Annotated in this window: 44 protein-coding genes and 2 pseudogenes; 21 read left to right on the forward strand and 25 right to left on the reverse strand. The window is 66.2% G+C overall.

Annotation, left to right across the window (positions count from 1 at the left end):
* Together ACY65G_RS29715 and ACY65G_RS29720 are read right to left on the reverse strand one after the other, a co-directional pair.
* The coding region (locus ACY65G_RS29715; RefSeq protein ID WP_465000882.1) for an enolase-like domain-containing protein at window positions 1–521 on the reverse strand (521 nt) is incomplete at its 3' end.
* A 106-nt stretch (window positions 522–627) separates the two neighbouring features.
* Entirely contained in the window at window positions 628–1701 is a 1074-nt protein-coding gene (locus ACY65G_RS29720; RefSeq protein WP_465000883.1) for a porin, read from the reverse strand.
* A gap of 167 nt (window positions 1702–1868) precedes the next feature.
* On the opposite strand from ACY65G_RS29720, the gene ACY65G_RS29725 reads away from it, so the two are divergent.
* Window positions 1869–3251, forward strand: a complete 1383-nt coding sequence (locus tag ACY65G_RS29725) for an MBL fold metallo-hydrolase (RefSeq protein WP_465000884.1) — start codon at window positions 1869–1871, stop codon at window positions 3249–3251.
* Here ACY65G_RS29725 and ACY65G_RS29730 read toward each other — a convergent pair.
* Window positions 3233–3943 (reverse strand): hypothetical protein, encoded by a 711-nt coding sequence (locus ACY65G_RS29730; protein ID WP_465000885.1) that lies wholly within the window; start codon window positions 3941–3943, stop codon window positions 3233–3235. The genes ACY65G_RS29725 and ACY65G_RS29730 overlap by 19 nt on opposite strands.
* 118 nt (window positions 3944–4061) lie before the next feature.
* Here ACY65G_RS29730 and ACY65G_RS29735 point away from each other — a divergent pair, with 118 nt between their 5' ends.
* Entirely contained in the window at window positions 4062–4838 is a 777-nt protein-coding gene (locus ACY65G_RS29735) for a hypothetical protein (RefSeq protein ID WP_465000886.1), read from the forward strand.
* A 193-nt stretch (window positions 4839–5031) separates the two neighbouring features.
* On the opposite strand, the gene ACY65G_RS29740 is transcribed toward ACY65G_RS29735, so the two are convergent.
* From ACY65G_RS29740 to ACY65G_RS29755, 4 genes are all read right to left on the reverse strand, one after another.
* A complete protein-coding gene (locus tag ACY65G_RS29740; protein ID WP_465000887.1) occupies window positions 5032–5739 on the reverse strand; it encodes a potassium channel family protein in 708 nt (235 codons plus the stop codon).
* A complete protein-coding gene (locus ACY65G_RS29745; RefSeq protein WP_465000888.1) occupies window positions 5729–7060 on the reverse strand; it encodes a TrkH family potassium uptake protein in 1332 nt (443 codons plus the stop codon). The genes ACY65G_RS29740 and ACY65G_RS29745 overlap by 11 nt, the downstream gene beginning before the upstream one ends.
* Window positions 7061–7251: 191 nt before the next feature.
* Window positions 7252–7656, reverse strand: a complete 405-nt coding sequence (locus ACY65G_RS29750) for a tellurite resistance TerB family protein (RefSeq protein ID WP_465000889.1) — start codon at window positions 7654–7656, stop codon at window positions 7252–7254.
* 53 nt (window positions 7657–7709) lie between these two features.
* Window positions 7710–8675 (reverse strand): TerC family protein, encoded by a 966-nt coding sequence (locus ACY65G_RS29755; protein ID WP_465000890.1) that lies wholly within the window; start codon window positions 8673–8675, stop codon window positions 7710–7712.
* 148 nt (window positions 8676–8823) lie between these two features.
* On the opposite strand from ACY65G_RS29755, the gene nhaR reads away from it, so the two are divergent.
* The 9 genes and pseudogenes from nhaR (at window position 8824) to ACY65G_RS29800 (ending at window position 14036) form a co-directional block, all read left to right on the forward strand.
* Window positions 8824–9720: a transcriptional activator NhaR gene (nhaR, locus tag ACY65G_RS29760; protein ID WP_465000891.1), complete on the forward strand. Its 897-nt coding sequence runs from the start codon at window positions 8824–8826 to the stop codon at window positions 9718–9720.
* A gap of 209 nt (window positions 9721–9929) precedes the next feature.
* Window positions 9930–10109: pseudogene (locus ACY65G_RS29765) on the forward strand (DUF1905 domain-containing protein); the annotation flags it as partial.
* Window positions 10110–10400, forward strand: coding sequence for a YdeI/OmpD-associated family protein (locus ACY65G_RS29770; protein WP_465000924.1), 291 nt, complete (start codon window positions 10110–10112; stop codon window positions 10398–10400).
* A gap of 170 nt (window positions 10401–10570) precedes the next feature.
* The gene (locus ACY65G_RS29775) at window positions 10571–10987 is read left to right on the forward strand and encodes a hypothetical protein (protein WP_465000892.1); all 417 of its coding nucleotides are present in this window, start codon (window positions 10571–10573) and stop codon (window positions 10985–10987) included.
* A 104-nt stretch (window positions 10988–11091) separates the two neighbouring features.
* Window positions 11092–11454 (forward strand): hypothetical protein, encoded by a 363-nt coding sequence (locus ACY65G_RS29780; RefSeq protein ID WP_465000893.1) that lies wholly within the window; start codon window positions 11092–11094, stop codon window positions 11452–11454.
* Window positions 11455–11648: 194 nt separating this feature from the next.
* Window positions 11649–12161 carry a hypothetical protein gene (locus ACY65G_RS29785; RefSeq protein WP_465000894.1) on the forward strand — a complete coding sequence of 171 codons (513 nt, stop codon included), beginning with the start codon at window positions 11649–11651 and terminating at the stop codon, window positions 12159–12161.
* Window positions 12162–12743: 582 nt separating this feature from the next.
* Entirely contained in the window at window positions 12744–12953 is a 210-nt protein-coding gene (locus ACY65G_RS29790; RefSeq protein ID WP_465000895.1) for a hypothetical protein, read from the forward strand.
* A gap of 130 nt (window positions 12954–13083) precedes the next feature.
* A complete protein-coding gene (locus ACY65G_RS29795; RefSeq protein ID WP_465000896.1) occupies window positions 13084–13530 on the forward strand; it encodes a GNAT family N-acetyltransferase in 447 nt (148 codons plus the stop codon).
* Window positions 13531–13730: 200 nt separating this feature from the next.
* Complete coding sequence (locus ACY65G_RS29800; protein WP_465000897.1) at window positions 13731–14036, forward strand: hypothetical protein; 306 nt, start codon at window positions 13731–13733, stop codon at window positions 14034–14036.
* 145 nt (window positions 14037–14181) lie between these two features.
* On the opposite strand, the gene ACY65G_RS29805 is transcribed toward ACY65G_RS29800, so the two are convergent.
* The 9 genes from ACY65G_RS29805 to ACY65G_RS29845 all read right to left on the reverse strand — a co-directional run bounded on the left by ACY65G_RS29805 (window position 14182) and on the right by ACY65G_RS29845 (window position 26336).
* On the reverse strand, window positions 14182–14505 hold the full coding sequence (locus ACY65G_RS29805) for a DUF6968 family protein (RefSeq protein ID WP_465000898.1): 324 nt from the start codon (window positions 14503–14505) through the stop codon (window positions 14182–14184).
* Window positions 14506–14681: 176 nt separating this feature from the next.
* Window positions 14682–15308, reverse strand: coding sequence for a DUF6624 domain-containing protein (locus tag ACY65G_RS29810; RefSeq protein ID WP_465000899.1), 627 nt, complete (start codon window positions 15306–15308; stop codon window positions 14682–14684).
* 266 nt (window positions 15309–15574) lie between these two features.
* Window positions 15575–16696, reverse strand: a complete 1122-nt coding sequence (locus tag ACY65G_RS29815; RefSeq protein ID WP_465000900.1) for a PQQ-dependent sugar dehydrogenase — start codon at window positions 16694–16696, stop codon at window positions 15575–15577.
* Between the two features lie 288 nt (window positions 16697–16984).
* A complete protein-coding gene (locus ACY65G_RS29820) occupies window positions 16985–18175 on the reverse strand; it encodes a sensor histidine kinase (RefSeq protein ID WP_465000901.1) in 1191 nt (396 codons plus the stop codon).
* A gap of 78 nt (window positions 18176–18253) precedes the next feature.
* Complete coding sequence (locus ACY65G_RS29825; RefSeq protein ID WP_465000902.1) at window positions 18254–19276, reverse strand: lipoprotein N-acyltransferase Lnb domain-containing protein; 1023 nt, start codon at window positions 19274–19276, stop codon at window positions 18254–18256.
* Between the two features lie 2 nt (window positions 19277–19278).
* Complete coding sequence (locus ACY65G_RS29830) at window positions 19279–20046, reverse strand: hypothetical protein (RefSeq protein ID WP_465000903.1); 768 nt, start codon at window positions 20044–20046, stop codon at window positions 19279–19281.
* A 72-nt stretch (window positions 20047–20118) separates the two neighbouring features.
* The gene (locus ACY65G_RS29835) at window positions 20119–22437 is read right to left on the reverse strand and encodes a hybrid sensor histidine kinase/response regulator (protein ID WP_465000904.1); all 2319 of its coding nucleotides are present in this window, start codon (window positions 22435–22437) and stop codon (window positions 20119–20121) included.
* Between the two features lie 120 nt (window positions 22438–22557).
* Window positions 22558–24255 carry a diguanylate cyclase gene (locus ACY65G_RS29840; RefSeq protein ID WP_465000905.1) on the reverse strand — a complete coding sequence of 566 codons (1698 nt, stop codon included), beginning with the start codon at window positions 24253–24255 and terminating at the stop codon, window positions 22558–22560.
* A 131-nt stretch (window positions 24256–24386) separates the two neighbouring features.
* Complete coding sequence (locus tag ACY65G_RS29845; protein ID WP_465000906.1) at window positions 24387–26336, reverse strand: methyl-accepting chemotaxis protein; 1950 nt, start codon at window positions 26334–26336, stop codon at window positions 24387–24389.
* Window positions 26337–26669: 333 nt separating this feature from the next.
* Between ACY65G_RS29845 and ACY65G_RS29850 the strand changes: the two genes are divergently transcribed.
* The 3 genes from ACY65G_RS29850 (at window position 26670) to ACY65G_RS29860 (ending at window position 30578) form a co-directional block, all read left to right on the forward strand.
* The gene (locus ACY65G_RS29850; RefSeq protein ID WP_465000907.1) at window positions 26670–28187 is read left to right on the forward strand and encodes an ATPase domain-containing protein; all 1518 of its coding nucleotides are present in this window, start codon (window positions 26670–26672) and stop codon (window positions 28185–28187) included.
* Entirely contained in the window at window positions 28174–29895 is a 1722-nt protein-coding gene (locus tag ACY65G_RS29855; protein ID WP_465000908.1) for an ATP-binding protein, read from the forward strand. Before ACY65G_RS29850 ends, ACY65G_RS29855 begins: the two co-directional genes overlap by 14 nt.
* A gap of 92 nt (window positions 29896–29987) precedes the next feature.
* Window positions 29988–30578, forward strand: coding sequence for a LysE family translocator (locus ACY65G_RS29860; RefSeq protein WP_465000909.1), 591 nt, complete (start codon window positions 29988–29990; stop codon window positions 30576–30578).
* Here ACY65G_RS29860 and ACY65G_RS29865 read toward each other — a convergent pair.
* The 3 genes from ACY65G_RS29865 to ACY65G_RS29875 form a co-directional block, all read right to left on the reverse strand.
* Complete coding sequence (locus ACY65G_RS29865) at window positions 30575–31369, reverse strand: AraC family transcriptional regulator (protein ID WP_465000910.1); 795 nt, start codon at window positions 31367–31369, stop codon at window positions 30575–30577. The two genes, ACY65G_RS29860 and ACY65G_RS29865, sit on opposite strands and share 4 nt — an antisense overlap.
* The gene (locus ACY65G_RS29870; RefSeq protein ID WP_465000911.1) at window positions 31366–32922 is read right to left on the reverse strand and encodes a methyltransferase regulatory domain-containing protein; all 1557 of its coding nucleotides are present in this window, start codon (window positions 32920–32922) and stop codon (window positions 31366–31368) included. Before ACY65G_RS29870 ends, ACY65G_RS29865 begins: the two co-directional genes overlap by 4 nt.
* A gap of 103 nt (window positions 32923–33025) precedes the next feature.
* Window positions 33026–33244 carry a DMT family transporter gene (locus ACY65G_RS29875; RefSeq protein ID WP_465000912.1) on the reverse strand — a complete coding sequence of 73 codons (219 nt, stop codon included), beginning with the start codon at window positions 33242–33244 and terminating at the stop codon, window positions 33026–33028.
* Window positions 33245–33363: 119 nt separating this feature from the next.
* Between ACY65G_RS29875 and ACY65G_RS29880 the strand changes: the two genes are divergently transcribed.
* Window positions 33364–34272 carry a LysR family transcriptional regulator gene (locus ACY65G_RS29880; RefSeq protein WP_465000913.1) on the forward strand — a complete coding sequence of 303 codons (909 nt, stop codon included), beginning with the start codon at window positions 33364–33366 and terminating at the stop codon, window positions 34270–34272.
* Between the two features lie 24 nt (window positions 34273–34296).
* Here ACY65G_RS29880 and ACY65G_RS29885 read toward each other — a convergent pair whose 3' ends face one another.
* Complete coding sequence (locus ACY65G_RS29885; RefSeq protein ID WP_465000914.1) at window positions 34297–38688, reverse strand: Lhr family helicase; 4392 nt, start codon at window positions 38686–38688, stop codon at window positions 34297–34299.
* Between the two features lie 12 nt (window positions 38689–38700).
* Entirely contained in the window at window positions 38701–39759 is a 1059-nt protein-coding gene (locus tag ACY65G_RS29890) for an AI-2E family transporter (protein ID WP_465000915.1), read from the reverse strand.
* A gap of 255 nt (window positions 39760–40014) precedes the next feature.
* Between ACY65G_RS29890 and ACY65G_RS29895 the strand changes: the two genes are divergently transcribed.
* The 6 genes from ACY65G_RS29895 (at window position 40015) to ACY65G_RS29920 (ending at window position 47636) form a co-directional block, all read left to right on the forward strand.
* Window positions 40015–41304, forward strand: coding sequence for a paraquat-inducible protein A (locus ACY65G_RS29895; RefSeq protein ID WP_465000916.1), 1290 nt, complete (start codon window positions 40015–40017; stop codon window positions 41302–41304).
* Entirely contained in the window at window positions 41297–42913 is a 1617-nt protein-coding gene (locus ACY65G_RS29900) for a PqiB family protein (protein ID WP_465000917.1), read from the forward strand. The genes ACY65G_RS29895 and ACY65G_RS29900 overlap by 8 nt, the downstream gene beginning before the upstream one ends.
* Window positions 42910–43530 (forward strand): PqiC family protein, encoded by a 621-nt coding sequence (locus tag ACY65G_RS29905; protein ID WP_465000918.1) that lies wholly within the window; start codon window positions 42910–42912, stop codon window positions 43528–43530. Before ACY65G_RS29900 ends, ACY65G_RS29905 begins: the two co-directional genes overlap by 4 nt.
* Before the next feature lie 240 nt (window positions 43531–43770).
* Complete coding sequence (locus tag ACY65G_RS29910) at window positions 43771–44316, forward strand: 2Fe-2S iron-sulfur cluster-binding protein (protein ID WP_465000919.1); 546 nt, start codon at window positions 43771–43773, stop codon at window positions 44314–44316.
* Window positions 44313–45299, forward strand: coding sequence for an FAD binding domain-containing protein (locus tag ACY65G_RS29915; protein ID WP_465000920.1), 987 nt, complete (start codon window positions 44313–44315; stop codon window positions 45297–45299). Before ACY65G_RS29910 ends, ACY65G_RS29915 begins: the two co-directional genes overlap by 4 nt.
* Before the next feature lie 9 nt (window positions 45300–45308).
* Complete coding sequence (locus ACY65G_RS29920) at window positions 45309–47636, forward strand: xanthine dehydrogenase family protein molybdopterin-binding subunit (protein ID WP_465000921.1); 2328 nt, start codon at window positions 45309–45311, stop codon at window positions 47634–47636.
* 17 nt (window positions 47637–47653) lie between these two features.
* Here the strand turns inward: ACY65G_RS29920 and ACY65G_RS29925 are convergent, their stop codons facing one another.
* From ACY65G_RS29925 to ACY65G_RS29940, 4 genes and pseudogenes are all read right to left on the reverse strand, one after another.
* Window positions 47654–48421: a histidine kinase dimerization/phospho-acceptor domain-containing protein gene (locus tag ACY65G_RS29925; RefSeq protein WP_465000922.1), complete on the reverse strand. Its 768-nt coding sequence runs from the start codon at window positions 48419–48421 to the stop codon at window positions 47654–47656.
* 4 nt (window positions 48422–48425) lie between these two features.
* Window positions 48426–49229 (reverse strand): alpha/beta fold hydrolase, encoded by an 804-nt coding sequence (locus tag ACY65G_RS29930; RefSeq protein ID WP_465000925.1) that lies wholly within the window; start codon window positions 49227–49229, stop codon window positions 48426–48428.
* Window positions 49230–49878: 649 nt separating this feature from the next.
* On the reverse strand, window positions 49879–50538 hold the full coding sequence (locus ACY65G_RS29935) for a hypothetical protein (RefSeq protein WP_465000923.1): 660 nt from the start codon (window positions 50536–50538) through the stop codon (window positions 49879–49881).
* A 339-nt stretch (window positions 50539–50877) separates the two neighbouring features.
* Window positions 50878–52055 (reverse strand): annotated as a pseudogene (locus ACY65G_RS29940) (IS3 family transposase).
* Window positions 52056–52118: the final 63 nt, after the last annotated feature.

Raw genomic sequence — 52118 nt, forward strand, 5'->3', positions numbered from 1 at the left:
GCGTCGCCGGCATCCGGTTCGGCGCGGTAGTCCAGATTGGTTTTCCTGCGGTCGCCGACATAAAACAGGTAGCCGAGCATCTCCACCTTGTCGCGCTGCCGGCCCTCGCCCAGCAGATCAGCCACGGGCACGTTCATGAACTGGCCCAGCAAATCGAGCAGCGCCGATTCCATCGCCGTCACGGCGTGGATCGTGATGCGCAGGTCGAAGGTCTGCTGGCCGCGGCCACCGGCGTCGCGTTCGGCGAACGTGCTGCGCATCGCGTTGAGGATGTTGTTGTATTCGCCCAGGCTCTTGCCGATCACGAGGGAGCGCGCGTCTTCCAGCGTCTGCCGGATCTTCTCGCCGCCCGGCACTTCGCCCAGGCCCGTGTTGCCGGCGCTGTCGGTCAGGATCACAATGTTGCGGGTGAACCAGGCGCCGTGCGCACCGGAGAGGTTGAGCAGCATGCTGTCCTGGCCCGCGACGGGCACGACACGCATGTCGGTAACGGTGGGGGCGCCGGAAACGTAGTTGGTCATGTTGTTATCCCTGTGGTGAATGTTCGGTAAAGGAATCGGAACGGACCGGAACGCCGGGCCGCCGTCTTCGAGGAAATTTCCTGAAAACCAGGGTCTGTCCCCGGTTTCAAAAGGTGTGGCGGATGCCCAGGTTCCAGCCGGTGTTGCCGGAGCCTGGCTCGGTGTTGTTGGCCACCGTGTAGCCGGCGCCATTGCGGTTGTCGATATGCGCGTACGCGGCATACAGCCCGGTGCGTTTCGTCAGGGCGTGCAGGTAGCCGATGCCCCAGGAGCGGGCATCCTGGTTGAAGGCCGTACGGTCGTCCTTGTGCATGGCGGAGAACATCAGCGTGCCGGCGCCGACCGGGGCGGTGAAGCCGAGCAGGGCGGAGCGGCCGTCGATCGAGGCCGTGGCCGTCACGCCACCGTATGGGTTGGTGGCGTTGCCGAGCGGTGCGCTGTTGTCGCCCTTGTCCACGCCATAGCCGGCATGAACTTTCACGGGGCCGAAGTTGTAGCTGGCGCCCAGCAGGATGTTGCGCCCCAGGCTGCGGTCGATGGCCGCCGCCGTGGCAGTGGCGGGCACGTCGGAATTCTTGTTGTTGTAGGCCAGCCGCACGACGAGCGGCCCTTGCGCATAGCCGATGGCGCCGCCGAACTGGCGCCCCGCCGACGAATCGCTTTGTTCGCCGGCACTATAAGCCAGTTCCAGGTCAAAGCCGTTGGTGCGCGGCGCTGCATAGGTGATCGTATTGCTGGTGCGGATATTGGCGCCGGAATCCGGGAACAGGTTTTTCGACGAGCCCGCGTAGCCGGTGCCGAACGGGTCCACCACCTGCGCCAGCGTCGTGTGCCATGGCGTGTACTGGCGACCCACGGCCACCGCGCCGAACTGGCCCTTCAGGCCCACGAGCGCCTGCCGGTTGAACAGCGAGCCGGCGGCATCGATGGCACCGGTATCGATCTTCGAGCCGGCTTCGAGGACGAAGTACGCGGAGAGGCCGTTGCCCAGGTCTTCCGTGCCACGAAAGCCGATGCGGGACGCGGATGCCGCACCGCTCGTCACCTTGGTCACGTTGCCGGCACTGCCGCCGCGTTCGCCGACGACGGCCGCGTCGACGATACCGTAGATCGAGACCGTGCTCTGGGCTTGGGCGGTTGCGCCGCCGAGGGCAAGCATCAGTACTGCCGTGTTCTTCAAGATTGTCTCCGTTGGGCTGTTTTCTATGTGGAGACGATCATAGGTCGTGATAAATTCACGAACAAATCAAATAGTATCTTGATCTATACACGGTTTGAATCGATGCAATGCAGTTGCGGTTGGCTCCCACCCCGGTTGCACCGGCGCACGGCGTAGAATGGCGGACCATGAACCACCCGACCCTGACCATTTCCCGCATCCTCCACGCCGGCTACGTGTTCGAATGCGGCGGCGCGCGCATTGCCTTCGATCCCATCTTTGAAAACCCCTTTAGTCGCAACTGCCATGCCTTTCCCGAGGTGCGGTTCGATGTCGAAGGCATTCGCCGCCAGCGGTTCGACGCCGTGTTCATCTCGCATTTTCACGACGACCACTGCTCGCTCGACAGCCTCGACCTGCTGGACCGCGCCACGCCGCTGTACATCTACTGCCTGTTCGACGAGCTGTTCGTCATGGTGCGCCAGCTGGGGTTTACCAGCGTGACACCGTTGTGCCTGGATGTACCGGTCGACGTCGGCACGTTCCAGGTGGTACCCCGCGAAGCGATGGACGCGGACGTGGATTCCATGTTCCAGGTGAAGGCGGCGGGGCTGAACGTGCTCAATGTCGTCGATTCGTGGATCGACGACACCACGCTGGCGCCGCTGGTGGCGCAAGGGCCGTGGGACATGGTGCTGTGGCCGTTCCAGACGATGCGCGAGCTCGAGGTGCTGGCGCCATCGCGCTTCGCCGCCGCGCCGCCGTCACTGCCGGAAGAATGGATACCCCAGCTGCGCGCGCTGGCGCCGCGCTATGTCGTGCCCAGCTCCTGCCAGTTCGTGCAGGAGGCATGGTCGTGGTACAACCGCGCCTTCTTCCCGATCTCGTATGCACAGTTTGCGCGGGAAGTCACGGCGGCGCTGCCCGCCACCACGGTGGTGCGGCTCGATCCCTCGGTATCGGTGGCGCTGGATGCCGTATCGCTGCAGCCGGCACCGCCGCTCGACTGGGTACTGCCGGCCGGCGAACGAAACGTGGATTACGCGTATGAAGGCAATGCCGCGCCGCCGCATACCAGCGAGATCGCGCGGCAGTTCGCGCCGCTGACGGCGGCGCAGCATGCGCGCGTGGTCGACTTCTGCCGCGCAGGGCTGCCGGGCAAGTACGGTGAGGTGGAACCCGCATCGGCGTATTTCGACGAGCCGCGCATCTGGCAGCTGTCGATCTACGATCACGCGGGCGTCGCCACGCACTTCCGCTACCGGCTGGAACCCGGCGGCCCGGCCACGCCCGACGACGGTGCGACCGCGCCTGGCTGGACCACCGGGATTCCCGCCGCCCGGCTGTGGGCCGCGCTGGAGGAGGGCGAAGCGCTGACGTCGATGTACCTGCGCATCAACGACGCCGTCTTCGATGCCGATACCGACAGCGCGCTCGCGCTGGCCGAAGTGACCGACGATCCGCTGATCCGCTGCCTGTTCAGCGATACCTTCGGCGCCTACCAGGCCGCGCAGCTGCGCCGGCTGCTGGCGCGCGCCGCGTCACCCGGCGCTCATTTGCCCAGCAAATAGAGGGACTGGTTCCAGTCGTCCTGCCAGGCGTGCAGGAAATCATGCGATGCGAAGGCACGCTTCAGGGGGCCGAGCGGCACGCCATACACGTCGTGCAGCCCCAGGGCCAGCGTGACCGGATTCCATACGGCGTTGCGCTTCGATTTTCGTGCGCTGGCCTTCACGCGCGCGCCGTCGTCGCCGAAGATGCCGATCGCGTCGTCGAGCGATTTATCCATGTCCAGCCGCACCAGGCGCCCGAACGCTGCCAGCACGTCGGCCTTGCCGATACCTTGTTGCGACTCGCTGGCCGCCGGCGCCGGCCGGGCCGCTTCCGCCGCCGCGTGTTTCAGCTTGCCGGCAAGGCGCTCCACGTCCTTCTTCTGGAAGCGCAACTGGTCGAGCGGCCGGCGAAAGCCCGGCTCCGGCAACCGTGCCACGATTTTATAGGCGTCCTTCGTCATCGTGATCAGCACATCCTCGCTGCCCGCCGCGAGCCGGGCGATGTCGCCCTGGAAGAAGATCGGCGCCGCATAGCCGCCGTTGGCGTCGCCGAACAGTTCCGGGTACCCGGGGTCGTAGTCCAGCCAGACATAGGGCGTGAGTTCGTGCTCGAGCAGGCGCGCCAGTGTCCATGGCGCGCCGGTTTGCTTTTCGAGCCAGGCGCAGGCTTCGGCTGTGGTGGCGCGGAAGGGCAGGTCGGGGGTACTCATCGAATTTCTCAGCGAGGCTTGGCGGGCCGCCATTGTAGTGCACTGCCGGGCCAGCCGGCATTCGGCGATAATACCGCCTCGTCACCACAATGAACGCCGCGGGCGCACTGGAATCACCATGCAAGAGTTGATATCGCAATTGCTTCGCCTTTACCTGCCAGCCGGAGAGCCCCCGCCGCAAGGCATCGCGGAGCATCTGGAAGGCAGCGCGACGCACGCCTTCGATCTCGTCCGCGAGGGCGCGGTGCGCGCTGTCGTCATTCCGTTCGAACGGCAGCGTGACGCCGACGGTGCGGTGCAATGGGAGCGCCTGTGCGCCGTGGCCAACGCGCTGCAGGGCGAACTGGGGCTGCCGGCGCCCGCGGTGAGCGTTTCCGGCGCGGCCGGGTTCCGCCTGTGGCTGTCGTTCGAGCGGCCGGTGCCCGTCGCCCGGGCGCAGGCATTGCTCGACCTCGTTCGCGCGACGTATTGCCCCGACATGGCGCCGCTTGCCGGCATTGGCGCGCCGGTCGAGCTGCCGCCGTGCCGCAACGCGGTGTCGGACAAGTGGGCGGCATTCATCCACCCCGGCATGGGGGCCTCGTTCGCGGACGAGCCGGCGCTGGAGATGGCGCCGCCGCTCGCCGCGCAGGCCGCCTTCCTGCAGGGACTGGAGTCGATCAACGACGACGAGCTGCGGCATGCGCTGGACGTGCTGCAGGCGATGCAACCCGAGCCCATGCCCGCATCCGCGCCTGCCCCGCATGTTGCCGCGATGGCGCAGCACCGGGCGGCGGCGGAAGGCGGCGTGCCGGACGGCCTGCTGCTGAAAGACGCCACGCTGGAAGATATCGTGCGCCATCTGCACGCCATCAACATCGAGCCGACGTTCCGGCATCTGCTGCCGCCGCGCTGACCTTTGCGACGGTGCCGGCATCGGCACCGTCCATACCGGCCCCACGCTGTCCCCATTTCGATACCGCTCACTTAAATCTGCAACTAACCGAACGAAGTGGGTGGTGGCCGGGTGGTGGCCGGGCGCTGGACCGGCCGGCGAATGTCCATGCGCCGGGCCGGCAGGGAACCGGGCGGCACGGGCGCGGCTTCGCTTATTTCCTGTTCTTTGCCTTTTCACCGCCGGCAAACTGCTCGATCCTTGCCGTGGGCCCGGACACGATCAGCAGGTCCGCCGGCAGGATGCGGGTTTCCGGCCGCGCATGCTGGAAATCTTCGTTGGCGCGCTTGACGCCGACGACGGTCACGCCGTGGCGCGTGCGCACGTGCGACTCGGCCAGGGTCACGTGATGGGTGTCCGCCGGCGCATGGATCTTGGCGATCGCGAAACCATCCTCGAACTCGATGAAATCCATCATGCGGCCGGTGATCAGGTGCGCCACGCGCTCGCCCATGTCCGCTTCCGGATACACCACGTGGTGCGCGCCGATGCGCTGCGCGATCTGGCCGTGTTCGGGTGTCATCGCCTTGACCCAGATATCCTTGATGCCCAGTTCCGTGAGCACCATCAGCGTCATCAGGCTGGCGGCGAGGTCCGAGCCGATCGCCACGATCGCGTGGGAAAAATCGGCCACGCCGAGCTGCAGCATCACGTTTTCGTTGGTCGAATCGGCCTGCACGGCATGCGTGAGGCGGTCGCCCCACACCTGCACAAGCTCTTCCTTCCTGTCGACGCCCATCACATCGTGGCCCAGGTGCATCAGCGATTGCGCGACCGCGCCGCCGAACCTTCCCAGGCCGATGACGACGACGCTGTCGCTGGCCGAAAACGCGAACTGTTCCGTAAAAATCCTACCCCACAATTGGATGCTCCTCAGGAAAACGATAAGGCATGCGCCGTTCGCCGATCACCAGCGACGTGGCAAGCGTGATGGTGCCGACACGGCCGAAGAACATCAGCAGCGCCAGCACGAACTGGCCGGACGGCGGCAGGTCGGCCGTGATGCCGGTCGACAGGCCGGCGCTGCCGAACGCGGCGATCACTTCGAAGATCACCTGGTCGGTCGGGAAATGCGAGATGCGCAGCAGCGCGACGGTGCCCACGGCAACGATCACGCTGCCGACGACCAGCACCGTGATGGCCTGCCGCTGGGCCGACGCGCCGACGCGGCGGCCGAACGCCTCGGTATCCGTGTGGCCCTTCGCTTCGGCCACGACGAGCAGCACGAGGATCATCACCGTGCCCACTTTCACGCCGCCCGCGGTGCCGGCGCTGCCGCCGCCGACGAACATCAGGAAGTAGTGCAGCGCCCAGGTTTCCCGCGTCAGCGCGGCGATGTCCACCGTGTTGAAGCCCACGGTACGCGCGGAAGCCGACATGAACAGGCCGTTCAGCAGCTTTTCCGCAATGGACATGGGGCCGAAGGTCTGCGCATTGTTCCACTCGAACAGCAGGATGGCGAGAAAGCCGCCGGCGACCAGTACCAGCGTGCCGGCCAGCGTCAGCTTGGTGTGCAGCGACCAGTGGCGCGGATCGCGGCAGCGTTCCCGCAAATCGTTCAGGATGGGGAAGCCGATGCCGCCGACCACCGCGGCGATCATCACCGGCAGCAGGATCAGCGCATCGCCGGCATAGCGCATGAAGCCGTCCGTATGGATCGAGAACCCGGCATTGTTGAAGGCCGACACGGCATGGAAGAAGCCGCTCCACGTGGCGTCGCCCCAGGGCATGTCGTGGCCGAAGCGCAGCCGCAGCGTGAGGACCGTGCCGATGACGAGCTGCGACAGGATCGTCACGCCGAGCACCAGCTTCGCCACGCTGGAAATATCGCCGACCCACAGCGAGCGTGTTTCGGTCTGCGTCACCAGCCGCGTGCGCAGCCGCGGCGAACGGTTCACCATCAGGCCGAGCAGCGTGGCGGCCGTCATCATGCCGAAGCCGCCCAGCTGGAACATGACCATGATCGTCGACTGGCCGAACACCGACCAGTAGGTGCCGGTATCGACCAGTACGAGACCCGTGACGCAGATCGCGGACACGGACGTGAAGAACGCCACCATCGGCGGCGCCGGCACGCCGGCCGCGCGCGCGGCGGGCAGCATCAGCAGCAGCGTGCCGATCGCGATCGCCAGCGCAAAGCCCAGGATCACGGTGCGCGCGGGGTGGAGGACGGTCTGTTTCAAGGTTCAGGCGCCGGCATGATGGCAAAGACCGACATGGTAATCGAAGCCGCCGGTCCCGCCTAATCCCATGCGCCCGGCAGGAACAACCGGTGCAGGCAAAACCGGTGACAGGCACCGGTTGTCTCGAAACATTCCCCGTTAAGTGGTACCTGAGCGGTGCCTGTCACCGGTACGTTTTGCCGGCGCCGTCGTCACGCCGGCAGCGGTTCTTCCTGGGCATCCGGTATCCAGCGCTCGCCGGCGCGGGCCACCAGCAGGCGCTCGGCGTGGGCCAGCCGCGCGTCCGCCTCGACGATGTTGAGCATCGCCACCAGCAGCTGGCGCTGCAGGCCCGCATCGGTGATTTCGGCCAGCACGCTGTCCAGCAGTGCCGGGCCGATTTCCACCGCACCGTGGCGCACCGTGCCGCCCAGCATGTCGCTGCACAGTTCATCGAGCACTTCGCTGAACAGGGTCCAGTCGATGCCCAGGTTGCTCAGTACGGGAGCGTCTTCCAGTACCTGCAGTTCGGCCGGGTCGAGGTGGCCGTCGACCACCATCGACAGGGCGAGGAGGCGGGCGCGGGCTTGCGGGCTGTTCGTTTCATACGGTCGCATTTCAGTTCCTTTGTCGGTCACGCGGCCCCGATCGGGGCCGCGTCGTCACTACATCATTTATCGGTCTTCTTCGGCGGCAGCAGCAGGCTGGCCACCACGCTGGCACCGATCAGGAAGGCCACCACCACCAGCGAAGCTTCCACCGGCATGTGATACCACGGCATGATCAGCATCTTGGTACCGATGAACGCCAGCACCAGCGCCAGGCCATACTTGAGCAGGTGGAAGCGGTCGGCGATGTCGGCCAGCAGGAAGTACAGCGCCCGCAAGCCCAGGATCGCGAACAGGTTCGACGTGAACACGATGAACGGATCGGTCGTGATCGCGAAGATCGCCGGGATCGAATCCACCGCGAAGATCAGGTCGGTCACCTCGATCAGGATCAGCACGAGGAACAGCGGCGTCACATACAGCAGGCCGTTACGGCGCACCATGAACTTCTCGCCATGCTCGTCTTCCGCCACGCGCAGGTGCTTCTTGGCGAACTTCAGCACCGGGTTCTGCGTCACGTCCGGCTCCTGCTCGGAAGCCATCAGCATCTTGATACCGGTGAACAGCAGGAACGCGCCGAACAGGTACAGCACCCACGAGAACTCCTTGACTACCCAGGCACCGGCCAGGATCATCACGGCCCGCATCACAATCGCGCCCAGCACGCCGTAGATCAGCACGCGGCGCTGGTATTGCTGCGGCACCTGGAAAGCGCCGAAGATCAGCAGGAACACGAACACGTTGTCGACCGACAGCGCCTTCTCGATCAGGTAGCCGGACAGGAACTCCAGCGCCTTCTGGTCGGCCACCACTTCGCCCATGGTGCCTTTCAGGTGCCACCACAGGCCGGCGTTGAACAGCAGCGCCATCGTCACCCACACGCCCGACCATGCGGCCGCTTCCTTCACGCTCACCTTGTGCGCCTTGTTGCCGCCAAAGACGAACAGGTCGAGTGCCAGCATCACCAGCACGAATGCCACGAAGCCGGCCCACATGCCCGGTGTGGCTATATTTTCAAGTCCAGTCATATCGACCAACTCCTTAAGGAATATCAATACACGAAGGATACTGGCACACGATTCATTGGACAAATCGAATATACTTGCACGACACATCGAAAAAAACGATGATTAGCGAATCGATCACGCAATGGACGATGCGCGTCATCCAGCACCCATGAGCCTCAACTACAAGCATCTCCGATATTTCTGGATGGTGGCGCGCACTGGCACGATCGCCCGCGCCGCCGAGCAGCTGCACCTCACGCCACAGTCCATTTCCGGCCAGCTGACGGAATTCGCCGAATCGCTCGGCGTGGAGCTGTTCCGCCGCGCCGGTCGCACGCTGGAGCTGACCGAGGCGGGCACGCGCGTGCTGGGCTATGCCGACACGATCTTTCGCACGGGCGACGAACTGGTCGAGGCCCTGCACGACGAATCGGCGCATGCCACGCGCTTCCTCGTGGGCTGCGCCGATTCGGTGTCGAAAATGGTCGCCAGCCAGGTGCTGACGCCCGCACTGTCGCTGGCCGAGCCGGTGCGCCTCGTGTGCCGGGAAGGGCGCCTGGCCACGCTGCTGGGCGACCTGGCCGTGCACCGGCTCGACCTGATCATCGCCGACCGTCCGATGCCGCCGCACCTCGCCGTGCGCGGCTATTCCCACCTGCTGGGCGAAAGCGCGCTGAAAATCTTCGGTGCGCCGGCATTGCGCTCACGGCTGAAGGGGCCATTCCCGCAGTGTCTCGACAAGATGCCGATGCTGCTGCCGGGCGAGGACTTCGCCACGCGCCCGCGCGTACTGCGCTGGCTGGAAGAACACGGGCTGCGGCCGCGCATCGTCGGCGAATTCGACGACAGCGCGATGATGAAGGCGTTCGGCAGGGCCGGCGCGGGGCTGTTCTTTGCCCCCGGCGTGCTGGCCGACTATATCTGCAAGCAATACGAGGTCGAACAGTTCGGTGAGGCGCAGGACGTGATGGACCAGGTCTATGCGATCACCACCGAGCGCCGCCTGAGCCACCCGGCCACCGTGGCGATCAGCCAGGAGGCGCGCAAGCACCTGTTCGGCGGCTAGGCTCGTGCCGGACCGTGTGTCGGGTGTCGGGCGCCGGGCGATGCCAACGACGGACCTTCCTGCGATAATCCCTCCACGCCCCGGCGCTGCGCGCTACCCCAGGAACGAGACCTTTGCCGAAAGGAGCCCTGATGAAACCGATCGCCCACGCCAGCTTCCACGCCAGGCTGTGCCGCCCCGCCGATTTGTAGGGGGAGGATGCCTGGGCCTTTGTCATCCTGCCGAAGCCGGAAAGCGACAAGTTTCCACGGCGGGGCAGGACGAGCATGGCAGGCACGATCAACGGGCACCCCTTCCAGGCAGTCCTCGAGCCGGACGGGCAACTGGGCCATTGGCTCAAGATTCCCGGTGCCCTGTTGGAAAGTGCGGATGTCGAGGCGGGAAATCTGGTGACGCTGGAGGTTCAACCGCTGGCGGATGAACTGGAACCGCCACTGCCGCCGGCATTTCGCGCGGCGCTTGCGGCTTCGCCGGAAGCCAGGGCGGCCTGGGACAGCACCACGACCATTGCCCGCATCGACTGGATACACTGGATCGTTTCGGCCAAGCAGGAGAAAACCCGCATGAGCCGCGTGGCCGGTGCCTGCGAGATGCTTGCCGCCGGCAAGAAGCGGGTCTGTTGCTTCGATCCTTCCGGCTATTACAGCAAAGCGTTTGCTGCGCCCCGGGAGGCGGACTGATTGTTCGATTCCGCCTCGCCCGCATATCGCCGGGGGCATCGACTGCGATGAGTTTTCCGGGAGCCGAAGCTCGCCGAGGCCTTCGAGGCGAGCAGGAAACCTGTCATGGCGGGCCGCTTTCGGCCAAAAGCGGTCCCTCAACGGCAAAGGTCAAAGATTGCAAACAAAGAATGAAGAATAGTTTGAAGGTGAAGCAAGCTTGCCTATTGGTAGCGATTGCAAGCACGGCTGCAACTGGCTATGCGCGTTCCTTGCCACACGTGGAACTCGTCAAAAAGTTACTGCAGGGGGCGCAATATAAGGAAGTTCTGAAAGAATGCAAATCTATTCCTCTCGCTGCGCCAATTGTGGGAGCAGATAAAGAACTTGAATGCTGGGCTGCAGCAACCGCCAAGGCTCTTGACAAACAATCACCCGCCTTGTCGTCTTTAATACTGAATGATTCTGCTCGTGAAAATTTGATATCGAGTTGCAGCAAGTTAGCCAAGGATGAACAGTCCGAAAACCCAGCGTGCGCAACCGCCCGACTTGCTAATACTTTCATTGCGTTGAAGTCCGCTACAGCAATGTCAACTCCCACTCCGTAGAGGTCCGCAATTGGGCGACAGCCGTCGTGCACTGGACGGCGGCAACCGGCCAGGAGCGGTCCTTTAATCTATTGGACAAAGCATAACGTAAGGCGTCCATCGCTATGACAATTCCTCAACGCAACAACGTCTACAGCCTCTTGGAATGTGACGGCCGAATTGCTGAGCTCGCCGAAATCGTACGTAACCACATGGCCTTAGCCGATGACGAAATTTGGTTGAAAAAATCGCAGTTCGACGACGAAGAGACTTTAATCATTTGCTCGAATAAAGCGGACTTTGCCGCATGCCGAGGAACAGCCAACGGGGAATTTCTTTTCAATGGAGCTGTTACTGGGAGCAGTCAGGAGGTACGACGCTTTGTTCAAGATCTGCACCAGGCGGCCACGGCTGCTGGATTCCGTTCACGATTCGAGATTTACGATGAAGACATGAACTGTCTTTCCCAGCTCGACGTCGAACCCTAAGGTACAGCAGGACCGGCCTGTAGCCATGCCGTGTACGCAAGTTAAGCCAGCCTTTTCCCTCTAGCCAATGTCTGCTTCGGGGCGGGAGCTGCCTGTCGTGACAGTCTGTGACTTTTCCGGTTCGACGAACTGCTATGCTGGAGCGAACGGCCGAGTTCGGCCAAAAGCGGCCGTACAGTTTGAAGGACTGAGGCATGGCATATCCGGCTGCGTTTCCAAGGACAATGAAAATGATTTATGGCGAGCGTTGGGGATACTGGGCGCTTGAGTGGTCGGTGGCTTGGGATCCGTCTCTCACCGATCTACTTCAGTTGGCACCGGAACTGGTGGTTGGAAAGCAGGTAGCTATTACATCATGTGACAGCGGTCCCTACGTGCCATCGGAGGAGGAGCTGAAATCGGGCTGGAGTCGCCGCGAGACTACAGCGATCAGCAGAGAGATTGAGCAGCTGACAGAGTTGCCGGCATCAGGCTTCGATGAATGGTACGTCTATGATTCCACTCCTCTCAATTGCCCGAAGCGAAACCATGTTAATCGATACGGTTTTTCGGTTTTCGATGAGGGCATCGAAACCGAATCATTTTGGGAACAAATCAGAAAGTCAGACCCGCTCCATATATTGGGAGCTGGAACGCCGAACATGTTCTTTGTCACGCGTGACCGCGACAGCTTTGAGCGTGCGAAAAGGCGATACGTAACAATATGACGACAGCGCCGAGGCATTTGCTACCACTTGTACGACAGCTTCGGGTCGGCAGTTGCCGTACACTGAACGGCCGAAACCGGCCAACAGCGGACAACGGAGACGTCGCCAAAGACATGCTCAGGGAACATAAAGAAGTTATGAGAGTCGAACTTTTGAGGGTGGAGGACGTATTCGATCTTACGAACCAAGGACTCGTGTGCACGCCCTTTTTTCAGCCGTCACCGCAAGGTCCGTTCAACAATTTCTCTGCGGTTGTAACTGTCCAGCCTCCTGATCGTCCGGCATTTGACGTTGACGCATCCTTTAACCTTTCGCATTTCAAAATTCTGGATGTGGACGTGCCCGTTGAAAGGCGATGGAAGGTTGTGACTTGCCTAGGCAAGATACCGAAGGATTCCGTGCCGGTAGGAAGTATTATTCTCTGCGATAGGGAAACGAAAGCACGGCTATCGAAGTCAATCTGACCGTCCGGTTTGGGGCGGAAGCTGCCGGCGACGGTAGGCTAGCCTGCTGGAATTGAACCGTATGTACGGCGCTGCCGGAAATAAGGGAATCATGATTGAACTTGCGTGGAGTTTTCTTATGGAAGTCATCCTGTATGGCATCGGCAGAGGTACGGTCGCCATCCTCTCGCTTGGACGCCTCCGCGCTGAACGCCTGAAGGATTTGTGTCCAGGCAAACAGGTCCACGGTTTCCCGGATACCCACATCGTTTCGATCGTGCTTTGCCAACTGATCGGGGCCGTCGTACTGGTGGCGTTCATCATGCTTTGCGCTATCGTCAGCAAATAACGCCACCCAAAAGTCAGCTTTGCGGTGGAGCCTGCCGTGAGCTGAACGGCAATACTCGGCCCGGACCGGACATTCCATCATCAAAGATGGCCTGTCGTTTCGATGATGGGCGGCCAACCAGAGGAAGTGCATGAACGTCACACTGGAATCGGTAACGATCAATAATTTCGAAGTTCTGATGGACATGGAACTGCCGCCAGAGCAGGCGCGGTTCGTTGCCAGCAATGCCTATTCGATCGCACAGGCGCATTACTATGCAGACTGGCGGCCGCGCGCGATTTACTGTAATGGCAGCCCGGCAGGCTTTGCCTTGTACGACGTGACCGGCAATGACGAGGCGGGACACTACGCAATTTACAGGCTCATGGTGGACTATCCTGTTCAAAACCAGGGGATAGGCCGCCGCGCAATGGAGTTGCTGCTGGCAGAGATCCAAGGCTTCGCGGATGCGCGCCGGATTACTATTTGCTACAAGCCGGACAATCTCACCGCTCGCGGATTCTATGCGTCGCTGGGTTTCGTGGAAACTGATATCGATGAGCTTGGAGAAATGGTGGCCGAGATCGTGCTGCAATAGCTGGCTCGGAAATCGATTCAGCAACGCCTACGGGCTGGTATTGACGTCTGCAATGGGCCGGTTGACACTGCCTTCGACTTGTTTCAAGCATATTTGTATTTGGTGGGGTATCCAAGTTTGCAAAGTGGACGAATTCCTGCATTCGATTTGCTTGCAGCAACCCTGCTCATGATTTCGCTTATCAGCCATTATGGAGCCCTATGGAGCACAGCTATCTCGCAATCTTGCTTGGCGCGTTGGTATTAGCCGGCGTGGCAAAACTGGTCCTGTCCGCCGGGAAATCCCAGATATTGACGATCGACTATGCCAGGATCACCGATCCTGGGCAATTGCACCGCTGGGCCGCGAGGTGGCTCTCCAGGGCCGCTGTTGCCACAACGTTGCTTGCTCTGGCCGCGTTTTTCGTACCGTCCTATGCTGAGCTGTTTCTGGCACTGTTCTGTATCCTGATGCTGGCCACGGGGGTGGCAATCATTCTGGGCGCACGAAAGTTCCGGAATGCCTGAGCAACTGGATGCAATACGGAGTTTCTGCTGCGCCCGGCATTGTCGAAGTCGAAGTGCCCGGGCCATCACGGTGGCGGCTGTCTGTTGTCCGGCAGCTGCGGCCTTATAGCTGACCTTGGTCGCGGTCGCAGTCCATGGTGGGAACCTATTGTGGGTGCAACTCGCGCCCCCATTGAGGTAGAAACTGGTTGATATCAGAACTCTCGCCATTCCACCAGGAGAAGTGCCATCCAGTCTTCGCCTTATGGTCGAGCTCGATCCACAGCAACTGCATTCCCATCTGCAGCGCGTCCCATTCGTCGACACCAAATGCAGTGCGTTCGTCCTCGAGAATACCGGGCAAGCTGAGCCGACATTCCCACCACTTGCCGTCTCGCTGCACAGGACGCATTACCCCGACTCTCGTGTGAAATGAAATGCCACCCGGTGGCCGTACTTCACATTCTCTGCTGACGATAGGAATGTTCATGATTTGCTCACTTTACTGTCGCAACTTGCCAGCCCTGCGGTCAACGTCGTGATATCCCTCTGTGAACAGCTGGACGGCCCATCCACCGCCGCTCCGGCCGTTTGCCAGCATGGCAGGTCGGCAAGGCGCGAAGATTCGAAATGTCACAGCCGGCAGCTTCCACCCCATTGCGGGCATCAGCTCTTCTTTTCACTCATCTTGCCTGGACAATCAGGCGGAATAACCCGTCTGCGTCCCTCGGCCTCGTATTCCTCGAGGCTTTGCAGGCCGATAGCCAACCGGCGACGGTTGACCAGTTCGCGGTTATCGACTGGTTCAAGTTCTAAATGACAACGATCCGGCTGTGAAAACTGCGTCCCATACTCTTGTGGACGGCCTTCGTTGGCGGCGATACGGTCGGCAAGGTAGGCAAGATCGCGCGGTGCTGCAATGCCGGCCTTGACCGAAGCTTCCAGCAACCCTTTCGCGAGGCGTTGGAAAGCAATGTCGCTGTCCGCATGCTGGGCCAGCAACCAGGCACTATGACTATCGTTCCTTGTTTTCGGCCAGCCGCATTCTGCAACGATTGCCTTGAACTGCTTTAAATTTTCGCTATCGATAGTGCGCCAGCGCTGTTGCAGGGTGTCTTTTTCGGCGGCGGTCGCTTTTGGATTCTGCTCAAGCAAGTTCGACTCTTGCCTGATTTGTTGATCCGCGCTGGCCAGCTCGTTCAAATGCGCACCGATCTTTTGACAGTCGATTCCGTTTGCTGCTGCCTGCAGGGCAAAAACAAATAAACCACAAGCAAGCGACCGTTTTTTCACTGCAATCCTTTCAAGATTCCTGGCCTGGTGTCCGCCCAGGTCCTGGATTCAACCGGTCGACACAACAGGTTGCCTGAATCGTTCCTTTGGGTAGCGATCCGGCGATTGCGGTCTGCAGACCGGTCTCCTTCCCAATGGCCCGGCACATCGGTATCTCCGGGATTTGTCCCCATCCTTGGCGGAATGCGGCAACGCCGCGCCGGCTGTACTTGGGCTCTCCGAACTGCCAGATCGTGGTGTGGCGGCGCCACACAGTACCTGCTGGTCTATTTCTTCGGTGTCAGCATCAGCAGTCTGCCGCGCGAACCGTCTTCCAGCAGCCATAGCGCGCCATCCGGCCCGGTGCGCACGGCGCGGATGCGTTCGCCCATGTCCCAGTGGTCCGCCTTGGCCGCGTTCTCGCCGTCGAGGGCGATGCGGTCCAGCGACTGGCCCGAGAGACCGGTGATGAAGAGGGAATTTTTCCACTTCGGGAACAAGTCCGCATCGTAGTAGGCAAGGCCGCCTGGTGAAATGGCCGGATTCCAGGACACTTTCGGGGCCTCGAAGCCGTCGCCAGGCGCGTGATCGGGGATGTCCCGGCCGTCATAGTGGCTGCCATTCGATGCCTTCGGCCAGCCATAGTTGAGGCTTGGCTTGATCAGGTTGATCTCGTCGCCATGGCGCGGCCCCATCTCCATTTCCCACAGGCGCCCCTGCCGGTCGAAGGCGATGCCCAGCAGGTTGCGGTGGCCATACGACCAGACGGCTGCATGGAAGCCCTTGGCCGCGAGCGGGTTGCCGGCGGCCGGCGTGCCGTCGAGGTTCAAGCGCAGCACTTTGCCGAGCGTCGACCTGGGGTCCTGCGCCGGATCGAACAGCTGGCGGTCGCCGCTGGTGAAGAAGAGATACTTGCCATCCGGCGAGAAGCCGATACGGCCCGAATAGTGCCCGCCAGTCGAAGCTTCCTGGCCGCGGAAAATGGCCTTTGTATCCTTGAGGGCGGCGCTCGCCTGATCCAGCGTCGCGGTGGCCAGCACGACCCGGCTGCCGGCACCCGTACCCGCCTCGGAGTAGCTGAAGTAGAGCAGCTTGCTGGCCGCAAAATCGGGAGCCGGCACGACGTCCATGAGCGCGCCCTGGCCCTTGCTGCTGACGGCGGGTGTGCCGGACACTGTCCGCCTGGTGCCGGTTGCGGGATCGAACAGGATCATCGTCCCCTCCTTTTGTGTCACCAGCACATTGCCGTCGGGCAGGAATGCCATGGCCCATGGGTTCTTGAATGTGCCGACCGGCTTGACCTGGAAAGGCAGCGCGCTGGTTGCGGCGTTCGCGGCCGCCGGGGCGGCGGCGAACGCGAGCAGGGTGAGCGAGAAGGTGGTGGCAATGCCGAGCTTGCTCAAATTCATGTTGTCCAGATCTCCATTCGCGATTGATGTCAGTTGTTGGGCCGAAAGGCATGCCGATGCGCGCCGGTTCGGCATGCCGGCGCCTCCGGCACGGTGGCGTCGACGGCACCGAACATTCGGATTGGCGGCGCGCCGATTATGTACTATGCGACCGGTACTTCACGACCGTGCGCGCACCCCGTCGCCCACGCACCGCGAAATATGCGCCGGCGCCGGGGGGCCACAGGGTGGTGGGAAGTGTAGAGCAAATCTTCCATTGCGGACGCTGCGCTGGTCGCGGCCGGCTCATCATCCCGGCGAACGGTCGGCCGCAAGCCGGGCAAGGCTTTTCGGCAGCGCCACATCCTCATCCGGCACGGCAGTCTCCAGCGTCACGACGAACTCGCTGCCCATGCCCGGCCCATCGCTGTGCGCCGTGACCTGGCCGCCATGCAACGTGACGATATTGCGCACCAGCGCGAGACCGATGCCCAGGCCGCCCTGGGCGCGGTCCGGCGAACGCTCGGCCTGCGTGAAGAGGTCGAACACGTGCGGCAGCAGCCGGCTGTCCAGGCCGATGCCGTTGTCGCGCACGCTGAGGGTAAGCGCCGTCGCGCCGCGGTCGACCGCCAGCGTGATGCGCCCGCCGCGCGGCGTGTATTTCGCCGCATTGTTGAGCAGGTTGACCACCACCTGCACGAGGCGGTTCGGGTCGCCGGCGATGCACGCGCCCGCGGCATCGCCTTCGATGGCGAATGCATGGTCGCGCGCCACGATGAGCGGGCGCGCCTGCTCCACGGCATTGGCGACGACCTTCGCCACGTCCACCGGCACCCGTTCGAGCCGGATCAGGCCGCGGGTCACGCGCGACACGTCGAGCAGGTCGTCGACGAGCGATGTCATGTGCCGCACCTGCCGGCCGATCACGTCGCTGGCCCGGCGCACGGCTTCCGCGCCCGCAAAGCCGCTCCTGAGCAGGTCCGCGGCCGCCGAAATCGGTGCCAGGGGATTGCGCAGCTCATGGGCCAGCATGGCCAGGAATTCGTCCTTGCGTCCTTCGGCCTCCACGCGCTCGGTAATATCCTCGTGCATCAGCATCACTTCGAGGATATTGCCGTCGCCGTCCTTGATCGGATGCGCGCGGGCGGTCACCCAGCGCGCCGGGCCAGCGCCGCCCAGCGCCGCCACGTCGTATTGGATGGCCGGGATGGTGACCGATTCGCCGGCGAACGCGCGCTGCAGCACGGCGGCGATGCCGCCCGCCACGAGCTGCGGGTCTTCCAGCACGTTGTAGGCGGCGCTCAATACGTGGGCCTTGAGCGCCGAGCCTTCATGGATCTGCCACAGGGTTTCCCACGCCTGGTTGACGTGCAGCGTGCGCCCGCCCGGCGCCAGGATCTGGATGCTGACCGGTGCCTGCTCGAACAGCGCGCGGAATCGCATCTCGGGGCTCGCGCTGGAGATCGCGCCGGAAGACGGGAACGTGGGGTCGGGTGACATGGCTCGGGCCTTGCAGAACAGTAGCCGGGCATGATGTCACAACTTTATGATTCTTTCTAGAAAATAAATGTTCCTGACTCACTGCTGCGGCACGCCGGGAAGGCCGGCACGAATGGCCTGCGAGAAGTCGCTGCCATTCAGGTCCGCCTGCCGCGCACGCGCGTTGATATGGCCCCGCGCCTGCAGCACCGCGTAGGGGTATCCAGGCGCCAGCGCATCCTGGTCATACGCATATTCGGCGAAATGGCCGGACGCCAGCAGCCGGTAGTCCAGCGGCAGCCCGGGCGCGATCTGCCGCGCCAGGTCGAACACCACGGTGGTGCAGTTGCTGGTCAGCGTGTTGTAGAACGCCGGTGTCCGGCGCAGCCTGGCCGCGTGCTCCAGGTAGCCGAGGAAGACGGCGCGCAATTGCGCAGGCGTCGCTTGCAGCCGGTAGAGATAGACCTGTTCGCCGCGGACATTGCTGCGGGTGCGGATGATGTCGCGCTCGTCCGCCGCGACCAGCACTTCCTCGAACTGGCGGAAAAAGCCCCCCAGCGCGGAGAACGCCTCCTGCCGCTCCTTGCGGATCTCGACCGAGAACACGAGCTTGCGGCCATCGGCAAAGCCGAACGACACCAGCGTGTGGGCAATGTGCGGCCCCATCCAGTATGACAGTACCAGGTCGGCCGACTGCAGCGCGGCGAGGTCGTAGTGCCGGGTTTCCCAGCGCGCCGTGTAGCGCGTTTCGGTGCGCCAGTCGAAATTGCGCACGTTGCGCAGCGTGACCCGGTCGCCGTCGACATCCGCCTCCAGCAGGCGGGCGACGTCGTCGGCCCACTGCCGGTCGTGCGACGGCCGGATCGACTGCCACCAGGCGGCCATCGCAACGGCCAGCAGGGTGCAGGCGGCGATGCTTCGCCAGTCGCGCGCGCGCCACAACGCCAGCAATACGGCGGTGCAGAGCAGCAGCCATGCGGCCGCGGCGGCATACGCCGCCATGCCCGGCAACTGGAACCACAGCGCCAGGGAACCCCAGGCAACGGCCGGCACGAGCACAAGGCCAAGGACAAATGCGAGCGCAAGCCTGCCCGGGCCTTTGCCGGACGATACGGCGCCCATGCTCACGGCCGCCGGGTCCGCGCGGCCACGGTGTAGCGATCGAGGAAATCGCGGAACCGGCGGCCGGCGAACGCGTCCGCCGCCGCGCGGTCGAAGCGGGCAATGTCCGCCTTGTCCGCCTTTGCCGAATACAGCATGTAGAAAGGGCGGGGCGGCATCGGCAGGCGCACGATGCGGATCGGGATGCCTGCCGCGCGGGCAAGATAGCGCGGCGAGTACTCGTTCTCGAAATAGGCCGCGTCGATCTCGCCGGCCTGGAGCCGGTGCAGGTTCTCGACCTGCCAGTCGGGCGTAATCGTGCGCCGCCACCGGGCGCCGGACTTGAGCAGGCCGGGCGACATCGCCGGCCCGGCGATCCAGCCGATGTCCATTCCGGCCAGCTGGTCCAGCGATTCAACGCTGCGCAGGGGCGAATCGCCGCGCACCGCCAGCTGCGGGCGGGTCAGCAGGTAAGTCCATGTCGCCGCCGTGGCCCCCGCCTGGCGCGCGCCCTCGCCGCTGGACAGCAGCACCACGTCGAGCGTTCCGTCGCGCAGGGCTTGTACGGTTTGCGGCAACGACATCGGCGGCATCCAGCGAATGGCCACGCCGGCCGGCACGACTTCCTGTTCCAGGAAATCGCGCAAGGCCCCCCGCAGCGGCTTGTCCGCTTCGCCGACGATCAGGGGCGCCACGATGAAGCCGCCGGCGCGCAGCGGCGCTCCGATCGCGCAGGCACAGGCGCTGGCCAGGAACAGGGTCGACAGGAGGGCGGCAGGCGCACGGAACATTACTGCATTGTAGCCTTGGAGCGGCGCCGCTGGCCGCACAGCCAAGCCATCGTGGACAGGCACGCTAGCCGGCTAACCCGGGGCGCTCGCCGCACGGTCGCCCGCCGCGATCGCCGTCGACGCGGCGGCCAGCGCGCCGAGCAGCTCTTCCGGCGCCACTGGCTTGACGAAATGGCGGTCGAAGCCGGCCGCAGCCGCTTGGGCCTTGTCCTCGGCGCGGCCATATCCGCTCAGCGCGAACAGCACGACGCGCCGCGGCCCGGCGACGGCGCGGATCTCGCGGGCCAGCGTGTAGCCATCCATTGCCGGCAGGCCGATGTCGAGGATGCAGGCATCCGGCAGGCGCTCCCGCACTGCCGCCAGCGCCGACTCCGCGTCGTACAGGGCTTCGCAATGGTGTCCGGCCCCGCGCAGCAGGATCGCCAGCGTGTCGGCGGCGTCGCGGTTGTCGTCCACCAGCAGCAACGCCAGCGCTTTGCGCGGCGTTGCCGCCGGCGCGACGGTGGCGGGGATGTCATGCAGGGCAACGGTGGGCAGCGTGACCGTGAAGCGGGCACCCCGCCCGGGGCCGTCGCTGGCGGCCTGCACCGATCCGCCGTGCAGTGCGACCAGGCCGGACACGATGGCCAGCCCGATGCCCAGGCCGCCCTGGGAACGGTCGGCACCGCGCTCGCCCTGTGTGAACAGACCGAATACGTGCGGCAGCAATTCGGCGGCGATGCCGCACCCGTCGTCGCTGACGTCCAGCACGGCATGGCCACCGGTGTCGTGCAGCGTCACGCCGATCCGGCCGCCGGGCGCGGTGAACCGGATCGCATTGCTGAGCAGGTTGGCCACCACCTGGGTCAGGCGCGCGCGGTCGCCATCGACCCCCAGCGGCGTGGCCGGCAGGGCCGCTTCCAGGTGGTGACGCTTTGCATCGACCAGGGGCTGCACCTGTTCGAGCGCGTCGCGCACGGCATCGCGCAGGTCGAAAGGGTGGGACACCAGTTCGATCTTGCCGCGGCTGATCCGCGCCGCGTCGAGCAGGTCGTCCACCAGGTGCGACAGGTGCGAAGCTTGCCGCGCCACGATGGCGGCGGCCATCGCCACCTGCGCCGGCTGCGCGATGCCGCGCTGCAGCAGCGTGGCCGCAGCGACGATCGGCGCGAGCGGGTTGCGCAACTCGTGTGCCAGCATCGCCAGGAATTCATCCTTGCGCCGCTCGGCCGCGCGCAGGCCCTGTTCGGCCACCTCCCGGGCAGTTACGTCGATCGTCACGCCGCGCAGCTGGCGCACGCCGCCATCCTGCCCCACGATGCAGCGGCCGCGCAGGTCGAGCCACATCGGCGTGCCGTCGTCCGCGCGCCGGGCACGCACGATCATCTGGTATTCGCCGCGCAGGGCGATGGCCGCCGCGCGCGCTTCGAGCATGCGGGGAAGGTCGTCGGGATGGACAAGGTGCCATGGCCGGCGCAGTGTTTCCAGCGACGCGCCGAACAGGACGATGGCGCTGTCCGAGAACAGCACCTCGTCGCGCACCAGGTCGAATTCCCACACCGCCATGCGGGCGGCCATCAGGCCGTCCTTCAGCCGTTCCTCGTTCAGCAGCAGGGCTTCGCGGGCGCGCCGCGCTTCGCTGACGTCCACGCCGGACAGGAACACGCCCGTTGGCGAACCGTCGCCGGCGATCGGCTGGAGCGCGAAGTCGATGTAGCGCAGCCGGTCTGCCAGGCTGTCGCCATTGCCCACGTGGACGGGTGTTTCGCGCGCGGCATACGGCGTGCCGTCGCGAAGCGCCGCATCGAGCTGGGCCACCAGGTGGGCGGACGCCAGTTCCGGCACGGCGCTGGCGAAGGGTGTGCCGACCAGGCCGGTTCGGCCGACGAGTTCGTCGAAATCGGTATTGGTCAGTTCGACCAGGTGGCCCGGCCCGCGCAGGATCACGACGAACCCCGGCGCCTGCAGCAACAGCCGGTACAGGTGGTCGCGCTGCGCTTCGCTCTGCGCCACGCGCTCGTCGGCGAGCGCCTGTTCGGCGCGCAGCGCGCGCCCCGCGTAGATGCGGCCCAGCCCGCCCAGGTAGATCGACAACAGTCCCAGCAGCGCATAGGCGCCGATGGCGGCCGGTTCGCTGCCTTCCCAGCGGGGTAGCGCGCCATGGGGATCAAGCATCCACAGGCCGGTGACAAGCCCGGTCAGGAACACGAGCAGCGCGGGTCCGTGGCCGAACGCGGCCGCCGCGAACACAAGGAAGGGACTGAAGACGAGAAACGGCGCGCGCCCGCCATCGAACTGCCACTGGAGCACCTGCAACGCCGCCGCCAGCACGGCCAGCGTGGCGGCGCCACCCCAGCGGGCACGGGTGCCGAGCGAGGCCATCCTGCGAACAACGCGCGCATCTCTGAACATGAATGTCCCTGGTCGGTGCCGGCCCGGATTTCCCGGCCTTGTCGAGGCAGAGTTTAACAATGCATGCGACGGGCTCGCGCACGCCACGGGGCGGCCATCATTGCGCTATCTATCCGGACTTCATCCCGGCTGCATGGAAACGCCCGCCGACGTGGCAACGCAGACCCGGTCGCGCCCGCCGTGCTTGGCGGCATACATTGCCGCGTCGGCGGCCTGCATCAACGCTTCGGGGCTGTCGCCGTGGGCCGGATACCCGGCCACGCCGAACGATGCGGACGCGGTCAAGACCTCCTTGCCGACATTCAGGTTCAGGGACCGGATCTCCTGCCGGATCCGTTCGGCGCGGGATTGGGCGATCTCCAGCGAGCAATCCGGCAGCAGCAGGACGAGCTCCTCGCCGCCGTAACGGCAGGCCACGTCGCTGCCGCGGATCGATTGCAGCAGCACGCGTCCCACGTGGCGCAGCAGCAGGTCGCCGGCCTCGTGGCCGAACGTGTCGTTGACGCGCTTGAAGTGGTCGAGGTCCAGCATGATCACGGCCAGCGGCGCGTTACGGCGCGTGGCGCGCGCCAGTTCCCGCTTCAGGGTCTCGTCCAGGTAGCGGCGGTTGTAGAGCTGGGTCAGCGGATCGATCACGGACTGGTGGCGCAGCGAGGCGCGCAGCTGCACATTGGACAGCGCCAGCGCCACCTGTTCGCCCAGTTGCAGGATCCACGTGCGTTCGGCGGCGCTGTCGTCCTGGCCGAGCGCCATCCCCTCGGCGGTGATGAAGCCGATGACGTTCCCCTGCGTGACCAGCGGCAGGCAGATGCGCGGCAGCCGCGAATCGGCCTGCGACACGTGGCGGCAGGAGAGCGTGCCTTCGCCGCCGAGCGTGAAATGCTGGGCACCCTTGCGCAGCGCCCAGCAGTCGAGCGGCTCGACGACGTCCGGATCGCTGGCGCCGCCCCAGGTCGCCTTGCGTTCCAGCACGTCGCGGGAATGGCGGTACAGGTACATCGAGCCGGACAGCGCCGGCAGCAGCTGGCCGAAGTACAGCGCCACGATCTGCGCGCCTTCGTCGAGCGTTTCGGCCAGTTCCAGCGCATGCAGCATTTCGCCGCCGCTCTGCAGCTGCACGTTGCGGCGTTCGGCCATGTCGGCGGTAAGCCGCAGCTGGCGCGACACTTCATTCGCAAGCTGCTCGGCCTTGCGGCGCTGCGACAGCGCGTTGCTGCCGACCAGGCCCATGACGACCAGCAGCAGGATATCGACGACCGTGGCCACGCTCGACACGTTGGCGCCCAGCCGGGAGCGGGCGGCAAGCTGTTCGCGCAGTGTCGCGCGGTAACGGGTGTAGGCGGCTTCCTGGGCGCCGATGAGCGTTCGCAACCGGTCCATGTACTGCTTGCCGTGGCCCGTATCGACGAGCGCCCCGGCCGCGTCGGCACCCTGCGCCGAGCGCACGCGCACCACATCGCGCATATAGGCGACCTTGGCTTCGGAAAGGCGGGCGATTTCTGCCAGCGCCTTCTGCTCGGCGGCCGGGATCGTGTCCGAGGCCAGTGCCTGCTTCGAGGCAGGCAAGGCCCGCAAGGCTTCGTAGTACGGTTCGAGGAATTCCTGGCGGCCCGTGATGACGTAGCCCCGCTCCGCCGCCTCGGCGTCGCTCAGGTAGTTGAGCAACACGCCGTATTCGCGCTCGCGCGTGGTGGTGGTATCCAGTTCTTCCATCACCCTGGTCACGCTGACGGCGAGGAAGTGCGGCACCAGTGCGATCGCGGACATGACGACGATGATGCAGGCAGTCGCTATCTTGAGTTTGGTTTCGACGCGCATGTGGGGTAGGTGGCTCTTTCCGTGGCGAAAGGGCTCACTGTAGCAAAAAGGCCGGCACAGGGGCGACACAGTGGCAGTACAGGGGCGGCACTCCCCCGGCGCCGGCCGGCGACCGCCTGGCGTTCCAGTCCTCAGGCGCCGATCCTGAATTCCCCCACCAGCGCGACCAGTGTGGCCGCCTGCTGTTCCAGGCTTTCGGCCGCGGCGGCCGCTTCTTCGACGAGCGCGGCGTTCTGCTGCGTTACGCCATCCATCTGCACGATGGCCTGGTTGATCTGGCCGATGCCGCCGCTCTGCTCGGCGCCCGCCGCGGCGATCTCGGCGATGATGCTGGCCACCTGGCGCACGCTGGCAACCACGCTGTCCATGGTGGCACCGGCATCCTTCACCAGCGCGCTGCCGCGTTCCACCTGGGCGGCGGAATCGCCGATCAGGGCCTTGATTTCCTTTGCCGCACTGGCGCTGCGCTGCGCCAGCGTGCGCACTTCGCTGGCCACGACCGCGAAGCCGCGGCCCTGTTCGCCGGCCCGCGCCGCTTCCACGGCCGCGTTCAGGGCCAGGATATTGGTCTGGAAGGCAATGCTGTCGATCACGGTGATGATGTCCACCACCTTGCTGGACGACGCATCGATCGCCGCCATCGTATCGACCACCTGGGTCACCACGGCACCGCCGCGCAGCGCCACTTCCGACGCGTTGGCGGCCAGCTGGCGTGCCTGCGCCGCGTTGTCCGAATTCTGGCGCACGCTGCCGGTCAGTTCCTCCATCGAGGCGGCCGTTTCCTCGAGCGCGCTGGCCTGCTGCTCGGTGCGGGCCGACAGGTCCGCATTGCCCTGCCGGATCTCGGCGCTGGCGGTGGCCACGCTCGTGGAACTGTCGCGCACCCGCGCCAGCACGTGCTCGATCTTGGCGACAAAGCCGTTGAAGCCCGTGGCGATCACGGCCAGTTCGTCGCTGCCCCGCACGGCGAGCCGCGCGGACAGGTCGGCATTGCCGCTTGCCAGCTGCGTCATGGTGCGGGCCAGCGCGCGCAACGGTCGCGTCATGCGGCGCAGTACCGTCACCATGGCGATCGCGGCGACCAGCGCGCACAGGGCCGAGGCCGCCAGCGTGTACATCAGCTGCTCGCGCGCCGGGGCCGTAGCCACCCGCTCCGGGAACGATAACCGCACGGCCCACGGTGCGATATCGTCGTGCAGGCGCACGGGTTGCAGCAGGTGCACGATGCCATCGGCATCGTATTCGAAAGGCTTGCCGGCGCGGATGGCTTCCAGCGCCGCGGCCGGCATGTCGGTGGCCTGCTTGCCATTACGCTCGAGCACCGGATGGCTGGCGTACAGGCCGCCATTCGAGACCAGGGCCAGTTCCGCGCCCTCGATCGTCTTCATCTCCGCCAGGATACCCGTCAATTTCGTCAGCATGAAATCGCCGGTGACCACGCCGCGCACGCCGTCCTTGGTGACGATCGGCGCCACCAGCGAGGCGATCAGCACGTCCTTGCCGTTCACGGGATAGGCATACGGTTCCGAGAAATAGCGCTTGCCGGTTTTCTTCGGCACGTCGTACCAGTCATTGCCGCCCGGGGTGGTGGTGAACTCGATCGGCACCACGTTCACGCCGCCACCTTCCGCACGGGTGAAATAGGGCATGTGGCGTCCGGTGGCATCGAAGCGGGGCTTCTGGCCGGCGAACTCGGCGTCCCTGCCGTCCAGCGCATCCGGTTCCATCGTGGCGGACGTGCCCACCAGGTCTTCCGTCCCCAGCAGCACGGCTTTCGTGAAGCTGTCCACCTGGTCACGGTTCGGCGCGTGGCCGTTGGCCAGTGTATTGCCCAGGCCAGTGGCCAGCGTCGCCACGGCGGTCAGGTTGCTGCCCAGGCGCCCCTGCATCGCCGCGGCGGCTTCGGCCGCGGTGGTGTGCGCCAGGCGCATCGCCGCTTCGTGCGCCGTGTCGCGGCCGCGAATACCGGTGACCGTGGCGGTAATCGCCAGGCTGACGATGACGAGCGCGGATGCCGCAAGGGTGATGCGGCCATTCAGCGAGAGGGCGCGGCGGGACGGTTTGATGGTTGCAAGGGTCATTGAACGGCTCCGAAGACGGATAGTTTATATCCAGGCGGCAATAGTAGCGCCACCTCGCAGAGACATGCCGGCCCGGCCGGGATTTGGCATGCATTTCGGCAGGTGCTGCGTCGCCCGTGCAACAGAACGGCGGTTTTACGTTAATTCGGATACAACGTGTTGTCAGCTGTGCAGTACGGCGATTATTGCCCGACAGCACGGTCCCGCCATCTACGCGGGCGCTACCATATAATCAGCGTGTAATCAGCTTGCAACCCGCATTGCAATCAGCCTGACATTTGGCCTCAGCCTTATCGGGCCGGCACGGTGCCGGCGCCCCATTCGACATCGATTATGGACACAGAAACACAGTCGCGGCGCGCGCGCCGCAAGCCGGCTCGCCGGATTTCCACCGGCATTCCCGGTCTGGACGACATCCTCGGCGGGGGGCTGACCGCCGAGCGGGTCTACCTCGTCGAAGGCTCGCCCGGATCGGGCAAGACGACGCTGGGCCTGCAATTCCTGCTGGACGGCACGGCGCGCGGGGAGCGCGGCCTGTACATCACCCTGTCCGAGACAACGGACGAACTCGATGCGGTCGCCGAAAGCCACGGCTGGACGATCGACGATATCGACATCTTCGAACTGGCCGACGAGACCGTGCTCGATCCGGGCGCGCAGCAGTCCGTGCTGCACGCTTCCGAGGTGGAACTGGGCGAGACCACCAGGGGAGTGCTGGAGCGCGTGGACCTGGTGAGGCCGGTGCGCGTCGTGTTCGACAGCCTGTCCGAATTGCGCCTGCTGGCACAGAACCCGCTGCGCTACCGGCGCCAGATCCTCGCCCTCAAGCAGTTTTTCTCCGTGCGCGCGTGCACCGTGCTGCTGCTGGATGACAAGACCAGCCAGTCGGACCAGCACCTGCACAGCATCTCGCACGGCGTGATCAGCCTCGAGCAGATCGCCCAGGAATTCGGCAAGGAGCGCCGGCGCGTCAACATCATCAAGATGCGCGGCATGAAGTTCCGCGGCGGCTATCACGACTATGTGCTGGACACGGGCGGCATCCGCATGTTCCCCAGGCTGGTGGCCGCCGAGTACACGGCGACGTTCCAGGCCGCGGTCCAGTCCACCGGCAGCACGGATCTCGACGCGCTGCTGGGCGGCGGCCTGGCCAGCGGGACCAACACGCTGATCGTCGGCCCGTCCGGCGTCGGCAAGACCACCGTGACGGTGCGCTGCATGCTCGCGGCGCTGGAACGGGGCGAGAAAGCCGCGTTCTACCTGTTCGACGAGGGCTTGGGCACGTTCATGGCCCGCAACACCGCCCTCGGCATGGATCTCGCTGAACATGTCGCGGCCGGCCGGCTGACGATCCGCCATGTCGATTCCGCGGAGCTGGCGCCTGGCGAGTTTGCGCAGATGCTGCGCGACGCCGTGGAGATCGATGCCGTGTCCTTCATCGTCATCGACAGCCTGAATGCCTACATGCAGGCGATGCCTGGCGAAAAGTTCCTGACGCTGCAGATGCACGAGCTGCTGGCCTACCTGAACCAGAAAGGCGTGACGACGGCACTGGTGCTGGGCGAGCACGGCCTCATCGGCCAGGTGCAGCGCGACGTCGACCTCAGCTACCTCAGCGATTCGACCGTGCTGCTGCGGTTTTTCGAGGCGTCCGGCGAGCTGCGGCGCGCGATCACCGTCATCAAGAACCGCACGGCGGACCATGCGCTGACGATCCACGAACTGCTGCTCGACAGCAGCGGCATCCGCATCGGCGCGCCGCTGGTGGGGTTCGATGGTGTGCTGACAGGGCTGCCGAACTACCGCGGCAGCACGGCCATGATGGCGCTGGGCGACGATGCGTCGCCCTGACGAGAGCGAAGAACGCGTCCTCGTGCTGGCCCCGCGCGGGCGTGACGCCGACGTGATCGCGGGCGTGCTCGACCGCCACGGCGTGCCGTGTGCCGCAGTGCCCGACTTCGATGCGCTGGCCAACGGCGTCATGGCAGGCGCGGCGGCGGCGCTTCTCGCCGACGAGGCGCTGCACGGTGCGGACCTGGCGCCGCTGCTGGCATGGCTGGCGGCGCAGGAACCCTGGTCGGATTTCCCCATCGTCGTGCTGCTGTCCCGGCGCCTTGGTCCGCCGGACCCCGCGTCGGCCGCCCGCTTCGAGGCATTGGGCAATGTGATCCTGCTGGAGCGGCCGCTGAGTGCCGAAACGCTAGGCAGCGCCATGGCATCCGCGCTGCGCGCCCGGCGCAGGCAATACCAGGCCCGCGCCGTGCTGGCCGATCGCGCGGCCATGTCCGCCGAACTGGCGGCGCTCAATACCACCCTCGAGGCACGCGTGGCCGAGCGCACGCGGGCGCTGGCGCATGCGAACGACCGGCTCACGGCCGAAACCATCGAACGCGAGAACGCCCAGCGCGCCATGCTGCAATACCAGAAGATGGAGTCGCTGGGACGGCTGACCGGCGGTGTCGCGCACGACTTCAACAACCTGCTCAATGTGGTGCAGGGCAGCATGGAGCTCATTCTCGCCACGAGCACGGATGCGCACGTGCGGCGTCGGGCCGAGACGGCAAAGGCGGCCTGCGAGCGGGGCGCCAAGCTGACGGCGCAATTGCTGTCGTTCGCGCGCAACCAGTCCCTGCACCTGCGGCCCCTGTCCGTCGGGCCGCTGTTCGAGGCCGTGGTCGAGATGGCGCGGCCACTGCTGGGCGGTGCGTACGAACTCGTCACACGCGTGGACGCCCAGGTCGTCGGCGTGCTGGCCGATGCCAGCCAGATGGACATGGCACTGCTGAACCTGATCATCAATGCGCGCGACGCCATGCCCGGCGGCGGACGCATCGTGCTGCACGCATCGTTGCCGCGCCCGCCGGCCGGGATGTTGGGGGACACTGCCGATGACGGGTATGTCCGCATCGCCGTTTCCGACAATGGCCCCGGCATGAGTGCCGACCTGGTGGCGCGCGTGTTCGAGCCGTTCTTCACGACCAAGGAGGTGGGCAAGGGTACCGGGCTGGGCCTGAGCCAGGTGTACGGCATGGCCCGCCAATCCGGCGGGGTCGCCCGCATCGACAGCACGCCGGGCCAGGGGACTACCGTCGAGATCTGGCTGCCGGCAAGTGGTGCCGAGGAAGCCCGTGACGCCGAGGTTGCCGACGAAGCGCCTGCGCTGGCGGGACTGAAGGTGCTGATCGTCGAGGACGACCCCTTCGTGCGTGCCGGCATGGCGGACGCGTTGCTCGAACTTGGCTGCGACGTGACCCATGTGGCCGACGGCCCGGCGGGGCTCGCCGCACTGGCGCAACGGCGCCCCGACATACTGCTCACCGACTACATGATGCCGGGCATGACGGGCGCCGAAGTGGCGCAGCGTGCGCGCGAGCGGTTTGCCGGCCTGCCCATCGTGGTCGCCACGGGATACGCCGACATGGATGCCATCCGCGCGGCGATCGGCGACGTGGACATCTTGCGCAAGCCGTTCCCGATCGCTGCCCTGGGCGCGGCCGTGCGGGAGGCCATGCGGCGCGCATTACGCGAGCCGGCCGTCGGTGGCGAGCGTGCGGGGTAATTTCCCGACCCGGCAGCGCAGGGTCATTTCGTTCAATACAGTACAAAGCCCGCCCCGTATCGTGGCGCTTCCGTTCAACAGGAGGAAGCGACATGACACTTTATTTTTCGATGGCCGCGTTCGCGCTGGCGTCGTCGATCTCGCCCGGCCCCGTCAACATCGTCGCGCTGGGTGCCGGGGCCCGGCATGGCCTGGCGGCCAGCATGCGCCATGTCAGCGGCGCAACGCTCGGCTTCACCGTGCTGCTGGTGGCCACCGGCCTGGGGCTGTATGAAGCGCTGCTGCGCTGGCCCCAGCTGATCGGCATCGTGCGCTGGGCGGGCATCGCCTTCCTGCTGTACCTGGCCTGGAAGCTGGCGGCGGACGATGGCAAGCTGCCGATGGATGCCGGCGGTGCACGCGGCCCTTCGCTGCTGTCGGGCGCGGCGATGCAGTGGCTGAACCCGAAAGCGTGGCTGGCCGCCGTGTCCGGCATGGGCGCTTTCGCCGCCGACGGCGATACGGCCGTGGTGTGGGAATTCGCGGCCATCTACTTTGTGGTCTGCTGGCTGTCGATCTTTTGCTGGGCATGGGCGGGAGCCCGGCTGCGCGGCTATCTGTCGCAACCTGCCCGCGTGCGCCTGCTGAACCGGGCGATGGCGCTCCTGCTGGCCGCCAGCGCGGCCTGGCTGCTGATCGGCTAACCGGCCTTGCGGTACTGTCCGGGCGTGGCGGCCACGTGCCGCTTGAAGGCGCGCTGCAGGTGCGCCTGGTCGGCGAAACCGGCCGCCAGCGCCACGTCGGCGATGGGCCGGCCGCGCCGCAGCTGCTCGCGGCAGTACTGGATGCGGCAATCGACCAGCCAGGCATGCGGCGTCATGCCATAGCGCGCCTTGAACGCGCGGATCAGGTACGACGGCGACAGCCCCGTCGCCACGCACAGGTCGTCCAGCGTGGGCGTGCCCGCGCGGTGCTCGCGCAGGTAGTCGGCGGCGCGCTGCACCAGGTGCCCGGGCTGTTTCGCGGCCGGTGCCGGCTGCAGCGCGTCGTGCATGAAGGTGAAGAAATCGAGCGCCGCACCGTGCTTTTCGAGCACATCGGCGGCCGGGTCCACGCAGCTCGCATGGAGGGCTGCGAGGCGCGCGAACAGCCCCGGGTCATCGCTGGCGACCGGCGTATACGGCTGGAATGCTCCCCGTTCGCCTTGCACATCGGCCAGCCAGCGGCTGTCGACATGGAACATGCGGTACGACCATGGCTGGTCGTCCAGCGGATTGCATGCGTGGACGTCGCCGGGATTCATCAGCACCACCGCGCCGGCCCGCACGCGCTCGCGCGCGCGGCCGTTCAGGTAGAGGCTCTCGCCACCCGTGACGGCGCCGATCGAAAACGTCTCGTGCGAGTGCTTTGCATAGCAGATGCCGCGGCCATCGGCGATGGCGCGGGCTTCGAGGAAGGGCAGGGCGTCGTCGCGCCAGAACGTGGGCGTGCTCATGGTGCCGGTTCCGTGCCTTGCGGGACCACCGCCAATGCCCGCAGCACGGGCAGCCGCCGTTGCAGGAACGCCGTGGCCATCCGCTCGAGCAGGGCCGCCGGCGCATCCGGCGTGCTGGCCGCATCGCCCTGGCCGGCCGGCAGGTCCCATGCGCCGCCATGGGCCATCGCGAACGCCACCAGCTCGCCCGACTGGCGGTAGCCACGCGCCAGCGCCAGCAGGAACAGCTGGTGCAGGCGCGGCACCGGGATGCCGCCGCCGGTGACGGGCGACGCCAGGTACTGGACGTCGCCGCCATGTTCCGCCAGCGCGACGAGATGGTCGTTCAACCGCCAGCAGGCGGGCCGCGCCTTGTCGGCGACGGTGTCATCCTGGGCAAGCTGCACCTGCTGGGTACCGGCCAGCAGGAATACCGCCTGCTGCGCCTGCAAGGCCGTCAGACCCGCCGCCGCGCAGGCGGTTTCCAGTTCGCCGATGGTGCGCGGCCGGTGGTCGGCCAGCGCGTCGACGACGGGGCGGTGCATCGCCTCGTTCAGGCCCACCTCGATCTGCCCAGCCTTGACGGAATACACCACGTCGGCGGGCGACATCACCAGCACGACGCGCTGCTGGCGCAGCAGGCGGGCCCGTTCCAGCGGCGCGAGCCGGCGCGCGCCGCGCACCCAGTAATCGCGCCGGAACTGCTGGTTGATCATGAAGTCGAAGGCCATCTGCTTCAGCGCCGGGTCGGCGACCTCCTTCAGGAACGCCGCCTGCTCGGGCGTGACGATCGCACTGTCGATGTGCTCGATATAGGTGGCCGGGCACGCGAAATCGACCTTGGCCGGCGCCAGCCATTCGGCCAGCGCCGGGAACGACATCGGCTGCCAGTCGCGGTTGAAGTACTCGTGCGCGAGGTACGCCGTGCGCTCGGCCTTGAGCAGCTCCATGCGCGCGGGCACGTTCGGGTTGGCCTGCACGAAGCCCGGATTCGTGGCCAGCAAGCGGCTTGCGAAGTCGACGGCCTGGCCGATGCGCTGGCCAGGGTCGGCGCTGGGCACGGTCATCGATGCGTGGTGGCGTGTCATCAGCTCGCGCACCGGCGACAGGGCGGCCCACCCGGGCTGCGTGTTGTAGCTCACGTACAGCACGCCGCCCACCTTCAGCTTGCGCCGCACGAAGTCCACCAGCACGCGCCGGTTCTCGTCCGACACCCAGCTCCACACGCCATGCATGCCGATGAAATCGAAATCGGGCAGGTCGGTGCGTGCGCAGAATTGCGCGAACGACGCGTCGGACAGGTGCACGTCGGCGCCCGACGCCGCCGCCAGGTCGTGGGCAAAGCCCGCCTGCACGGGGTTGAAGTCGGTGCCATGCCATTGTGTGCCGGATGCCGCCGCGTGCACGTTCACGCTGACGCCCTGGCCGAACCCCAGCTCGCACGAGCATGCGATTTCCGGAAACACGATGCCGGCATGCAGGAAGGCGAGACGGACCCGCAGCGGGTTCAGTTCCGCGTACACCCCATAGGTGTAGCCGATGTCGGACACATAGCCGGCGGACCAGTCGGACATGCGCTCTCCTGTCGTTGACGATCCCGCCAGTGTAAGCCACCCGGAAGGGCCGCGTCATTACCGTTGTAAATCGGTCACCGCTGCAACTCGGTTACCGCTGCAATCAGTCACCGCTGCGCTCCGCGCCCGGCACGCGCAGGAGCAGCGTCACGGCGAATGCGATGATGATGCCGACGGCCAGCCAGATAAGCGCGCCCGATAGCGGGTGACCGGGTTCCAGGCCGGTGGCGGCTTCGCTCGCGGCCTGGAACGGCAGCGCGGCGCCGGCCAGCAGGGCGACACCGGTGGGAATGATGGCCAGCAGGGCGGTCTTGGTAAGCATGGGGTACACGAAGCCTTGTGGAGGATGACGGTACATGATCGCCCATCCGCGATATCGATGGAAATCGTTCATATGCACGTGTACTATTCGTGGAATGAATGAACGCAAGGACAACCACCGTGGATGAACTTCGGCGCATCGACCTCAACCTGCTGCTGACCCTGCACGCGCTGCTCGCCGAAAAGCACGTGACCCGTGCCGCGCTGCGCCTGCACAAGAGCCAGCCGGCGGTCAGCCACGCGCTGGCGCAGTTGCGCGCCCATTTCGACGATCCGCTGCTGGTGCGCCGCGAAGGGCACATGGCGCTGACGCCGCGGGCCCTCGCGCTCGTCGAGCCGCTGGCCGAAGCGCTGGCCACGCTGAACGGCCTGCTGGCCGAACAGCAGTTCGATCCGGCCGCCGCGCAGCGCCGCTTCCGGCTCACGCTGTCCGATTATTCGGCTCGCATCATCCTGCCGCCGCTGGTGCGCTACGTGCGCCGGCACGCGCCCGGCATCGACCTGGCGATCAGCCAGGCCAGCCGCGATGCGATGCTGGCCCAGCTCGTCGATGGCGAGGTCGACGTGGCACTCGGCATCTTCCCCGACCGGCCCGAGATGATCCACGTGCAGGACCTGTTTCCCGAGGAATTCGTCAGCCTGGCGGACAAGGCCACGCTGCCGGCCAAGGGCGGCTTGACGCTGGAAGAGTTCCTGGCACGCCCGCACGTCAAACTGGCGCTGCGCCCCGATTCCTACGACGAGATCGAGACGGCGCTCGGCAAACTGGGCCTGCAACGCCACATCGCCGTGGCGCTGCCGCACTGGAGCGCCGCCGTGGAACTGATCGCCGGCACCGACCTGATCCTCACCGCCGCCAGCCGCACCACCGGGGCGATGGCCGCCCACAAGGCGCTGCGACGGTTCAAGCCGCCGTTCGAGCTGCCCAGCTTTTCGTACCAGCAGGCGTGGCATGCGCGGCGCGACGACGATCCGGGGCACCGGTGGCTGCGGGATGCGATCTATGCGAGCAGCCAGCCGGGCGGGTGATGCTGCCGGACAGCGCCGGTCGAACTACCTGACGCTGCCCACCAGCCGCGCATGCAGCAACTCCCGCTCGGCCGGCTCCGGCGCCTGCAAATAAGCGAACTTGCCGCCAACGAGCGTGGCCACCGGCGCGCCGTCGCGGAACAGCACGCGGTTGCCGGCCAGCGCGGGCACCTTGTCGCCGGGGAGCAGGATGCCGCCAAGGTTCAGCGGGTCGACGCCGGACACCAGCACGAGGGCGCCATCGTGGGGCCGGCGGCGCATTTCGCGCAGCAGCGGGATCGCTTCGGGCAGCGCGAACTGTTCGCCGGACAGGCCGGCGACGAAACGGCCGCCGCGGATCTCGCCGCGCGCTTCGAGCCGGTGGTAGACGGGCAGCAGCTCGCGCCATGCGGGCAGCCACGCCGCCTCCCGTTCCAGCAGGTGCCAGAACATCACGCCGTAGCGGCGCAGCAGCGTCATCGCGATGTGTTCCAGCGTGGCCGGCTCCGTGCGCGGCCTGCGTCCCGGCGCGGGCCGCGCATCGGATTTAACGTCGGCCTCGGCTTCGGCGGCGCCACCCCGTTCGACGATCGTCACGCCGTCGGCGCGGCGCACCAGGGCCCAGCGGCCCGCTTCTTCCATCGTCGGGCCGGCACCGCGGCGGCGTTTGCGGTCCATCGTGTTGCGCTTGTTGGCCGGCACCAGCATCGCGCGCAGGCCGGCATAGCTGTCGGCGTTGACGAGGCCCGTCGCCACCAGTTCGCCCAGCGCTTCTTCCAGCTCGGCACCCAGCAGCCGCGCGTCGTGCGCCAGCTCGTCGTAGAACATGGCGCCATGGGCGCGCAGCGCGTCGAGCACGCGCATGGCGCGCGACGAGACCTGCACCTCGCTGGCGACGGCCGGCAACGCATGCCACAGCGCGAGCTGGCGCCGCGGCAGCAGCACGAGCGGCGTGCCGCGCACCGGGCCGCCGCTGGCGCTGGAGGGCGCGCCGACGCGCGTCCACACGATGCGGCCGGCACGGCACAGTTCATCGAGCCACAGCAACGAATAATCCTTCACGCGCGTGGCGAGCAGGTCGCTTTCCCACGCGCCGGCGGCGGCCTCGTAGCCTTCGAGCTGGGCCAGCGCCTGGGGCAGGGCGTCGCTGCCCTGCAGGCGCGTGTCGTCGCTCACATGCTGCCACTCGAACAGGAAGCGCATGAAATCCTGCCGCTCCACCGGTTCGATCTCGCGCCGCAGGCTTTTGATCGTGTAGCGGTGGATGCGCGCCAGCAGGTGCCGCTCGCACCATTCCTCGTCCGTCGCGCCCGGCGTGAAGCGGCCCCGCATCACGTACCCTTCGCTCTCCAGTTGCGCCAGCGCGATCGTGACCGTGCTTTCCGGCAGGGCCAGCGACGAGGCGACGGCGGCAACGGACTGCGGCCCGAAGCCGGACAGCCGCGCGCGCAGCAGTTCGACCAGCGCGGCATCGCGCGTCCATGCTTCGTTGCCGTCCAGGGACAGGCGCTCGGGAATCGACAGCGGCGGCGTGGCCACGGCATCCGGATAAGCCGCCTGCACGCAGGCCAGCCGCTCCAGCGCCACCCAAACGTCCAGGTCCCCGCCCTGAAGCCGCGTGGCCCGGCCGCCCTTGGCCAGCGCCGCCAGCCAGTCATGCCAGTTCTCGTTGGCAGCCGCCTCGTCGCGCGTGATGCAGGCCAGCGCCACCAGCGCCTCGTGCATCTCGTCGGCATTGCGCACGCGCGGCCATGCTTCGGCCGCCACGGCCTCGATGGCGCCGGCATCGAGCGCGCCGAGATCGTCGGTGGACGACGGATCGGTCCAGCGGCGGTTCAGCACCGCCTGCGTGCGCCGTTCTTCCAGCGGCGCGTCGTCGAGGAAGGCGTAGGGGCGGGCGTTGAGGATTTCCATCGCCAGCGGCGACGGCGCGGGCAGGTCGCGCGACAGCAGCCGCACGTCCCCGGCTTCGATGCGGCGCAGCAGCGCCAGCCAGCCCTCGCTGTCCATCGCCTCGTGCAGGCAGTCGTCCAGCGTCTGGTCCACCAGCGGATGGCTGGGCAGCTCGCGTTCGCCGACGATGTTTTCCAGGCACGCGGCGCCATCCGGGAACACGGCGGCCAGCATGTCGTCGCTTTTCATGCGCATCAGTTGTGGCGCCACCTTGCGCCCGCCGGCGAAGCGGGGCAGGGCCAGTGCCGTCGTCGCATTCCAGCGCCAGCGCACATTGAACAGCGGGGCATCGAGCAGCGCCTGCACCAGGATGTGCTCCGCGGTCGTCGAACGCAGGTAGCGCCACACGTCGTCCAGCGGAAAACTGTGGCTTTCCGATAAGGAGAGCACGATGGCATCCTCGGTGGCCGCCGCCTGCAGCTCGAAATTGAACGTGCGGCAGAAGCGCTTGCGCAGCGCCAGGCCCCAGGCGCGGTTGATGCGGCTGCCGTACGGCGAATGCAGCACCAGTTGCATGCCGCCCGATTCGTCGAAGAAGCGTTCCATGACAAGCGTGTCGCGCGTGGGTAGCGCCGACAATGCGGCGCGGGCGCGGGCCAGGTAGTCGACGATCTGGCGCGCCGCATCGTCGTTCAGCCCCAGGTGTTCGAACAGCCAGTCGATGGCATGCTCGATCCCGGCGTCGCCGCCTTCCTTTTCGCCCAGCAGCCGGTCGATCTCGCCGCGCAACCGCGCCACGCCCAGCGACAGCTCGTCGCTGCGGCCCGGCGCCTCGCCCAGCCAGAACGGGATGTTCGGGGCCGCGCCGCGCGCATCCTCCACGCGCACCTTGCCCGCTTCCACGCGCACGATGCGGTACGACGTGTTCCCGAGCTGGAACACGTCGCCGGCCAGGCTTTCGACGGCGAAGTCCTCGTGCACGGTGCCCACATTCTGCCCGCCCGGTTCCAGCAGCACCGTGAAGTCGGCATTGTCGGGAATCGCGCCGCCGGAGGTGACGGCCGTCAGCCGCCCGCCGCGCCGGCCGCGCACCGTGCCGCTGACGGCATCGCGGTGCAGGTAGGCCCCGCGCACGCCCTGGCGGCTGTTGAAGCCTTCCGTCAGCATCCGGAGGACGGCCTCGAACCGGTCGCGTTCCAGCGCCGCGTACGGCATCGCGCCGCGCACCAGGTCGAACAGCGCGTCCTCGTGCCATTCGCGGCCGCCCACTTCGGCCACGATCTGCTGGGCCAGCACGTCCAGCGGCGCGACCGGAATATGCAGCGTATCGAGTTCGTCGCGCCGCACGCAGTCGAGCAGCGCCGTGCATTCGACGAGGTCATCGCGCGACGTGGGGAACAGCCGGCCTTTCGGCAGTCCGCCCACGTGGTGGCCGGACCTTCCCACACGCTGCAGGAACGCGGCGATGCTGCGCGGCGAACCGATCTGGCATACCAGGTCGACGTCGCCGATGTCGATCCCCAGCTCCAGCGACGCGGTCGCAATGAGCATGCGCAGCTCGCCCCGTTTCAGCCGCTGCTCGGCAACGAGCCGGAATTCCTTGGCCAGGCTGCCGTGGTGGGCCGCCACGTGTTCCGGGCCGAGGCGGTCGGCCAGGTGCCGCGCCATCCGCTCGGCCATGCGCCGCGTGTTGACGAACACCAGCGTGGTCTTGTGCAGGGCCGTCAGTTCCGCTAGGCGGTCGTACACGCGTTCCCAGACTTCGTTCGGCATCACCGCCTCCAGCGGCACGGGCGGCAGTTCCAGGCCCAGGTCGCGCGCCCGCACGTGCCCCACGTCGACGATGGCGCAGTCGCGGCCGGCGCCGGCCAGGAATTGCGCCACGACCGATATCGGTTTCTGGGTCGCGGACAGCCCCACCCGCACGGGGGCCGCATTGGTCCGCTCGGCGCACAGGGCCGCCAGCCGCTCCAGGCTCAGCGACAGGTGGCTGCCCCGCTTGCTGCCGGCCACGGCGTGGATCTCGTCGACGATCACCGTGCGCACGGTGGCCAGCATGGCCCGGCCGCTGTCGGAACCGAGCAGCACGTACAGCGATTCGGGTGTCGTCACGAGGATGTGGGGCGGGCGCTTGCGCGCGGCAGTGCGTTCGGCCTGCGGGGTATCGCCCGTGCGCACAGCGCTGCGGATGCCGTGCGGCGGCAAGCCCAGCGCCGCCAGTTCGCGGTCGATGCCTTCCAGGGGCGCGAGCAGGTTGACGCGGATATCGTTCGACAGGGCTTTCAGTGGCGAGATGTACAGCACCCGCGTTTCATCGGGCAGGGGCTGCACCGCGCTTTCGCGCACGAGCGCGTCGATGGCGGCCAGGAACGCCGTCAGCGTCTTGCCGGAACCGGTCGGCGCGGCCACCAGCGTGGCCTTGCCGGCCTGGATCAGCGGCCAGGCGCGGCGCTGGGCCTCCGTGGCGCCTTTGGCGAAGGTTGCGCTGAACCAGGCGGCAACCGCCGGGTGGAACGCGTGTTTCGTGCGGGACCGGGTCGCCATTGCCGCAACGGCTTACTCGCCGTGGAATTCGTCCGCGTTGGCGAACAGGTCCCAAGAAGCGATGAACAGCGCGGCGATCACCGGCCCGATCACGAAGCCGTTCAGGCCGAACAGCGCCATGCCGCCGATCGTGGACAGCAGCACGATATAGTCGGGCAGCTTCGTGTCCTTGCCCACCAGCAGGGGGCGCAGCAGGTTGTCGACGAGGCCGATGACGACCACGCCGAACACGGTCAGCACCACGCCTTCCCAGATCGCACCGGTGATCAGGAAATAGGCGGCCACGGGGGCCCAGATGATTGCCGCGCCCACCGCCGGCAGCAGCGACAGGAAGGCCATGACCACCGCCCACAGCAGCGGGCCGGGCACGTCGAGGAACCAGAAGATGGCGCCACCGAGCGCGCCCTGCGCCATCGCCACCAGCACATTGCCCTTCACGGTGGCGCGGATCACGGTGGTGAAATTGTCGAACAACGGTTTCTTGTAGCGCGATGCCAGGGGGACGGCGCGCTTGACGCGGGCCGCCAGCGTGCGCCCGTCGCGGAACAGGAAGAACAGCAGATACAGCATGACGGTGGTGCTGACGAGGAAATCGAACGCCTTGCCGCCGAAGTTGATCGCATAGCGTGCCGCCGACTGGCTGATCTGCGCGGCGGCCGCCGTGAGCTTGGCCTGCAGCGACGCGATGTTGGTCAGCTCGAATCGCTCCAGCAGCGACAGCGCCCAGCCGGGCATCGCCCCGATCACCTGCTGGAACATCCTGCCGAAATCGATCTGGCCCGATTCGATCATGCCGTACACGCCGGAGGCCTGCTCGACAAGCGACGCGCCGATCATCGCCAGCGGCATGATGACCATCAGCAGGATCAGCAGCAGCGCCAGGAGCGCCGCCGAATTGGGGCGGTTGCCGAGCGCGTTCAGCAGGTGCGAGTACAGCGGCGCGAACACGATCGCGAACACGATCCCCCAGAACACGGCGCCGAAGAACGGCAGCAGGATCCAGACGAAGGCCAGCGTGACGATGGCGAGGAGCAGCAGGAACGAGGATTGCGGCAGGGTGTAGCGTTTCATGGTTTTTGTTGTTGAGAGTAGTGGTAGCAACGTGGCCTCATCATAGCCGAACGGACAACGTTATTTGCGCCTGCGCCTGCGCGTTGTGTGCGCTGCGTGGCACTTGTACGCCAATCGCACGCCAATCGTGCGCATCGGCTGGGGCACAACTGGTCATAATGACAAGATGCGCCATTCTGCCATCCTCCTGGAACCGATGCAGCCGGCCGATCGTTCGCGGGCCGGCTCGCCGGCCGTCGCCGCAGGGGCGTGGCGATGACGGAAGGCGAACCGGTCGCCTGCCACGACTGCGGCACGCTGCACCGCTGGCGGCCATTGGCCGACGGCCAGCGTGCCCGCTGCACCCGCTGCGACAACGTGCTGTATCGCGGCTATGCCACGGGCCCCGCGCCCACCCCGGCGTCGATGGTGGCCGTCACGCTGGGCGCCTTGCTGGTTTACCTGATCGCGCAGTGCTTTCCCATCGTCGAGCTGGAAATGAACGGGCTCACGTCCGGCGCCACGCTGCTGCAGGCGATCGGCGTGCTGTGGAACGAGCGCATGCAGGTAATCGCGGCGATGGTGTTCTTTTTCGCGGTGGCGTTTCCCGCGCTGGAGCTGGGCGCGTTGCTGTACGTATCGGCGGGGCTGCTGCGCGGGCGCCGCGTGCCGGGTTTCCACCTGCTGCTGCGGGTGGTGCAGGGCGCGCGCCACTGGGCGATGACGGAAGTGCTGATGATCGGCATCCTCGTCACCGCGATCAAGATGACGAGCCTGGCGCGGGTGATTCCCCATCCGGGCCTGTTCGCGTTCGGCGCGCTGACGATCCTGTGCGCGGTCGCGCTGCGCTATGAGCCGCGGGCGTTGTGGGCGCTGGGCGACAGAGTCGCTCCGGCGAGGCGAAAGGACGAGGAAACGGCGAGCGTGGACACCGCATCGGCACCGCCGGTCGCGTGCCATGCCTGCGGACTGCTCAACGACTGCGCGTGCGAAGGCCGCCACTGCCGGCGCTGCGGCGCGGTGCTGCACCGCCGGATCCCGAACAGCATCACGTGGACGTGGGCGCTGCTGGCCGCGGCCGCGCTGCTCTATGTGCCGGCCAATATCCTGCCCGTGATGTACACGGAATCGATCGGCGGCACCGGCGGCGATACGATCATGAGTGGCGTGGTGCTGTTCTGGGAGACAGGCTCCCCCGGGCTGGCCATCGTGATCTTCGTGGCCAGCGTGCTGGTGCCGGTATCGAAGCTGGTGGCGCTGGCGCTGCTGGCCGGCACGGCGCAGTGGGGTTCGCGCTGGGCGCCGGCCGGCCGCACCCGCATCTATCGCATGGTGGAATTCATCGGCCGCTGGTCGATGCTCGATATCTTTGTCGTCACGCTGACCGTGGCGCTGGTGCGTTTTCAAACGCTGGCCGTGATCACCGCCGGCCCGGGGGCGCTGGCCTTCGGCTGCGTGGTGATCCTGACGATGATCGCCTCGGCGCAGTTCGACCCGCGGCTGATCTGGGACCCTCTCGACAGCAAGGAACAGCGCGTCGAACATAACGGAGAAATGCATGCCTGAGCAAGACCTGCCGCCACCCGCCGTCGACCGGCCCAGCCGCTGGCTGCCGTCGCTGATCTGGCTGATTCCCGTGCTGGCTGCCATCATCGGCGCCACCCAGGTGGTGAACTGGATGACCAGTCGCGGGCCGACGGTCGTCGTCAGCTTCGCCACCGGCGAAGGGCTGGAGGCCGGCAAGACCAGGGTGAAATACAAGGATGTCGACATCGGCGAAGTCGTCACCGTCACGCTCGGCGAGGATGGCAACCGCGTCGATGCAAAGATCCAGATGGCGCGCGAGGCGAAACGCTTCGCGGCCGAGGACACGCGCTTCTGGGTGGTGCGGCCGCAGATCGGCGCCAGCGGCGTTTCCGGGCTGGGCACGCTGCTGTCCGGGCCCTATATCGGCGCGGCGCCCGGCAGCAAGGAAGCCACCGCCAGCCGGTTCACCGGACTCGACACGCCGCCCGCCGTGCCGCCCGGGCTGAGGGGGCGTGAATTCCGGCTCCATGCCGACAGCCTCGGTTCCGTGGGCATCGGCTCGCCCGTGTATTACCGCCGCCTGCGCGTGGGGCAGGTGGCATCGTTCGAACTGGACAGGAATGGCGACGGCATCGACATGTCCGTCTTCATCGAAGAGCGCTACGTGGGCTTCGTGGGCACGGACACGCGCTGGTGGCACGCCAGCGGCGTGGACCTGCGGCTCGACGCGGCCGGCTTCAAGCTGAACACGCAGTCGCTGGCGGCGCTGGCCACCGGCGGCATCGCCTTCGAATCCGGTAACGGAAGAAAACCCCCGGCGGCGGCGCCGGCGGGCAGCCGCTTCATCCTGGCCGAGGACCGGTCGGCGGCATTGCGCGCGCCGGACGGCCCGGCCGTGGCGGCCGTGCTGTACTTCGACCAGTCGCTGCGCGGCCTCGTGCCGGGCGCACCGGTCGATTTCCGCGGCATCGTGCTGGGCGAGGTGCGCGCCGTGGGAGTGGAGTTCGACCGCGCACGCAGGGCCTTCCGCATGCCGGTGACGATCGATCTGTATCCCGGCCGGCTGGGCAAGCGCTTCCTCGACGCCTATTCGGGCGACATGCAGGCCGGCCACGACACGATGGCGCGCATGATCGGCCGCGGCCTGCGCGGCCAGCTGCGCACGGGCAGCCTGCTCACGAACCAGCTGTACATTGCGCTGGACTTCTTCCCGAACGCGCCGAAGGCGTCGCTCGTGGTGGAGCCGGACCGGCTCGTGCTGCCTACCGTGCCCGGCTCGCTGGACGAACTGCAAAGCCAGTTGCTGAGCATCGCCCGCAAGCTCGACAAGGTGCCGTTCGACGATATCGGCGCCAACCTGAACCGCACACTGGTGCAGGCCGACGTGATGCTCCAGCGCGCCACGTCCACATTGGAACGGCTCGACGGCGAAGTGCTGCCGGAGGTGAACGACACGCTGGCCTCGGCCCGCAAGACATTCGCCAGCGCGGAAAGCCTGCTGGCGCAGGATGCGCCGCTGCAGTCCGACCTGCGCCGCACCTTGCAGGAAGTGACGCGCACGATGCAGTCGGTCGAGGCGCTGGCCGATTATCTCGAACGCCATCCGGAATCGCTGATCCGCGGCAAACCACAGGAAAAGAAAAAATGACGCGCTTGTTCGTTCCCGGCTCGTTCGCTCCCGCCCTGGCGCTGGCCGCCTTGTCGGCCGGTTGCGCCTCGCCCCCGTCCGACCATTTCTACACGCTCGCCGGCGCGCCCGCGCCGATATCCGCACCTGCGCCTGCCGGCGGCACGGTCCCGGTATACATTGAAATGCTGGCCGTGAACATTCCGGCCTCGGTGAACCGGGACCAGCTCGTCGTCGGCACGGGGGAAGGGCGGGTCGACGTGCTCGACCAGCACCGCTGGGCCGGGCCGCTTGCCGACGAAATCGGCGCCGCGCTGTCGCTGGGCGTCACCGGGCGGCTCGGCGCCATCGATGTCTACCGCACGCCGGCACCGGAAGGGGCGGCGGTGTACCGGATCAGCACCAACGTGCAGCGTTTCGACTCCGTGCCGGGGTCTTACGCACTGGTCGATGCCGTGTGGAGCGTGCGGCTGGTGGGCAGCGCCACCGTGCTCACGTGCCGCAGCGTGCTGCGCGAGGATGCCGGCGCGGGCAACGAGGCGGTCGTTGCCGCGCATCGGGCGGCGCTGGGCAAGCTGGCCGATGCCATCGCCGGGGCTGTGCGGGACCGGCAGGCAGGCAAGGCCACGAGCTGCTGAGGCGCTGGCGTGGCTGGTGTCAGACACTTTTTTCGGACGAATTTCCCGAAAAAGGTGCCTGACACCGGTTGTCCCCCAACGCTCCGATAGCGCACGCGGACACCAGGCAAGCGACGGCCGACGCGAACACGCCCAACGCGGCGCCGCAAACGTTTTCGCGCGATTACACTCGGTAGCTGTCCATCGATGACCGGCAGTCGCACACCGGTCGTTCCCACCGCCAGCCGAAAGGAATCGCCGATGCCACCCGTCCACGCAGTCTCCTCCCTCGCTCTGCCCACCATCACCGTCAACGGCGCCCAGGTACCGGTACCGGACGACCCGCGCGTCTCGCTGCTCGACCTGCTGCGCGAACACCTGCACCTGACCGGCACCAAGAAGGGCTGCGACCAGGGTGCTTGCGGTGCCTGCACCGTGCTGGTGGACGGTGAACGCCGCATCCTCTCGTGCCTCGCGCTGGCCGTGCAATACGCAGGCAGGTCCATCACGTCCGTCGAAGGCCTGGCCGCCGACGGCGCGCTGCACCCGCTGCAGCAGGCGTTCATCGACCATGACGGGTTCCAGTGCGGCTACTGCACGCCCGGCCAGCTGTGTTCCGCGCTGGGCATGGCGGCCGAACTGAAACGGGGCGTGCCCAGCTACGTGACGGCCGACCTGTCGGCGGACATCGTCGAGTTTTCCCACGACGAGGTGCGCGAACGGATGAGCGGCAACCTGTGCCGCTGCGGCGCCTACAACGGCATCGTCGATGCGGTGACGGAACTGCACCGGAAGGAGCCGCGATGACACCCTTTGCATTTGCCCGCGCGGTGGATGCCGCCGATGCCGTGATCCGGGGCGGCACGCCCGGCACGAAATACCTGGGCGGCGGCACCAACCTCGTCGACCTGATGCGCGAAACGGTCGAGCATCCGGCCATGCTGGTCGACGTGACCGGCCTTGCCGACGCGATCGACGAACGGGCCGACGGCAGCCTGCTGATCGGCGCCGCGGCCACCAACACGGCGGTGGCCGAGCACCGCGCCGTGCGCACCCGCTTCCCACTGCTCACCCGCGCCATCACGGCAGGCGCCTCGGCACAGATCCGCAACATGGCGACCGTGGGCGGCAACCTGCTGCAGCGCACCCGCTGCGGCTATTTCTACGACAACGAAGGGTCGCGCTGCAACAAGCGCGAGCCGGGGCAGGGCTGCGACGCCATCGACGGCTTCAACCGCATGCATGCGATCCTGGGCGCATCGGCGCACTGCGTGGCCACGCATCCCTCCGATATGTGCGTGGCCCTGGCCGCGCTGGATGCTGTCGTGCACCTGCAGGGCACGGCGGGTGCACGCACCGTGCCCCTAGTGGACTTCCACCTGCTGCCGGAAGACCACCCCGAGCGGGAAACGGCGCTTCGACCCGGCGAACTGGTGACCGCCATCGAAGTGCCCGCACTGGCTTTCGGTGCGAGGTCGGGCTACCGCAAGGTGCGCGACCGGGCCAGCTATGCGTTCGCGCTGGTCTCCGTGGCCGCCGCACTCGACGTGCACGATGGCGTGGTGCGCGATGTGCGGCTGGCGCTGGGCGGCGTGGCCCACAGGCCATGGCGCGCATCGACGGCCGAGCGACTGCTGAAGGGCCGCCCCGCCACCGAAGCGCTGTTCGATGCCGCCGCGGCGGCGGAACTGGCCGATGCGCGGCCGCTGCGCGACAACGCCCTCAAGATCGACCTGGCACGCCGCGCCATCGTGGCCGTGTTGAATGGTCTCGTCGATACCCGATCGTAAGGAGCTGCGATGAGCATTCTTCAGAAAGCGGTGCAGGCGATGATGCAGAAGGCGGTCGAGCTGGCGCCCGATGCGCTGATCCCCGGCGGCATGCCCGATCCGCTGGTCCTCGAGCGGCATGCACTGATCGGCGCGCCCGTGCCGCGTGTCGATGGCGCCTTGAAGGTGCGCGGCGCGGCGCCGTTCGCGGCCGAATTCGCGCTGGACGGCATGGTGTACGCGTCGCTCGTGCACAGCACGATCCCGCGGGGCCGGATCGCCGCGCTCGATACGGCGGCGGCCGAGGCGGCGCCAGGCGTGGTCCTCGTGATGACGCACCGGAACGCACCGCGCATGAAGCCGGTGCCCATGATTTTCACCAAGCCGAAAGCCGCGCACGGCGACGACCTGCCCGTGTTCCAGGACGATGCGGTGCACTGGAATGGCCAGCCGGTGGCCGTGGTGCTCGCTGAATCGCAGGAGCAGGCGGACCATGCGAAGTCGCTGGTCCGGGTCACGTATCACGCCGAACCGGCGGCAACGTCGGTGGCGGCCGCGAAGGCGCGGGGCCTCGAACCCACCGCATTCATGGGCGAACCGCAGAACGTGGAGATCGGCGATGCGGAAGCGGCGCTGGCGGCGTCGCCGCAGCGCGTGGACGCCGTCTACCGCACGCCGCTGCTGAACCACAACGCCATCGAGCTGCACGGCGTCACGGTGGCGTGGCAGGGCGACGAACTGCGCATCCACGACGCTTCGCAGGCTGTCACCCACACCGCATGGTCGCTGGCGCAGGCATTCGGGCTCGACGAAAAGCAGGTGCACGTCACGTCGCCGTTCGTGGGCGGCGGCTTCGGCGGCAAGCTGCTGTGGCAGCACCACGTGCTGGCCGCGGCGGCGTCGAAACTCGCGAAAAGGCCGGTGCGCCTGGCGCTGCCGCGCGCAGGCGTGTATCGCGTGGTGGGCGGCCGCACGCTGACCGAGCAGCGCGTTGCCATCGGTGCCGACGAACAGGGCCGCTTCACGGCCCTCGTCCAGACAGGCATGGTGGCGATGTCGCCGCATAACGACATGGCCGAGCCGTTCATCATGCCGGCCAGGTCGCTTTACGCGGCCGGCAGTTTCCGGCTCGACGTGCAGGCGGTGCGCATGGACATGCTGGCCAATACGTTCATGCGCGCGCCGGGCGAATCGGTGGGATCCTTCGCACTCGAGTGCGCGATCGACGAGCTGGCCGGCAGCATGGGTATCGATCCCATCGAACTGCGCCGCCGCAACGAGCCGGACAAGGATCCCACGACGGGCGCGCCGTTCTCGTCGCGCCACCTGGTCGAAGCGTACCGGATGGGCGCGGAACGCTTCGGCTGGGAGGCACGGCACGCACAACCGCGCATGCGGCGCGAAGGCGAATGGTTCGTCGGCATGGGCTGCGCCACCGCCACGTATCCGTATTACCGCATGGCCGGCGGCGCGGCGCGCATCACGCTGACCCGCGAAGCCCGTGTGCACGTGGAAGTGGCCGCGCACGAGATGGGCATGGGCACGGCCACGGTGCAGGCGCAGCTCGTGGCGGCCCGGCTCGGCGTGCCGCTGGCGAACGTGACGGTGTCTTGCGGCGACTCGGCGTTCCCCGGCACGATCCTGGCCGGCGGCTCGCAGCAGACGGCGTCGATCGGCAGCGCCGTGATCGCCGCGCTGCGCGCACTGTTCACCGACCTGCTGCGCCTGGGCGGCCACGGCACGCCCCTGGACGGCCTGCATTTCGACGAGGTGCGCGGGTACGATCAGGACAATGCGAGCGGCTTGTGCAAGGCGGGCGACCCGGTGCGCCGCGCCAGCTATGCCGAGCTGCTGGCCCGCGCGGGGCGCGACGCGCTGGAGGTCGAAGGGCAGGCACCACCGCCGCTGGAAAGCCGGCACTGGTCGATGCACTCGACCGGCGCGGTCTTCTGCGAAGCGCGCGTGAATGCCGTGACCGGGGAGACACGCGTGACGCGGCTGCTGGGTTCCTTCGATTGCGGCCGCATCCTCAACGCCAGGACGGCGGCCAGCCAGTTCCGTGGCGGCATGATCATGGGCGTGGGCATGGCGCTGATGGAGGAGACGCTGCTCGACGAACGCAATGGCCGCGTGATGAACCCGAGCCTGTGGGATTACCACGTGCCGGCGCACCTGGACGTGCCGGTCATCGACGTGATGTGGACCGACATTCGCGATCCGCATGCGCCGGCCGGGGCGCGCGGCATCGGCGAGATCGGCATCACGGGCACAGCCGCCGCGGTGGTCAATGCCATCCATAACGCTTGCGGCACCAGGGTGCGCGACCTGCCCGTCACGCTCGACAAACTGCAGGGTTGACGAGGCAGGGCGGCCGGTCAGCGCGGTGGCCCCTCGCCCGGCGCGGCGCGTGCATCCGCTTCCGGTGGCCGTTGCCCGCCCAGCTGTTCGTGTGCACTCGCCACGTTGTCGATCATGTGCACCAGGCGCTCCAGCTGGCGATCCAGCAGCACCACCACGCGCGCCGCTGCGTGATCGGCCGGCAGCGTGACTCTCAGCAGGTCGAGCCCGTTGCGCATCGGCGCCAGCGGATTGCGCAGGTCGTGGCAGAGCGTCTGCAGGAATTCGGTATTGCGTTCCTCGGCGGCCGTCAGTTCGCCGATCGCCATGCGCAGCCTCTCCGTGATGTCGTCCCGGGCGGCTTGCGCGGCCAGCGCTTCGGCGCGCACGCGCTGCATTTCCCGTTCGAAGACCCGCCTCTCGGTCGAGGCATGGATCGCCACTTCATCGTGCATGCCGGCGGGGAAGTGGTGCCGGGCAATGGCGAGCATGGCAGGCACGCGCGTCCCGTCGCGGCGCACCAGGTCGAGCTGCACGTCGCTGACCGCGTTCTGCAACTGCAGCAGGGGCTGGCAATGCGACTGGTACAGCACGCCGCCGCCGATGCTGAGCAGGTCTTGCAGGCGCATGCCGCCGGTGAGCTCGTGGTGCGGGTAGCCCAGCCAGGCCACGCTGGCGGCGTTCGCCTGCACGATCGTACCGTCCAGGTTCGTCAGCAGCAGGGCGCAGGGTGCGTGGTCGAACAGGTCCGCCTGCATGGGCAGCGGTGCCGGAGGGGGGGAAGGGGGCTCGTATCTCAGCGGCATGGTGTCATCCGGTCACGTGCCGGAGAAAGGGGCCGATCGCCGCGGCGCAGGCCCGCGGCGCACTCATGTGGGGACAGTGGCCGATATTGTCGATCAGGCGCAGTTCGCTGCCCTGCAGCGCCCGGTGCGTGAACTCGCCGACGGCGCGCGGCGCGATCACGTCGTCGGTGCACTGCAGGATGAGGGCTGGTGTCGCCGACCTGGGCAGGTCCGGCCGGTGATCGGAAAGAAACGTCACGCGGGCGAAATGCGCCGCGATCGCCGGGTCGGCGCGGCAGAAGCTGTCCGCCAGCTCGCCGCCGAGTTCCGGCCGCGCCGGCGCGCCCATGATGACGGGCGCCATCGCACGGGCCCAGCCCACATAGTTGTCCGCCAGCGTCTGCAGCAGGTCTTCGATATCCGCCAGCGAGAAGCCGCCCCGGTAGTCGGCGTCGTTCAGGTAGCAGGGCGACGGGCAGACCATCACCTGCGCCGCGAAGCGCCCCGGTTGCCGGATCGTGGCCAGCAGCCCGACCATCGCGGCCACCGAGTGGCCCACGAAGACGACCGGACCGATGGCGAATTCCTCGGCGATCTCCAGCACATCGTCCGCATAGCCATGCAGCGTGCCATACCTGGCGCGGTCGTAGGCACCCCAGTCCGACGCGCCGCTGCCGACCGCATCGAAGGCAACGATCCGATAGCGGTCTTCGAACACGGGCACGAGGTAGCGCCACATCGACTGGTCGCAGCCGAAGCCATGCGCGAACAGCAGCGTTGCCGGACCGCTGCCCCACGCCTTCACGTTGTTGCGTTGCCGGACGTTCATTGCCATGTCACCTCCGCCAAAAGCAGAACCTGCCAAATGGACATCGAAGACTACAAGGCAAGTGTAGCAGGCCAGCGCACCAATGTGGCGGCACCAGCATTTGCCGCCGAGGCCCGCCTGTCTGGTGGCTCGTGAGCAGATCGGGATCGGCGCCGCCGTGTGCCGGTGGCCTGGATACGCCAAGAGCGCCTGACAAAACCTGGCTGAGATAGCCCCCTGGATCGCAGGACACGGTCCATGCGCTATAGCTTTCCAAGGCATAAAGGCAAGACCGGTTGTATGAGGCATCGTGGTTTGAAGAGAAGCGCCTGATCGATATCGGGCCGCCAGGCAGCATGGCAGAGTGCCAACCTGGAAGAGTCACGAACTGTCACGATCGTCAGCTGCCGCCCCATAGCGGTCATTCATGCGAGCGCCAGTTAACTGGACGTCCGATGCGAACGCCAGCAACCTGATCTAAGCGTGCGACCTTACTGCGACCCGAAAGCGTCCGTCGCACGATCACGCTTGTCCTGGTCGGCGCTATTTAGTGCATGGGCGAGCAAACGGTCCTTTAGAGCCTTGGGAAGTTTGCTTCTGTCCATCGGCCTGCGCTGCTGGAAGCCCCAACCGGCGAACAGTCGAGCGGCGCCTTCCAGTTGTGCCTTGCTCAGTTCGGGGTGTCCAAGGCGCCAATGAGGTCTTCGGTGGAATACTGCAACAGGAGTTTTTCCGGAACTTCTTCGTAGGACGGAAAACCTGACCACGGTCCGGCGCCGGAGCCGAACCAGCCCAACAGTACCCGCAACCGTTCTTTGACTTGCGGCTGGTCTTCTGCCAATGCGCTCGCCATGCGTGCGAATACGTGCTCGCCAACTCCAATCACGTCCTCGCCACCTCCGGGGAGGTTTTCTACGTCAATGTGGCGCACGGAGTGAGGCGTCGCCTGGCGCCATCGCCGATAATCATCCTCGCTTTGTTTGGCCCGCGCCACTTCGGCGTCCTCATCGTATGACTTCGAGATTGGCAATTTTGCCGCAGCTAGAAGTGCGTTCATTGGCTTGGAAGATCCGGCAATGCCAAGCGTCGCGATTTCTTTCCCGTCACGATAAATCGCCATCTGGTGACAGGCATAGCACAGCAAAAACTCGAATCGGTGTCCGCGCGATGTAACGCGCAGAGCCTGGCGGGGATCAAAACACAAAGCGATTCCGTCATTCGAGCGACTAACCGCCGCCTCTACTTCTTCGGCTGCCGCCTTATAGGCTACGCCGTTAATGTGTTTTACCCAGGATCTGAAAACGATACAGGGCAGTGCTAGGGCTTTCACGTGGCGATGCAGGCTCAAGAGAGTAAAGAACGGCACTGCGAGACTCACGCAGTGCTTGGGCCGCATCGATGGGAATGGTGTTGACGGTGGGTGCTGCCGCAGCCAGTACGACGAGAATTGAAGCAAACATGGCTTGGTATCGGATTCAATGGAAGTTAATCTTGCGATGAGTAAGAAATCTCATACTCGATGCGAAAACGGTCAATATGCTGAGCCTGAACTTTGTGTCCAAGGCAAGGAAAAGCCGTCTCAACGTCCGGCTTTGGCCGAACTCGGCCGGTCGCCAAAGGAAAGCAGGTTGCCGAACTCGAAAAGTCACTGACTGTCACGATGTAGTGGTCAAGTAATCCCGGACACGACGATAAGTTCTTTCTCTGCCATTTTGCGTTCGTAGACGCTGGGCGGCAGATTGCCCAATACAGAATTCAGGCGCTCGCTGTTATAAAAGCCGGCAATGTAATCAGCCACGTCAAGCTTGGCCTCTGCATGGTTCGCGTAATTGCGCTGCCAGACGCGCTCCATCTTCAGGTTCAGGAAAAATCGTTCAGCAACCGCGTTATCCCAGCAATTGCCCTTACGGCTCATGCTGCAGACGAAGCTATGTGCACTCAGCAGGGTCTGGTACTGCTCACTCGCATATTGGCTGCCGCGGTCTGAATGAACGATTAATCCCTAAACTGGCCGGCGTGCCTGGATCGCCATGCGTAAGGCATCGCAGACCAAGGTAGCCGGCATGCTCGGCGCCATCGCCCAGCCCACGACTCTGCGCGAGAATAGGTCGAGCACGATAGCCAAGTACAGCCAGCCGGCGCCAGTGCGGATATACGTGATATCGGACACATAAGCCAGATTCGGCGCTGGCGGGTTGAACTGCCTGGCAAGCACGTTCGGCGCAATCGGCAAGGCATGCTTGCTATCGGTCGTGTGCACGAACTTGCGCTTCCAGACTGGCTTCAGGCTGGCTTCTTGCATCAGCCGGCGTACCTTGTAACGCCCGATCTGCAGGCCGCTATTTGCCAGCGCCGTAACCAGGCGGCGGCTGCCGTAACTTTGACCGCTGCCCATGAACGCGGCACGCAGATGCACGCTCGCTTGGCAAAAGATCGGTGCAACGGCGCGGCGCTTGGCTTCATAAAATCCGGCCCGGCTCACGCCCAGTAGACGGCATGTTTGTGCAACAGGTACGGCCTTCGTTTGCAGCTCGTCGACGAGCCGGTAGCTCACTTGAGCTCGCGGGCAAAGAAGGCCGATGCCTTTTTTAAAACGTCTACATCGCTACGAAGCTGACGGTTTTCCTGCTCCAGCTGACGAATACGCTGCTGCTCAGCCGTCAATGGCTTGCCGATACCTGGCTGGCCATTTTGCTCGGCACCGTATTGCTCCATCCACCGACGGATCGAACTCACGCCAATGTCCATCGTCTGGCTGACGTGCGAAATGCTAAGGCCTTGTTCTGTGATCATTCGGACGACCTCCAGCTTGAAGCTGGGATCGAAATTGCGGCGCTGCCTGATCATGTAAACTCCTTCGAAGGTGAATTATCCACCTATCGAGGTGTCCGGGGACATTAGACCACTACA

The organism is Pseudoduganella sp. jia 12, assembly GCF_055502675.1.

Coding starts and splice junctions, on each gene's coding strand:
- ACY65G_RS29725 (WP_465000884.1), top strand. CDS start 1,869: ATGAACCACCCGACCCTGACCATTTCCCGCATCCTCCACGCCGGCTAC.
- ACY65G_RS29730 (WP_465000885.1), bottom strand. CDS start 3,943: ATGAGTACCCCCGACCTGCCCTTCCGCGCCACCACAGCCGAAGCCTGC.
- ACY65G_RS29735 (WP_465000886.1), top strand. CDS start 4,062: ATGCAAGAGTTGATATCGCAATTGCTTCGCCTTTACCTGCCAGCCGGA.
- ACY65G_RS29750 (WP_465000889.1), bottom strand. CDS start 7,656: ATGCGACCGTATGAAACGAACAGCCCGCAAGCCCGCGCCCGCCTCCTC.
- ACY65G_RS29755 (WP_465000890.1), bottom strand. CDS start 8,675: ATGACTGGACTTGAAAATATAGCCACACCGGGCATGTGGGCCGGCTTC.
- nhaR (WP_465000891.1), top strand. CDS start 8,824: ATGAGCCTCAACTACAAGCATCTCCGATATTTCTGGATGGTGGCGCGC.
- ACY65G_RS29775 (WP_465000892.1), top strand. CDS start 10,571: ATGAAGAATAGTTTGAAGGTGAAGCAAGCTTGCCTATTGGTAGCGATT.
- ACY65G_RS29780 (WP_465000893.1), top strand. CDS start 11,092: ATGACAATTCCTCAACGCAACAACGTCTACAGCCTCTTGGAATGTGAC.
- ACY65G_RS29785 (WP_465000894.1), top strand. CDS start 11,649: ATGGCATATCCGGCTGCGTTTCCAAGGACAATGAAAATGATTTATGGC.
- ACY65G_RS29790 (WP_465000895.1), top strand. CDS start 12,744: ATGGAAGTCATCCTGTATGGCATCGGCAGAGGTACGGTCGCCATCCTC.
- ACY65G_RS29795 (WP_465000896.1), top strand. CDS start 13,084: ATGAACGTCACACTGGAATCGGTAACGATCAATAATTTCGAAGTTCTG.
- ACY65G_RS29800 (WP_465000897.1), top strand. CDS start 13,731: ATGGAGCACAGCTATCTCGCAATCTTGCTTGGCGCGTTGGTATTAGCC.
- ACY65G_RS29805 (WP_465000898.1), bottom strand. CDS start 14,505: ATGAACATTCCTATCGTCAGCAGAGAATGTGAAGTACGGCCACCGGGT.
- ACY65G_RS29815 (WP_465000900.1), bottom strand. CDS start 16,696: ATGAATTTGAGCAAGCTCGGCATTGCCACCACCTTCTCGCTCACCCTG.
- ACY65G_RS29820 (WP_465000901.1), bottom strand. CDS start 18,175: ATGTCACCCGACCCCACGTTCCCGTCTTCCGGCGCGATCTCCAGCGCG.
- ACY65G_RS29825 (WP_465000902.1), bottom strand. CDS start 19,276: ATGGGCGCCGTATCGTCCGGCAAAGGCCCGGGCAGGCTTGCGCTCGCA.
- ACY65G_RS29830 (WP_465000903.1), bottom strand. CDS start 20,046: ATGTTCCGTGCGCCTGCCGCCCTCCTGTCGACCCTGTTCCTGGCCAGC.
- ACY65G_RS29835 (WP_465000904.1), bottom strand. CDS start 22,437: ATGTTCAGAGATGCGCGCGTTGTTCGCAGGATGGCCTCGCTCGGCACC.
- ACY65G_RS29840 (WP_465000905.1), bottom strand. CDS start 24,255: ATGCGCGTCGAAACCAAACTCAAGATAGCGACTGCCTGCATCATCGTC.
- ACY65G_RS29845 (WP_465000906.1), bottom strand. CDS start 26,336: ATGACCCTTGCAACCATCAAACCGTCCCGCCGCGCCCTCTCGCTGAAT.
- ACY65G_RS29850 (WP_465000907.1), top strand. CDS start 26,670: ATGGACACAGAAACACAGTCGCGGCGCGCGCGCCGCAAGCCGGCTCGC.
- ACY65G_RS29855 (WP_465000908.1), top strand. CDS start 28,174: ATGCGTCGCCCTGACGAGAGCGAAGAACGCGTCCTCGTGCTGGCCCCG.
- ACY65G_RS29860 (WP_465000909.1), top strand. CDS start 29,988: ATGACACTTTATTTTTCGATGGCCGCGTTCGCGCTGGCGTCGTCGATC.
- ACY65G_RS29865 (WP_465000910.1), bottom strand. CDS start 31,369: ATGAGCACGCCCACGTTCTGGCGCGACGACGCCCTGCCCTTCCTCGAA.
- ACY65G_RS29870 (WP_465000911.1), bottom strand. CDS start 32,922: ATGTCCGACTGGTCCGCCGGCTATGTGTCCGACATCGGCTACACCTAT.
- ACY65G_RS29875 (WP_465000912.1), bottom strand. CDS start 33,244: ATGCTTACCAAGACCGCCCTGCTGGCCATCATTCCCACCGGTGTCGCC.
- ACY65G_RS29885 (WP_465000914.1), bottom strand. CDS start 38,688: ATGGCGACCCGGTCCCGCACGAAACACGCGTTCCACCCGGCGGTTGCC.
- ACY65G_RS29890 (WP_465000915.1), bottom strand. CDS start 39,759: ATGAAACGCTACACCCTGCCGCAATCCTCGTTCCTGCTGCTCCTCGCC.
- ACY65G_RS29895 (WP_465000916.1), top strand. CDS start 40,015: ATGACGGAAGGCGAACCGGTCGCCTGCCACGACTGCGGCACGCTGCAC.
- ACY65G_RS29900 (WP_465000917.1), top strand. CDS start 41,297: ATGCCTGAGCAAGACCTGCCGCCACCCGCCGTCGACCGGCCCAGCCGC.
- ACY65G_RS29905 (WP_465000918.1), top strand. CDS start 42,910: ATGACGCGCTTGTTCGTTCCCGGCTCGTTCGCTCCCGCCCTGGCGCTG.
- ACY65G_RS29910 (WP_465000919.1), top strand. CDS start 43,771: ATGCCACCCGTCCACGCAGTCTCCTCCCTCGCTCTGCCCACCATCACC.
- ACY65G_RS29915 (WP_465000920.1), top strand. CDS start 44,313: ATGACACCCTTTGCATTTGCCCGCGCGGTGGATGCCGCCGATGCCGTG.
- ACY65G_RS29920 (WP_465000921.1), top strand. CDS start 45,309: ATGAGCATTCTTCAGAAAGCGGTGCAGGCGATGATGCAGAAGGCGGTC.
- ACY65G_RS29925 (WP_465000922.1), bottom strand. CDS start 48,421: ATGCCGCTGAGATACGAGCCCCCTTCCCCCCCTCCGGCACCGCTGCCC.
- ACY65G_RS29930 (WP_465000925.1), bottom strand. CDS start 49,229: ATGAACGTCCGGCAACGCAACAACGTGAAGGCGTGGGGCAGCGGTCCG.